The following is a 57,671-nucleotide window of genomic DNA, read 5'->3' on the forward strand; positions in this document are numbered from 1 at the left end:
CTACTTTGGTTTCAAACGTATATTCTTTAAACTTCTGTCCTTTTTTCGCTGGCATAAAAAATGCACCCCCTAGAAATACATCGGATAAACCAGGGGTTTATTCCAATGTCTATTCTAAGGGGTGCACTTCATGGAAAGCTAAAGCTGGAAGGGCTTTTGTATTTACGTATCTGCAGAATAGGCAGCGATGGCCATATCTACTTCAAAATAACTTCAATATCACGTCCAGGATCGCTGTACTTGTAGATGCCAGGATTTAGTTCCAATTTTCCATCTAATTCAATGTCTTTGTAACGGTCAACATTAACTCCTGTGGATACCATACCCTTCGCAATGATCTCAGGCACTACTTCTTTGCCGTTAATTCGCATCGTTGTTTGGTTGACGCCTTTGAAGCCAGGGGAACCGGATTTCGATTCGACAATCAAATCTTTTCCCTCTGTATAGTATGTGAAATCAATTTGATACCCGTCCGCATTAAGCTCAGCAAACTGTTTTTCTTCTTTAGGTTTATGAAGAGTGACCCAATTCTTAGACGTATCACGTTTCTCGATGACAGCATCTTTCAATATAAGTTTCATTGGAACATCAGACCAGTCCTTATACCACTCTGGGGATTCAAATTGATATAAGTGTTGATAATTTTCAGGACCAGCTCCTTTAATATTCCACCCCCCGTTAATTTTTTTATCACCTATAACCAGCTGAGCTGTTTTATAATGAACAATTCCTTTTTTAAGTGAATCACGCTCTGTTACTAGAATTTCAATATCCAAGGGGGTAACAATCAGTTGGTCTAAGGTAGTACCCGTATTTTCTTGGAATTCAGCGCTGCTATGCAGCTTCTTGGAATAAATCGCTTCACTTGCTTTTTTTCCATCCGCTTCAAATTCGAACTTCCAAGTACCTTCAATTCTTTTTGCTTCCTCAGTGTAACAAAAATGGAGGTTTGCCTTTTTCCAATCTTGTGCAGTCATGTTGAATACCTGCTCAATATGCAAGTCTGGGCTGTCGCTAGGTAGAATAGTTGGGATTGCGTCTATCTCTTTGTCGCCCGCTTTCATTACCAAATGCGGGTTCCCACGTCCTAAATCGGATGGAGCTGCAGCAACTCTAAAGCGGACAACAGTCTTGTTGTTGGTTTGTCGAACGGATTCTATATAAATGTTAGGATACTGCTTGGTCCCGGTAACGAGGGTATCCCCGGCTTGATGGTCCGTCTTTAAAGGAATATCCTGACTACGATAAAAAATAAGATTCTGTGCCTCAAGTGTGTAATCTTTTTTACGATCCCTTAAAGTATCAATAGTTTCATAAATGCCAAGGAGTTTCTGGCTTTTAGGATCGTAATTTAAATATCCGTGTGCTTGTTCCTTGGTATCAGAATTGCTAGTTACCATAGTTTTCTCTATAGCAAACCCCATATAACTGGTTGGATCGGTTCCTGGATCCAGAGAGATAAGCATTTTCATTTTTTCTCCATCCGTTACAACACCATTCAAATTCATCGTAATGCCTGCATTGGATGCTTTTAGATCATACCGCTGGCCAATACCGTTATTTAGCGCATTGGTTACACTACGTCCGCCTATTCTATCCCAATTGATGGTCACACTAGCGAATACAGGGATGGCAACGAGCAGAAAACATGAGAATACGATACTTGCTGGAACAATTTTTGCTCTATGCATAGGTGCTTCCTGTGACTGTTGCAGAGTTGCTTTTCGTTTGGTTGCTTCCTGTTCTATATTTACCCACATTGCATCATATTCAGGTTGAGGAATGTTCTGTTCTTTTTCAAAATACCGACTCACTGCTACTCATCTCCTTTACTTGGGGTATCACCATTTTTTTTAGCAGTTTAAGCCCCCGATTTAATCTAGATTTAGCTGTTCCTTCGGGTATATTCATAACTCTAGAGATCTCCGGCATAGTCAATTCGTTTACATAACGAAGGACCACGACCATACGAATTTTATCTGGAAGCTTGTTATATAGCTTGTGTAACTCTGTCTTCGTTTCTTGATGATATAAGCTCTCTTCCACCGGATTAAATGAATGAGGGCGTGACAATAAAAAAGTTCGTATTTCCTTCATCAGCCCAGTTTTTCGCCTTCTAAGCACATTACTGCACTCATTAGAAGCAATTCGCAAAATCCATGATTTGAGATCTTGTACTTTGGACCTGTCGGCCAAAAGTGCTTTGACAAACACTTCCTGGCAAACATCTTCTGCATCTGCTTGATTTTGCATCAAATAATAACAAAAATAATATATCTGCTCCTTATATAGTTCAAACAGCTCTCGATCAGTCATATACGTGCACCTCCCTTGTCGTGGTCTCATCTATTAAGACTAATAATGGAGTACAATCGTTCATTTACATCGAAAAAAGGCAGCCCTATATAGGACCACCTATTATTGATCGTTCGATTCCCGACACTCGGGCAAAACAAACCTACTGTGCCACATGCTCAATTCACTGCTTTTATCAATCAAAAAACCGCCCTGCTGTAACCGCCATCATTTGCCCTAAACCAGCATGAGTCTGCCGCACCGGGCTAGCTCGTAGCAAGATTGACATATGTCTTCGAGAAATCAAGGTTCTTCAAGTCTCTTTGATCTATAAAAAACTCCAAATACCCCGCGTCCCACCAGCACATGCCGACCTCGTCCAAAGAAGATACTGAGAGCAGAACATGCCAATTTTCCGAAGCCTGATCGTGCTTTTCCCGATTCGTTTGATATTCTTGCAGCTGAGTCAGCACTTCGGATCGTAAATGCTCCGCATAATCGGTATTTCCCCTATGCATTGCTTGCTCGATTTCCTTATGAATCTGGCTCTCACTCTTATGCCAGTTAAACAGAAGATCCTCCAGCCCGTTTCGGCGTAGATAAGCATCCCGCCGGGTATTCCCTGCAAAAGACTGATGCTGCCCCCACACCGTGTCGCTATGTTCATATAGAAGCTCATAAAGCTCTTCGTACTGATCTACAAGAATATCTCCTAGCTCACCCTCCGATGGTAGCGTCAGGATCGGATGAAAAGAAATTGCATACGCGGTGAAATCCCGTTGCTCCGCCAACACCTCTACGCGCCCAGCGGGCGGTAATGTTTTCTGCAAAACGCTGCTGTCACCGTTATAGTAAAAGATTTTATGGTCAATATCATAGGCGGGCTCGTCCAGCCCAAGAAAAAAGTAAAGTATGCCCTGATGAGGCAATCCCTCATATGGTGAAAAAGGTAGCTCCCCCAAATTAATTTGAGCAATAAATGTGTAATATTCCCCGTCTGAACTACAAGGCCACTCTATTGTGTGTGGCAGGTCTGGATAGCCGGCGATCCGACTATTTCCAACGTGTTCGTAGTTTTCCTCATGCTCCACATGAAATTGTATAGCAACTTCAGCTTCCTGATGAATCTCTTCTTTTAAATCTTCATCCAGTGAATGCCCTTCCAGTATTCGAGTCAGTTCATCCTTTAATGGTGGTTGTAGCATCTCACTCGCCCCTTTACATTGAAGTATTATGTATTACTTGCTCTCATTTGATCTCTTATATCAGATTACCAAATTACAGTCTGACAAGCTATTTCTCTGGTGACAGGTTGGTCAGTCCTCGATCAAATCATCGATCTTCGCTGCAAGTGAATGGTGGATATATTCAGCTCTGCCTTTACGATCCAAGCGGAAATGCACTAGACATTGTTCATAAATGTTTTGTGATAGGCATTCCGGTATTGGGAAGGAGTCATATGGGCTCTCTTTTTGAACAAACGCATAAAATACTTCTCATCGCTATATCTTGCCTCTTCGGCAACCTGCTTAATGCTCATATCTGTACGGGAAATCAACTCTTTGGCTTTGTTAATACGAATACTATGAATGAACTCCAGGGGACGCATGCCTGTATTTTGCTTGAACAAACGAGAGATATAATCCTTGTTGTAATTGAATTTCCGAGCTAAATCCGTCACGGTCAGCGGTTCTTCAGCATGAATACGGGTCCACTCAATAATTTTGTTAAAACTCACATTCCCCTGTGAACTGGCAGGATTGGAAAGCAAGCGGCTGAGCGCCAGTTCAGATATCTCGATCAGTAGCGAGGTGAACAAATAATTTGCGCTGTGATACGTAAGATAATGTGAGTTGGCTACATGCAAAATCTGATTGACGATAATATGAATCCGATCTCCGTTATCTGCCTGTACACATTGCGGTAAATAGATATCCCGCATCACACCGTGACGCTGCAAACGTCCATCCAAAGCACTTGTTTCCTGCTTCATTTCCTCATTAGATAATACATTCGGGGTCATGGGAACATCGAAATGGAACCAATAAAATTTCACGCCCGGCAACGATTCCCGGTATCCTTTATGCGTACGACCGGGGTACAGCAATAGAATATCTCCCTCGCCTACTTCAAAATCTTCCCGTTCCTCCCGTATATATACCGTCTCTTGGACACCCAGGATCAGCTCAAAATTCTCAATGGAACGACTCATATGCTTCCAAGGTACCTCGTTAACAAACTCGCCTGCCGAGATCAGTTGGATCGGAGCATCTACATTTACTTTTAGATAGGTCATGTTATCGCCTCTTTAAATTCATGTTCGGATTTGTCCACCCATTGTATGGTTAAGCTACTGACATACCGCGATTGCAATGCTAATGTAGTGGAGAAATATACACTTTTATCTTAGCTAAGGAGCGATGATTTTGAAAGCTAAAGCTTTTGACTTGCATAAAGTAAGAATTGATTCCGGCCCTCTTTTACATGCGATGAAACTGAATACGGCCTACCTGCTGAGTTTGGAACCCGACCGTTTATTATCGCGCTTTCGTGAATATGCGGGACTGGAGCCCAAAGCGGCTCACTATGAAGGCTGGGAAGCGCGTGGCATCAGCGGACATACACTCGGTCACTACCTGTCCGGATGTGCGCTGATGTTTGCCTCCACGGGCGACGAAAGACTGCTGGAACGCGTGGACTATGTGGTCGACGAACTGGAAATATGCCAAGACAGTCATGGAAACGGATACATTTCGGGCATTCCACGTGGGAAAGAGATTTTTGAGGAAGTAAAAGCCGGAGATATCCGCTCCCAGGGCTTTGATCTGAACGGCGGTTGGGTGCCACTATATACCATGCACAAACTTTTTGCGGGCTTGCGTGATGCACATCTGCTGGCGCATCATCCCAAGGCCCTGTCTATAGAAATCAAACTCGGCAACTGGCTGGAGGATGTACTTCAAGGGCTGGACGATGATCAGGTGCAGCAGGTGCTGCATTGCGAGTTTGGCGGTATGAACGAGGTGCTGACGGATCTGGCGGAACATTCAGGAGAAGAACGCTTTTTGAGCCTGGCGGAACGCTTTTATCACGGAGAGGTGCTCAATGATCTCGCGGATAGCCAAGATACCTTGGCAGGGCGACATGCCAATACGCAAATTCCCAAAATCATTGGCGCTGCACGGCAATTTGAAATGACGGGAAAACCGCAATATGCGGACCTGTCTCGCTTTTTCTGGGATCGGGTTGTTCACAAGCATTCCTACGTGATCGGCGGCAATAGCTATAATGAACATTTTGGTGAACCTGGGAAGCTGAATGACCGCTTGGGCGATGGTACCTGTGAAACTTGTAACACCTACAATATGCTGAAATTAACAAGACATATGTTCGAGTGGGATGCCTATGCAGCCTATGCCGACTACTATGAACGAGCAATGTTCAATCATATCCTGGCTTCACAGCAGCCTGTAGATGGACGTGTGTGCTATTTTGTATCGTTGGAAATGGGAGGACACAAGTCCTTTAATTCTCAATATGAGGATTTTACATGCTGTGTCGGTTCCGGTATGGAAAGCCACTCCATGTACGGCACTGCGATTTATTTTCACACGCCAGAAACGATCTATGTCAATCAATATGTCCCTTCTACCGTGACATGGGACGAGATGGGCGTACAGCTCAAACAAGACACTCTCTTTCCGCAAAATGGACGGGGAACGCTACGCGTCATCAGCAAGGAGCCCAAATCCTTCGCGGTCAAGCTAAGATGCCCACATTGGGCGGAGCAAGGGATGATAATTAAAATCAACGGAGAAGAGTACGTCACAAAGGCCTGTCCTACCAGCTACGTCGTAATTGAACGGGAATGGAACAATGGGGATACGATCGAGTACGACATTCCTATGACCGTGAGAGTCGAGGAAATGCCGGACAATCCGCGCCGAATTGCATTTATGTACGGCCCGCTTGTACTGGCTGGAGACCTTGGCCCTGTTGAACAGGAGTCCAACGAGGAACGTCTGCTTGCGTCTGTTCTGATCGGATCGGCCGATTCCCTGACAACGAAGCTGATTGCTGACGGGAACGAGCCTAATACGTTCCATATGACCGACTTAGGCTATATCGGAGACTTGAAGCTTCGTCCGTTTTATCAGATGTATGATCGTTCATATACCGTCTATTGGGATCTCTTTTCCCAGGAGGAATGGGTAGCAACAGAGGCAGACTATCGTACCGCGTTAGCGTATCAGCTAGAGCTGGAACGACTTACAGTGGACGTTGTGCAGCCTGCCGAAATGCAGCCTGAACGGGATCATGCCTTTACTGGCGAGCATGTAGGTCTGGGGTCCATCTATAACCGCAAATATCGCGATACCTGGCCAGGGGGCTGGTTCTCTTTTGTCATGGAGGTGCTTCCGGATGAGCCTGTCCAATTGGCGGTCACTTATTTGAAGGACTTGAGCCGTCCCCATAGTGACTTTGACATTACTGCGGATGGTCAGATTTTAGGGGAAGGCAAGCTGGAGTCCGAGGAAATGAATAAATTCGAAACGTTCGCCTATGAGCTCCCTCTATCTGTGACAAACCACAAGAATGAAGTGACGATTCAATTCACAGCCCATCCACAAGGTAAGGTGGCGAAAGTGGCCGGATTGCGGATAATCAGACATTCTATTGTATGATCAAATTATCTATATAAATCTACTATAGCGCCACTACGCAGTCGGATGGGGCTTCCCATCGCCACCCCCCGGATTTCTGGAATAAAACCCTTCATCGGTGGAAATCCGGGGGTGGTGATGCCTCCGAGGCGAGCTTTCCTACGGAAAGATTTGAAAGCGACCGCTTCGCTTGTACAGCACCATTCCGCCTACTCCGTTTTAATTGTTCATTTTTTAAAGTAAGCTTATATAACAACAAGCAGACGCTCCTATAAGCTGTCTGCTTGTTCTGCTTACTGCCTTATACCTTCGAATCATCGTTATTGCTTCATGTTCACTTCACAGCATGTTCATTTCACGGAAGCTGTCTCTAATCTTGAGCAGCTCTTGCTGTGCCCTACTGTATCGGGAAGCGTAGGTCCAGGCAAGCACCTGATGATAATGCGAAGGTGTTTCAATCGTAGTCACGTTATACATAATTGGAGTACCTTCCACTTCTCCTTTCAGGGTAAATTCGATGGCAGGGTATCCATTTACCTCGATGTCGGAAGGGTTCCCCAATTCAGGGGCCATAATTCCTGATACCAAATGGTCCTCAATGATTCCTTTATAATCTTGAAGAGTCATACTGCTGTCAAAATCGCTTTTCGGTTCTGACAATACAATTAAATATCTTTCGGTAAATTCATTTTTAATGGAGATGTCCGCGTCCTCATTAATCCTATCATCTCGTGACCAATTCCACGGAGCCGTAACCGCAAACTGACTATCCTTACTGGTAAATACCTCAGGCTTCACCATTTGTGTGATGAGCGAAGAAATAAGGGATACAGCGAAGATGACCGAAATGATCGTCATCAGGATGATTACCCCGGACAAAATTCCGGTTTTTTTTCTGCTCACTGTCCCCAAATCCCGTACCTTAACCACATATGTATTCGCAGCCATATCTCCAATCCGTTGTTTCCGAGGTGTCACCAGCACACATATACCAGCGGGTAGCCCGAAGAAAAGCAGCGGATTCGTATCCACCAAATGTATAAGGGTACGGATCAAGGATTTCACAATGCCCGGCGGTTTCCCTTCTCCATTTACGACCTGAATGCGAAGTACAAACTTACCCAGCGTATAGCCTGTAAGTCCTTCCAGCAATAAATAATAGCAGAAGGAGCCCATCAGGAAGAGCATCACTACCATGCCCATATTTGGGGTCCCTACTTCAGATACTTTTTTCGCTGTAAAATAAACCAGCCCTCCATACCCGAAGACGATAAGAATGAAGTCAATCATCCAGGCCGCCCATCTTCTGAAGAAGATAGAGCCTCCGTATGTTTCTGATAATACCGCCATCTTATCCGGTTCTCGTCGATGGTAGTTGCCATACGTCGCATATGGTCCCGGAGCTACTGTAGATGGATTGTTCGTTACATCTTGTTCTTCCAAATGATACACCCCTGATGTCAATTTAATCCCAGTTAAGTATAACATCCTTTTTCATCCAGCGGAGCAAGCCTGACAGTGCACTGGAGTAAACCGAATCCCGCCGATGAACAAACCACACCTCTAATTTGCGATATTTTTCAGGTAAACGATGAGAAGCAATACTTCCCGCCTCCTCTGCCTTTGCAATCGACGATTGTGGCAACATGGACACCCCCAGACCAGAGGCTACACCACCCAAAATAACTTCCAACGTTCCGAACTCCATAACCTGATATGCATCCACACCCGCTTCGCTCAGAAAGCTTTCCGCTCTTGTACGATGCGTGCACCCTACGTCGAAGAACAGCATAGGCTTGGCAAGCAGCTCACCCATGTCCTTTTTCCCTGGTTCCGAGATGAGCACCAACTCCTCCTCAAAAGCCGCTACATGCTCTATATGCGGATCATCGACGGGGCCATAGACGAACGCTCCATCTAATTCGTAATTTAATACCTTTTGTACGAGACCATGTGTGCTGCCTGTCATAAGCGATAGATGGACATCAAGATACTGTGAATGATATTCCGTCAATAAAGAAGTCAGATGCGTAACCGCCGCCGTCTCAATCGAGCCCAGTCGCAAAGGTCCCGCAGGCTGGTCCGAATATTGAGTAGACTTTACAGCCTCGTCGATCAAGGTCAGTATGGTATCCGCGTATTTCAGCAGATTCTCTCCTGCCGGCGTTAACGTCATTCCCCGATTAGATCGACGAAATAGCGGTACGTTCAGTTGTGCCTCAAGCTGCTGAATCGGCGAGGTCACATTGGACTGTACATAATTCAAAACTTGCGCAGCCTTCGTGATACTGCCCTCGCGAGCGACAGCCTGAAAAATTTTCAAATCACTGCTTTCCATGTATATGTCACCTGCTTGGTATGATCATTTATGATACTCACATTCGATTTTGTTCATTTTACCGGACGCTTGCCGCTCTGTACAATTCAATATACATGCAATTGCATCTAAACTCGAACCACGGGAGGTTTTAAAATGAAAGCCGTAATTCATGCCAGCAAAAGCGGCCCTGAGGGCCTGACATATACAGACATCACGGACAGACAGCCGGGACACAACGAAGTGAAGGTAAAACTCAAAGCCGCAGGCTTGAACCATCGGGACCTATTCCTCATGGCAGATCGAACAGCCAACGATGCTCCACTCATTCTGGGGTCGGATGGAGCAGGCGTGATTGAGGCTGTGGGTGTTGGTGGCCCAACCTCGCTGGTAGGCACCGATGTAATTATCAATCCATGTATCGGATGGGAGAATACGCATCATGTTCCCTTGGTTCCAGCCATTCTGGGCGGACCTTCAGACGGGACATTCGCTGAATCGGTTATCATCCCCGTCCAAAATGCGGTCAGCAAGCCAGCATACCTTTCATGGGAAGAAGCAGGGGTGCTGCCTTTGTCTGCTTTGACCGCTTACCGCGCGCTCTTCACAAGAGGCCAATTACAGCAGGGTGAGCACGTCCTTATTCCCGGTATTGGCGGTGGTGTAGCCACGTATGCCATGCTTATGGCTTTAGCAGCAGGCGCACGGGTCACCGTCACGTCACGCAGCGAAGCAAAAAGGCAGGCTGCCCTCGCTCATAGCGCTAATCATGCATTCGACAGCCATAGCGAATGGAAAGAAAGTATGAACGGAGACACCGTGGATCTGGTCCTTGACAGTATCGGTCCTGCTACGTTCGATAAATATTTGGATGTCCTCAAGCCGAACGGTCGGATTGTTACATTTGGCGCAAGCTCAGGAGACCGAATAGAGATTCCGCTGCGGTCTATATTTTTCCCTCAAATCAGCATCATCGGCACCTCTATGGGCAGTGGCGAGGAATTCGCAGCTATGCTTCAGTTCATGGATCGCCATGCACTCCATCCGATTATAGATAGCGTATTTTCTTTACAAGACACAGCACAAGCCTTCCACCGTATGCAGCAGGGAGCGCAGTTAGGCAATATAGGGATCAGGATAGAGTAAGGAGTCTGAACGAAGTATAGGAATAGAAAAAAATCCACTACCGTAAAATGCCTTCATCCAGAAGTCAATTTTATGGTAGCGGACCTATTCAGTCGATTAAACGATGCTGGACCCATTTGTTGCCGCGGAAGCGCCAAAGGAAAACGAGTCCCCGCACGCCCCATTCAATATCCATGGCCAGCCAGACACCAACAATCCCCAGGTTGAAGACAATTCCCAAAATATACCCGAGCACCACCCGGCACAACCACATAGACAGCATTGAGGTGAGGGACGTAAATTTTGAATCACCTGCTGCCCTAAGCGCAGAGGGTGTAATAAAGGCAATGGACCAGAGCGGAATCTGGGCCAACGTATTAATCAGTATGACAACAAAAATGTCATCTACGATTTCAGCAGGCGGATGAAACAGCCCCACCATCGGCTCAAACAAAGGCATCAGTATGAGCCCCATGACAATAAACGAACAAGACGACAGCCAAATAAACGATTTGGTAAACTTCCGGGCATCCTCGACATTTCGACGTCCCATACATTGACCGACCACGGTTACAATCGTAAGAGCCAGAGCATTCGCAGGGATTTGGAACACGTTAGCTAGGGATGAGCAAATGGCATTCGTCGCCAATGCATTGGTCCCCAGACTCACAATGAAAATTTGGGTTAAAATTTTGCCCCCATTGAAAAACATCTGTTCCGCTGCAAAGGGAAGCCCGATAAACAGAATCTTTTTAAGCATAGCCAGATTAAAATAAAGCATATCTCTAAGCTGAACACGCAAGTCGTCATCTACTCTGACCAAATAGATCAATGCGCACACTGCCCCTGCATATCTGGACACATTGACGGCAATCGTCATGCCCAGCACACCCATATCTAATACATTAATGAATACCACATTGAGGAGCACGTACGAGAGGTTCATGATGAGCGAAAGAGCCAGCGATGCCCTCGTCTTTCCAATTCCCCTCAGCGCCCCACACACTGCCTCAACGATTGCAATCCCCACAAAAGACATACAGCTTCCCAGCAGATACACCTTACCGTTGGCTAATACATCAGGCGAGGCGGAACCAAACAGAACACTTAAAATCGGATTGTACAACAGGATCATAAACAAACTGATACATAAGGCCAACAAGGAAACGGAGGAAATGGTGCCGGATGCGGCTTTAGAGACCATGAGGTCGTTACCGCTCCCCTTATACTGTGCCACGACAACCGTTCCCCCGGTAGACACTGCAACAAACACATTAATCAGAAAAATATTCAAAGAATCGATCATATTTACAGCACTGACTGCCGCCATTCCCGACGAGCTAATCATTGCCGTGTTCACCAAATTAAGACCCACGATAAAAGCCTGATCAATCAGAAGCGGGATAAACAGCGCAATAATCTGTCGATAATCAATAGACTCTCCTGAAAAATGCTTATTTAGAAAGCCATGTGTTCTCATCCTTACACTCAGTTGACTCATATCATCACATTCTTTTTCTCAAATTGAAAAAAACCCTTCAACAGAAGAGCCTTCATGGCGAAAAAATGTATAAAGTTGCAAGGCTAGATGTGTCTAGTTCTTGATTCTGTACACTTTTCTCTACATAGAAGTATTACTCCAAAAGAAAATCCTGTCAATGGTCTTGCTCACATTTGAATATAAAATAACAGAAAAACCTGCTCAGCTCAGTGAACAGGTTTTGGAGCAGCATTATAATGCCTTAATATATCATTAAAACCTTGTTAAAAGAATATCTATGATCTTCTCGCAATCAAATCTTGTTGAATAGAAGCTTCATTCTTTTCGAATTTTTTATAAAAAAACATAGGAATGATTCCGATCAAGAAGATGATAAACGGCAGCCAGATAAAGCTGAACTGAATGCCAGACAACGCCGTAGGACTTTGAACTTGCCCAGCGATGTAACCGGTGCTGCCCATGATCCATGCTGGCAATAATCCGCCGATTCCGCTACCCGCTTTAATACAGAATGCGCTTCCAATAGAGGTCAGAAAGCCACTTGCCCGAATACCATTTTTCCATTCCCCATAATCGACTGTATCTGACAACATCGCAAACGGCATAGAACATGCAAAGCCTGATCCTAACGCACCAATAATCCAGCCGATAATAATGAGGGTTAAGTCTGTACTTCCCATTAAAATCACGACTTGACCCAGCGCAGCTAATATCAATCCGATAATCATAATCGCATTTTTACTTAATTTTCTGGCGAAAAACGGAATCAGAACCATCGAGATCAACTGCAAGGAGGTCAGTCCATTGATTAAAGGTACTAAGTCCTTACTGTCCAGATTGTATTGCAGATAAAAGATTAAAGTTGCTGAACGAATATTCAAGCCGATCCAGTAACACAAGTTGGCAGCTACAACGAGCATCCAGGGCCAGTTTCGTTTGATGGCTGTAAAGCTTTTAGCAATGGGAACAGATTTCGTTTTCACTGCTGCATTTTCTCGCAAATCGGCAAACGCTATGAAAAACATAATAATCGCCATGATACCAAATAAAACGAGCGTTAAGGAAAATCCTTTTTGATCATTCCCCTGTCCAAAGAAAGCGACCAAAGGTAATGTAAACGTCGTGGCAATGAAGAAACCTACGTTCCCCCCGACCATACGGAAGGAGTTCAAGACTACGCGTTCGTTAGAATTGGTGCTCAGATTAGGCAGAATAGACGTAATCGGCGTACTGATCCCTGTGTACAGGATGCCGGCTATGATGTACGTAATGGCGGCATATGCAATTTTGCCCGACTCACTCCAATTGGGTGTCGTAAACGTAAGGACCATGAACACAGCGAACGGGATCGCTAACCATAGAAAATAGGGTCTGCTCTGGCCGTATTTTGACTTGGTTCGGTCAATCAGGATGCCCCAAATCGGGGCATCAATGGCATCGATAAAACGGGTGATAAATAGTAATGTCCCGGCAATCCCGATAGAAAGTCCGAATACATCTGTATAAAAATATAATAGATAACTGGAAATAACACAGTATAGTAAATTACCTGCCGTATCCGTTAATGAATAGCTGATTTTACGATGAAAAGGAACGGTACTGGCTGCCTTTTCCGGTGGTTCCGTACTCACAATTCTCGTACTCATGATCTTTCCTCTCCCCATGCGAATGAATTATGATTCATAAACCCATACACGCATTTCCCCTTTGGCCCGATTGCACCAGGCATAGTAAGGTATCGCGGTAATTTGTTGAGGAACAAATTCAGGAGGCTCCGAGCTATATAATGCATTCGAATTTTTTACCCGGTATCCCTCTATGGTCAGCTTTACAATGCCACCCAGCAGGTTTTCGCTGAACTCTTCCGTAATGAGGCTATCCTTCGTCAATCTTAATCCTGCCAAATTCGCTCCATTATCCACTTCTTCCAGGCAAAACACGACTGGTCCGCGTTGGAGAGCAATTTGCTGCTGGTTCATGGAGACCAGTGGATTACTCCGAATGCGCTCAACCGGCATAGCCAAATGCAGAGTTACCACATCTCCGTCCTTCCAAGTACGCTGAATCTCGATATAGCCCTTTTCCAGACGGTCTAATGATATGGTTTCCCCATTCACCTTTACCTCTGCCTGCTTGCACCACCCAGGAATCCGTAGTGCCCATTTGAAGGAAGTCGGCTCTGCTACGTGGATCAAAAAGGTTAGATCCGCGTCCCATGGATAATGATGAGTTTGTGTAATTTCAACCTCATGACCAGATAAAGTCATGTTCACCTTGCTGGCAATGTACAGATGCGTATACAACGTATCGTCCGTTTGGGTATACATATTGTCCTCAACTGATGCAATCATTCGTGCCAAATTGGGCGGACAGCAGGCGCAGAAAAACCATTTTTGCCGTTCTGTTTTTACATGCTCTTGATCTTTTCTGGATTTTTGAAAAGGGTTAACCTCCAGCGGATTCACGTAGAAAAACCGTTTCCCGTCCAGGTCCATCCCACTAATCGTCCCGTTGTATAGCGCACGCTCCAGAACATCGGCGTATTTCCGGTCTGGCGCTAAACGCAGCATACGATTGGCCCAAAAGGCCAGCCCTACAGAGGCGCAAGTCTCACAGTACATGCTGTCATTTGGAAGATCGTGATGGCAAGTGAATGCTTCCGCGTTTACAGTAGAACCGATGCCTGCGGTGATGTACATTTTGTGATTCGTTACATCATCCCACAGCGTTTCACAGGCTTGTAACAGGGAAGCATCCCCTGTTTTCGCGGCCAAGTCCGCCATCGCAATATACAGATACACCGCTCTTACCGCATGGCCGACTGCCTCTTTTTGTTCCCGCACAGGTTGGTGTGCTTGCTGGTATTCGAAGCCTAAGCCAAAATTAATATTGTTATCATCATTCCAGGTGGGCTCTGTTTGAATATGTTTTCTCTGTTCTTGTTCCTCTGCAAAGTAAATAGGATGCTGTCCCCGCTGTTCAATAAAATATTGCGCTAATTTGAGATATTGATCCTTTGCAGTTACGTCGTATAATTTGATCAAGGCCAACTCAATTTCTTCATGTCCCGGATAGCCTTTCCGTTTACCTTCTTCCGTACCAAAAACCTGCTGAATCAGGTCTACGTATTTCTCCATAATGTGAAGAAACTTCGTTTTGCCCGTCGTTTCATAATAAGCAACAGCCGCTTCTATAAAATGCCCTGCACAATACAGCTCATGATTGTCTCTTAAGTTGGTCCAGCGATTGTTGGGTTCCTTAAGCAGATAGTACGTATTTAGATACCCATCCTCAGCTTGAGCTCTTCCCAACAATTCAATCACTTCATCAGCCCGCTCTTCAAGCGCAGGATTCGGATGATCCCTTAAGCTAAAGGCAACCGTCTCCAACCATTTGGCAAGGTCACTGTCCTGGAAAACGGTTCCATAATACTCCCCACTGGATTCCCCGGCTGCAATCCTAAAGTTTTCAATCGCATGACTGGGTTCTGTATCTGGTAATTCATCATTTAATGCTTTCCACTGATAAGGAATAACCTCTTCCGCCACAACCTGCTTATACTTTTTCCAAAATAAATCGTCAACGATGACATGCTTAACTGGCTTTGCCGTTTTCATTGGATAAACATCCCTTCCTGGAAATAGAACGCTTTCATTTTTGAGAAAATAAGGATAAAGTAATGATAATATCGTACAAGCTAGCCTGAGCTCCCCTTGCTACAGTCCTTATTTTATCAACCTGAATTTATAAAAAAAATCGCGATCTTTAACTAAAACTTATACGATTTCACACACAAAGGAGCTGGCTTCCATGAGCAAAACAGACTTTCTATCATTCCTTGTTCCTCCGCTGCCTTATTTCATTGAGGGGAATTTTACTACATATCAAAAAGGGGATTGGCACCCGAATAGGTATAATCTGGGTTATTTTGACGTAATAATCATTAAAGAAGGATTGCTGCACATTGGTGAAGAGGACGAAGTGTGGAAGGTAACTAAAAATTACGCTCTCATTCTTGAACCGGATAAACATCATTTTCCCATTGAGGCATGTACAGAACAAACCTCCTTTTACTGGTTCCATTTTCAAACCAATAGCATGTGGTGCGCACAATCCTCGCCCAATCCTATTATACCCAGCACCCCCATTCCCGAGCTGCACTTTCATTCAGAACATACGACCATTCATTTGCCCAAAATTCAAAAAGTGGTGAATCCACATGAGCTATTTTCGAAATTAGACTATTTACTAGCCTCTACTTTAAAACCTAGAAAACTGGCACTATGGGAGGCCCAACAGACGTTTGCGAGTGTTTTCCAGAGTTTGGAGTATGATCAGAATAATAAAGACAGCTCCTCTAAGTTGGCGGAACAAATCGAAATATACCTAAAACAGAATTACAAAAATACAATCACCAATAAAGATTTGGAGACCCATTTTCACGTACATCAGAACTATCTCGCCAGATGCATGAAGGTCGCTTTCCAGCGCACACCGCTTGAGTATTTAATGGATTATCGCCTAGATCAAGGACGCAGTCTTTTGCTGCAAACTGACTGGTCTGTCCAACAAATTACGGAGGAAACGGGATTCTCCCAAGCAAGCTATTTCTCCAAATGCTTTAAAGAAAAATTCGGAATGTCTCCCAAGAATTACAGACAACAATACTGGAAACCAGTCCATTGAATGCTTACACCTCCTTTACATTCTCTTTACATTTTCATTGTATCCTTTTGATATTCTCGCTTTATACTGAGTCGGTTATATCATTTTCACTTCAGAAAAGGGGCATACATATGAAATCAACTAAACTAGCATTATTAGCCATGTTAACGGGGATTCTGGTATCACCAGAACTGACCCATGCGGCAGACATTCAGCCATCCGGGTATGCATCACTACGAACACAGGCAGATAAAATGGGGGCGACAATTACATGGGACAGTGATGACCAGTCTGTTTTGGTCAAGCTGAAAAATGGCATTGTCGGGACCTTTACAGTGGGTGAGAAACAATATCGTCTAGCTGGACTAAGCGGAAAAGCGGACCGGGAAATTAAGATGATGAATGGAAATGTATATCTTCCTACAAAACTTATTACAGCGCTTGAAGCAGAGAACAGCAAATATGCAGATCCTAAGGACGCAGTTCCCACCTATAAGGTGATCCCCTCTGCCGAAACAGAAGCTGTGGAGGATGGAGAAGACGCAGCCGACGACCCTGCAATCTGGCTCAACCCGGTCGATCCGGAGAAAAGTAGAATTTTAGCAACCAATAAAGGCGGCGGGATTTTAGTCTATGATCTGGAAGGTAAGCAACTGCAAAACATGAAGGTCGGAAAAATGAATAACGTGGATCTTCGTTACGGTTTCACATTGGGCGGCAAAAAAATTGATATCGCAGGGGCAACCAATCGAACCAACAACACGATCGATATCTTTTCCATTGACGGTGCATCAGGAAAGCTGACCAACGTGGTTGGCAAACCTATTAAAGCATCTATGAAAGAAGTGTACGGATTCAGCTTATACCATAGCCTCAAGACAGATAAATTTTACGCGCTCGTGTTGGGCAAAGAGGGTGAATTTGAGCAATATGAGCTGACTGACGACGGAAGCGGCAAAATTGCAGGTAAGCTTGTCCGCCAGTTCAAGCTGAATACGCAATCCGAAGGCATGGTTGCTGATGATGAATATGGTACGATCTACATCGCTGAAGAGGATTACGCTATTTGGAAGTATAGTGCCGAGCCAGACGGTTCAACCGAGCCGCTGCGACGTGTGGATATTGCAGATGGGCGCAGACTTCACGATGATATAGAGGGACTTACATTGTATTACGGTAAAGATGGCAAAGGGTACCTCATGGCCTCCAGCCAAGGAAACAGCAGCTATGCGATCTATGAACGACAAGGAGACAATGCATATATAAGCAACTTCACGATTAGCGCGAGCCCTACCGTTGATGGTACATCTGTCACAGACGGTATTGATGTTCTTGGCTACGGATTAGGCAAAAATTTCCCGCATGGTATCTTCGTTGCACAAGATGACGAAAATCTTCAAAATGGCAAAAAGTTGAATCAGAACTTTAAAATGGTGCCCTGGGAGCGAATCGCTACGGGAGCCCCTACCCCGCTAACGATAGACGATGGCATCAACCCGCGTGAATTGGTAAACAGAAGCACGCAGTAATGCCCTTCGGGGAAATCAACTCAACATTCCGACTCTATTCATAGAAAAAAAGAGGTGTTCCAAAAGCCATAAACCGGCTACTTGGGACACCCCTTTTTGTTTTTAAGCGAGAAAAGGTTTAAGATCCAGCACCAGCACATTTACCGAGTTGGCCGGTAAGTCTAAGAGGACAGAATCCGTCTGAAGCGTGATCTGCTGTTCGGTAGGCATTACCTTCTCATCATTCTTCTTGTTCACGTTAGGTACATGAACAAGCGAGGAATCGCCAGTTAGTGTAACCAGCTTAGCGATGGACTCAACACTCAAATCTTGTAGATTCAGCTGTATTACCTTATCCACGTTGTCGGCATTCACCAGCTTCACGTATACATGCTCAGCATCTTGGGTTACCGAGTTGAACACGTCTCTGTTGTAAGCCTCCAGCTTGTAGTCCAGCACCTTGCTGCTTGTCTCGCCGTCGGTGTATGAGCAAATCAGATTACTACCCGTTTCACCGCCGTAGTTCACTGTTATGGTGTAGTCCGTGTTGTCAGCCAACTCTTCATAGCTAGCTGCTCTCAAGTTACCTGCCGCTGTACTGGAAGAGTAGTCACCCAATGTGTAGCCTTCTATGCCCTGCTTGTAAACCTTCACGCCGGTAGCCTTGCCGCCATAGCCGATCGCGTATTCAACGACGTCCTTTTTCTCCTCAGAAATATCGGTGAGACCCGCACCCACATAAAAGCCGTCCGTGCCGGAAATACGGGAAGCGACCACCTCTACCTTGTAATTGCCCCAGCTATCGTTCAAGATGTACAAACCATTCAGACCGCTATCCTGAGCTTTGAGCACAAGCCCCTTGCCTTCCTCCACTGTAGAGCCCACGGAACCGGGAATGACCTGCCAGGCCGAATTCAATCCCTGGGTAAAGTCTTGATCCAGCAGCACACTGCCGTCCTGGTTGGAAGTAACAGTCACACGCTTAATCATAACCTCGGCATTGCCTGTCGCGATTTCAATTCCACCCTGAGGAATGAGGTCCGTTGGCTTACCGTTTTTGTAAGTAGAGAAAGAGGTGCTCAATACTTTATTCCCCAAATATTTAGCATACATTTGCTGTACATAGTAGTTCGGCGTAAACCACACCGTTTCGTCATCGAACCAGATGCAGTCTGGCGTCCATCTGTAAGTTCCATCTGTCAGCACCTTGTTAAACAGCGGTGCATAGGCAGCCAACCGAACGACATCGGCATTATTTTCGAAGCCCGTCATCACCGCTGCCTCTGCTACAGCGCCTGCCAATGTATTTTTATCCGTTGAGGCGTACTCCCCGACAAAAACCTTTGATGTTGCTTTCCAATTTATACTGCCGTCCGCATTATAAGCTCTGTAGTAGTAGTTATAGCGGTCCACGTTATTCAGCAGGTACTCGTTAGAACGATAATAGTGCTCATCTGCAATGGTGTCCATATAGTCCTTTTGCTTCTCATACCAGGTTACCGTTTCTTCCGTCACCTGGTTACCATCTGCAAAAGCAACCTTAGCCGAACCGGTCATATTACCGCTTAAGAACTTCCAGCCCTGCTGATATGCATCGTCGTCTGCTTGAGCGCCAACCGTGGAGATGATGTGTAGCTCATAACTCGGATAGTTTTTCTCCATGTACTCATCAATCGATGTCTTGAACACTTCAAAGTTGGCAAAAAACTCCGTGCCCCAGTTCTCGTTACCTACCCCCAAATAACGCAGATCGAACGGAGCTTCATGGCCCATTTTTTTTCGCATAGCAGCCCATTCATTATGTTCAAAATCCACACTAATCGCAAAGTCGATCAGATCCGTAAAGTTCTTAATATAGTATTCTCTCAATGCGCCTCCAGCGGGATGAGCATAATCCGAGCGGGCTTGGCAGAGCACGCCGCAGGCCATAACCGGAAGCGGAGCTGCATTCAGGTCTTCTGCCAACTGGAAATATTCCATATAACCAAGACCCATGGTCATCATATAGCCCCATACATTAAAGTTTTCCTTGCGCAGCTCAATATCCCCAATCGATTCCTTCCAATCGTATACGTTTTCCCATATAAACGAACCCTCGGAAATACAACCACCTGGAAACCGCAAAAACTTCGGATGCATGCCAACCAGTGCGTTCACCAAATCTTTTCTCAGTCGGTAGTTAGGATTACCCTGGAAGTTAGCATGTGCCGATGGGGATTGTTCTTCCTCTCCTGCGCCCCATACATCTTGTGGGAATAAAGAAACCATATCAACCGAAATGTCCCCTTTAAATGTAAGCGCCAGCTGCCCGAGAACCGTAGCTGAGCCTGTCAGTACAAGCTTGGAATCGATGCCGTACTTCTTCCACGTGTTGCCGCCTTCCACCTGTATCGTAACCGAATCACTAATAGCCTTTTCATTTGAGTCTTGCAGTTGCAGTGTGATTGTGCCCGCTGAATCGGCCTTCGCCCAGATGGTAAACTCATATTTGGCACCCTCTTGGATGGACATGGCACAATTCTGGTTAGAGTCGGAAAAGCCCTTGTTCCGAATCGTTGCACCATCCGCTACCGTCACATAATAAGAGTTCACTTCTTTGTCTTTTGCGCCTAAAAACTCATTTAATCCACCGCTATGTTGTGGAGTCATCTTATCCGTATCACCAGACCAGGCGAACAACGGGTTGCGGTTCCGTCCGGTAGAGCAGCCGCATTCACCGGAAGCATGGGAATACGTATCGAACTCGAAAGATTCAAAGGAGCGATTCTGAACGAGTTCTGCATAAATCCCGCCATCTGCTGCGTTATTGATATCTTCATAGAACAAGCCGTACATCACTTCGCTGACATCCACTACTTCCTTATTTCCATGAATGGTCAGCGTGTACGGAGGTAGCTGTTCAGGAAGAACGGATACCTCAAAGCTCTCTTCAATCTGGCTTAAGCCCTTCGTCAATAAAGCTGTGACGGTAACCCCTTGTGCGGAGGTAATCGCCTGAATCTGGCCATTGTCAGAGAGTATACCAGGTTGGCTGGATTTCCAGGTTACTTCTACTCTTCCGCCCATCAGAACCGTTGGCAGAGTTATGTCCTTGGTTACAATCGTCGTCGGAAAGGACAAATATTTATCTCTGGCAAGCTTCACGATCTCTTCATCTGTCAACGAATCGCACATGACCTCAATGACTTCATCCGCCGTCAGGCCTGCTTTATAAATTCGAAAATCTGAAACGGAGCCGGCAAAGTCTACATCCGCTGCATGCTGGGAGCGACCGATAAAATTGTTGCTGTAGTTGGACGAGTCTGTAAACGTTTCGAACCATTTACGCAGCTTGGCATAGTTGCCGCTGGAAGTTTGACTGATGGAACCATCCGCTACGACCTCACCATTGACATATACCACCGGACCCGCACTGCTTAATGTGCCGCCTTCTGTACCGATTACGGACAAGGCTATATGCATCCACTCATCCCTGACAAAACCTCTTCCCGGGTCTACGGACAAATCTGCCTCGGTGAAAAGGGTTCCGCGCAGATTCCGTGTCATAAACATATAGGGCCCTGTATGGGCTTTACCAAAGTCAAAAACACGTTCCCACATATCTGTGAATCTGCCGAAGTTGACCCAAGCAGTAACCGTCACACCGGTGTTATCGCTTACATCTTTGAATAGATCGGAAGGAAGCTGGATATACGATGTACCGTTGGGGCCTCCCTCAAGCGTCAAAGCTGCTCTACCGGTAGCATGGGAAATCGTAGGTGTTACTGTGCCTGAAGCAACCCCATCGTTACCTTGCCCTGAGCTATCTTTGCCGACGTTCTCTGCATCATCAAACTTGTAACGTGCAATAATTTGATCTTGGAATTTGGTCATCTTCGTTGCTCCTATACCTATATTTTATTAATGTAATGACTAATTAGTTAATATAAATACATACTATATAGTTATAGTACCTTATCCTGAGTACCTTTTTCAATCCAATAAATCGGATTTATGAAGAAAATACTTGAACAAACTACATAAAAAAGCAGCCATCACAGAAGATACTCTGCGATAACTGCCTTTTGGCTTACAGGATTGCTTGACCCAGTCGGAACTTTTCCGAAATAAAGAAGCTTGGTCGTAGCTATGGTTATCCGTTCAATTTTTGTCCACAATTCGGACAGAAATTAGCTCCTTCGTTTTTTGTACCGCAATTCGGACAAAAATTGGGCTTATTACCGTCTCCAGATGGAGAGGGGGCAGCAGGTATAGGCTGAGTCTCAGCCGAAGGCTTTGGGTTCGGGTTCAAATTTTTCATCATTTCATTTGCTATATTCATCCCCATCATCATACTCGCCATATCCGAAGCTGCACCGCCGCCTTTTACATTACCCGATGCAATCCCGTCCGTCATCGTCACTTGCTGGTACTTTTGCAGATTACCGATCATTTCATGAGAAGCTGTCTTCGTGATCATATCTTGGATTTCTTGAGGATAATTGAAGCTCATCACATGAAAGCCAGTAATCGTCATACCATTGTCCATCACTTGCATATCCAGATCTTCTTGAATACCTTTTGAAATATCAGAAGCATTCGCCTGCAGATTGAACATGTCCTTTCCTTCTCTGCTGATCCACTTCATTAATAACTGATCCAACACCGAAGTAATGCGTATTTTCACATCCTCAACGAGATAACTGTCCTTCACTCCGGCAATTTTATCGATGAGCGTAACATAATCGTTCACTTTAAAATTAAATGTGCCATTGGCACGGATCGGCATACCGCCTGGCAGCTGGGGGGTCGGGATCAGCACTGGATTCTGCGTCCCCCATTTGACAGTAAACTCCTTCGTATTAACGAATAAGACCTCTACCCTCATGCCACTGTTAAAACCAAATTTAAACCCTTTTAATGTCGATAGAAATGGAATAATGTCAGAGTCCATGTTATACGACCCTTCATTCTCAAAAATACCCTCTATTTTGCCGTTATTTACAAAAATCGCATCTTGACCGGAGCGGATGATTAATTTACTGCCTTTTTTAATTTCACGATTACTCCACTTCCAGAAAATCATATCATCTCTAAATTCTTCCCACTCTACAACATTTGCAAATTGATTTCTGAAGAATCCCATACTGTATCCATCCTTTCAGTTCAGGATTTTGCAAAATTCGATTCCAGTCGCTCCAAAGTGCAATATATAGACGAACTAGACCATTTCGATCTATATATTGTTCATTGAAAGTCGCTTATTGGATTTTTGCAAAATCCTCAGTTAAAATGATCCTCTGCTGCCGCTATGCGAATGACCGCCGCTGGTAGTTCCGCCTCCTCCGCCTGATGAACTGCTGCTACTGCTCTTTTCAATCTTCCGCTTCGTTGTCGTTGTGTGAAGATACTGATCTCGATGCTCCAGAACTCCCGAAGCGTTCGCATCCTCGTAGGTCTGCCGATTTACCGTAACCCGACCGCCAGAATTGGAAACCATCTTACCCACGATCAACGCTGCCAATCCCAGCGCCACCGCCAAATGAAGCCATCCTTTAAAAAATATACTGTCTGGATTCACCCCTGGACGGATGGCCAAATATTTGTGCGCACTCAGAATATACTTTTGAAATGCCAGCCCATAGTTGCCGTTCGTCAGATCCGGGCTAATCTCATGGCGTATTTTAGTAAGCCTGTCATCATCCAGATACCGTTCTGCCTTATAAAATCCGGCCAAGTACACCTCTCTATTTCTCATATCCATCGTTAAAATGACCGCGTTCCCATGAGATCTGTCATACCCAGGGCCATGGTCATCATAAAAGTCCTGCGTCATTTTCATAACATCCATATTGTCGGGATTGAGAGTAGTATAAATAATAATGTCCGTTTCTCTTTCCGCTCCGTATTGATTAGCCATAGTGTTCAACACATCATACTCTTCCTGATTGAGCAGACCCGCTTCATCATAAATCAATGGCTTCATTTCTGTCGTTGCTGGTTCGCCCTTCATTTCCATAGGAACTGCCAGAAAAACAGCAAAGAACAACAAGACGGCTATAATGGCTCTATGCTTTTTCAATAGAATTCCCCTCCCATCATCAGCCAAGTGATTAATCTTAATGAGAAGAGAGTAATGCCGAAAATTCCTGCAAACCAAGCTGTCACTTTGAACTTGCTGATCGGAGGCTTACCGACTACCTTGCCCGTCTGTCCGTTCATAGCAAACGTATGCTCCAATTGATTGTAGTCATAGTGTATGACCCATACCGGGAGTAGAACATAATCCGCTTGTTTTAATGTAGTATCAATTTGCTTTTCCGTATAACTCACGGACGTATACTCCGACACCGTAGAATGAATATAAGCATCAATATATTCCTTCACTTTCTCTTTAACTCGCGGGAAGAGCTCTTCTTCGTTATAACTGTACTTCTCCGCAATATAACCTGCTAGATATGGCGTTTTAAAGGGTTTTAGCTGATCGTATGGAAAAGGCTCCAATTTATCCATCAGCTCGTCGTTCATTTTCTCCGCAGCATCAATCGGAACCTTTACATAATTCAAACGGATTTTCCGATATACATCAAAATGCTTCGTTTCCGTATATTCGTAGTCTCCGCTCGTATAGGTTCTCACTTGGGTACCTTCACCTTGAACCTCAATTTTATTATGTAATTCATATAACCAGAAGGGCACATACATCCCGGTTATTCCCTTGATTCGGTCTGCCATCATGAACCGGTTCGGCGTCAGACGGCCGTTCTTGCACCATTTTTTGAAAGCAACTATGGCCTCTTCCTTACTGATTGAAAAAGGAATAACCTGCGCCGGAGCCAGCTTCCCGGTCAGTCGGTCTCCAAGAACCACGGCAGAGCCACAAAAACTGCACACCGTTGCACTCGTCTCCACTTCGGTCATAATCACTGCTCCGCAGTTATTACAATGATACTCATGGGCCTCATCTTCTGAAAAAATACGATTTATCAGAGGATCAGGAATAGATTCGATATTATCCTCTCTTCCGCAACTATGACAGGATAACATCCCTGTCTCACCGTCAAAGACCATGCCGCTGCCGCAGTTGGGGCATTTGTATTCGATAACCGGCATCTGCTCACCTCTTCATGTAGATACTGTTATGATTCCTTATAAAGAATCCAGGTCGTCCTTCGTTCCTGCCCGAAGCTCGGCTATAGCCATCGCTTCATCATACGCTCTGTTCACCTGCTCTTCCATGACCTCAAAAGCAGAATTCTTGCTGCCCATAGAGTTCAAGGCTTGCTGTGCTTTGGCAACCGCCATCTTCCCTTTAAGTTCAGCGTGCCGCGCTTCTAGTTGCTCCATATCGGACACCAACTTCTCCTGCATTTGTTTCATATTTACGGCGTTTGTCGAAGCTAAATCATAGGATGTTTGTAATTGTTCCAATTTCTCCGCCTGCAAACCTTTTCTCTCCAGAAACTTTCGAGCTTCCTCTTCATTACCAGCTTCCACAGACTTACTGGCATAATGCTGGAGCTTTTTGATCTCGGCTTTGCATTCATCCAGTGCTCTTTTCGTCCTTCTCTCATCAGCCAACACTGAAGCCGTCTCCGCTTTCACCTTGCCTAGATCACTGTTCAAATTCCGCATATAATCGTCAATGGTTTTCTCCGAATCTCCCACCTTATCCATTAAGGCGTTAACATTCATTTTCATAATATCCCTAAACCTTGACAAAATCCCCATGATGACCTCCTTCGAAAGGACTACATTCAACCATATCATACATCAAATCCGGTAAAAAATGTTCATCATAGCTCTATATACTGGCCCATTGATCACTTTCAGATGTGTGTTCGTTTTATTATAAAAGCAAAGGGTCCAAAAACCCGCGACAGATTTTTGAACCCTTCTATTTATTGTTCCTGATTATAGTTCTTCATAGGACTTGGGGTCCTGTCCCCATATCCGTCCATCCTCACTGCTAAATGCCGAAATCACGTTCATTTCCTCTGGAGACAACTCAAAGTCAAAAATATCTAGATTCTCCGTTTGGTGTTTTAAAGAAGAGGCCTTAGGGATCGGGATTGCTCCAAGTTGGATATGCCAACGTAAAATCGCTTGTGTAGTCGTTTTATTATGAGCAGAAGCAATTTTCCCAATCTCTTCATTCTCCAGCATGCTGTGACCGCGCCCCAAGGGGCTCCATGATTCCGTCACGATGCCCTGTTCAGCATCTTTTGCACGCTGATGTTCCTGATTAAATAATGGATGCAATTCAACTTGATTTAAGCTCGGCGTGACACCTGTTTCCCGAATTAAACGTTCATTATGCTCGGGCAAGAAATTGCAGACCCCAATGGAACGGATATAGCCCCTTTTCTTCGCCTCAATTAACGCCTGCCAGGCTTCAACATATCGATCAATTTGGGGATTCGGCCAATGGATCAGATAAAGATCATAATAGTCCAGGCCTCCTCTATATAATGACTCTTCGATCGTTACAATGGCCTCTTGGTAAGCATGTCGGCGACCCGGTAGTTTGGAGCAAATCAACAATTCCTCTCTGGGCACAGAGCTCTGCTGGACCGCTTTCCCGACAGCACCCTCATTTTCATAGTTGAACGCTGTGTCGATCAGACGGTAACCTGCATCAATCGCGCCGGTAATCGCCTTGACTCCATCTGCACCCTTAATTCCAGCAGTCCCAAATCCAATGACGGGCACTTTAATGCCATCATTCAATACCTTCTCCGGAATTTGTTGGTTCATAATTACAGCCTCCTTTACTATTCTCATATAACATAACACCTCTTCAAAGCTCCGGCAAAATATAGCAATCCATTCCGTTCTCTGTATATGTATATACCCACTAGCTCGTAACTTCCCTACCAAGTTCTCTGTGTGCTAAATCAAAAAGCGCCTGATCCCCATTGAAATCATACCTGAAGTCAAGGGGGCAGGCACTTGTACCACTACCAAATCATATATTCCACTTCATGCTTGATGGCTTGGTTGTCCAACACAAAGTTGAAGTGTCTGTATTTTTATTTCAAGCCATTCCATACCCAGTTCTCTACCTCTGGTAGGTCAATACCCTCTTCGCGAATGAATTGATGATGTTTCTTAATCGTAGCATCCATTTCATCCACAATGTTGGTGTACTTCCCAGCGTCAGGTAAGTTGAGAGCAGCTTCCTTCACTAAGTCAAAACGATCCATTTGATTCAATACACGCATATCAAATGGTGTCGTAATATCGCCATTCTCACGGTATCCATGTACATGCAAGTTATGATTATGACGATCAAAGAACAGATCTTTGATCAGACCTTCGTAACCATGGAAAGCGAAAACAACGGGTTTGTCTTTTGTGAAAAAATGATCAAACTCAGCGTCGGATAATCCACGCGGGTCTAGTTTTTGACTTCTCAGTTTCAGCAAATCTACCACGTTGATGTACCGAATCTTCAAGTCAGGCAGTTTTTCATGCAAAATAGAAATTGCAGCTAAACTTTCAATCGTTGGCTCTGTACCAGCAGAAGCAATGACAAGGTCAGGTTCTCCACCTTGATCTGTACTTGCCCAGTCAATGATCTTCAACCCTTTATCCACCAATTCTTTCGCTTCATCAGCAGTAAACCATTGTGGACGTGGGTGTTTAGACGAAACAATCAAATTGATCTTTTGACGGTCGTTTAAAATGGTGTCGAAAACAGCCAACAATGAATTGGCATCCGCTGGCAGATACTCCCGAATAAATTCTGGTTTTTTGTCAGCCAAATGACCTAACAAACCTGGATCTTGGTGTGTATACCCATTATGATCCTGTTGGAACACCGTTGAAGTTGCTACGACATTCAATGATGGGATATCTGCACGCCATCCTTGATCCGTTGCTTTACGCAGCCACTTAAAGTGCTGGGTGATCATCGAGTCAACCACACGCAGGAAGGCTTCGTAACTTGCAAAGAAACCATGGCGACCTGTTAATACATAACCTTCCAGCAATCCTTCAGCTTGGTGTTCGGATAATTGAGAATCAATTACGCGGCCATAGGATGATAAGAATTCATCATTAGGTTCAATAATTTGGTCCATCCATTGGCGTTTGGTTACTTCAAAAACAGGAGCCAAGCGATTAGACATCGTTTCATCCGGTCCGAAGATTCTGAAATTACGATTTTCTTCATTTAAAAGAACCACATCTTTAACGTATTTCCCTAAAACCGACATATCTTGCGCAATCACTTTACCAGGTACGGAATTATCCAGCGTATAGTTACGGAAATCCGGTAATTTCAAGTCTTTAATGAGGTTACCCGCATTCGCAACAGGGTTCATTCCCATGCGTTTATCGCCTGTAGGCAAAATTTCAGCAAGCTCAGGGTTTAAACGACCGTTTTCGTCGAACAATTCCTCTGGTCTATAGCTATTCAGCCATTCTAACAAAGCAGGTGCGTGCTGCATATTTTTTTGATCAACCGGAATTGGAACCTGATGGGCACGGAATGAATTTTCATTCGGCACGTTGTCCCATTCCTTCGGACCCGTCCAGCCTTTAGGTGAACGGAATACAATCATCGGCCACGCCGGACGAGTAAGGTCATTATTTTCACGCGCATTCTTTTGAATAGCTTCAATCTTCTCGACAGCCGTATCCAATACTTTCGCCATTTCTGGATGCATGTGATCCGGATTTTCACCTTCAACAAAGAACGGCTCCCAACCCAAACCTTTAAAGTATGAGGTCAATTCTTCTTTCGATTGACGAGACATAATCGTTGGGTTACTAATCTTAAAACCATTCAAGTGCAAGATTGGTAGTACTGCACCATCCGTGATGGGGTTGATAAATCGGTTAGAAAACCACGAAGCGGCTAATGGGCCTGTTTCAGCTTCACCATCACCAATAACAACAGCCGAGATCAGATCAGGATTATCCAGAATGGCACCTACACCATGAGAAAGGGAGTAGCCTAATTCTCCACCTTCATGGATAGATCCAGGTGTTTCAGGAGCAGCATGTGAAGCAATACCGCCAGGGAAAGAGAATTGTTTGAACAATTTCTTCATCCCTGAGATATCTTGTGTAATTTGCGGATAGATTTCAGTGTAGCTTCCATCCAGATAAGAATTTGAAACCATAACCTGGCCGCCGTGACCAGGACCTTCAATGTAAAGCATGCTCAAATCATATTTATTAATAACACGATTTAGATGTGCATAAATAAAGTTTTGGCCCGGAATTGTGCCCCAGTGTCCAATAGGCTTAACCTTCACATCTGAATCTTTTAAAGGCTCTCTCAACAAAGGATTATCTTTTAAATACAGCTGACCTACCGAAATGTAGTTCGTTGCACGCCAATATGCATCAAGTTTTTCTAAATATGTTTTAGATGAATAATCTGCTAACACGGGTGATAACGACATGGTGTCCACTCCCTAAGTAGTTTTGTTTGTAATTTATTTCCGGAAATTTCATCTACATGTCCATCATAACGCTACGCTGACTAAATTCAACCTTTTTCACAAGTGATACGGTCCAATTTTGTGAAATTTTGAACATACTATGAAATATAAATTAAAAAGACAGTAAAAAAGCTCTTACATTAAAATATATAGAATTATTAACCAATAAAATTTGCAATAACGAGACAAACGCAGACTCCAATCCTTTTCTCAAAAACATAAAAAAAAGACCGGAGAATTCTCCAGTCTTATCATTAGTGAACCGATACAAAGGTATTAAATTTCAAATATTTGTAATGAAATCGCATATGAGAAAACTCAAATGGCGTACCGTTATCTAAAAAGAACACACCTTCCATAATACCTACAGGCTCATTTTCATTTAAATGTAGCAGCTTTTGATCATTCTCTTGAGACGGTTCTGCAAAAATGGATAAAAAAGATTTGGTGACAGCCAAGTTCCGCGAGTCTTCCAAATAATTAAAAATGGATCCCTCGATAATTGTCTGATTTAAATTCTGGACAATTTTAATAGGGATATAGCCCGTTTCAATCATAAAAGGATCATCATCAAACAGACGTAAGCGGACAATTTTGTAAACAAAATCATGAGTCTCCAAGAACAAATCGCGCTGTAATTCTTCTGTTGGCGGAATGACCTCAAAACTTAGTACTTTGATTTTCGGCTTTTTACCATGCATTTGAAAATTATCAGTGACCCCTAGATTAGAGCCTTCGTAGTTAAAGATAGATTCATTTCTTATGTATAATGGATTAATAAATGTCCCGGAACCTTGTTTTTTGAAAATGATTCCGACATTCTCCATTTTAGTCAGAGCACGTTTAATTGAACTACGACTAACCTGGTAAGTCTCACTAAGACTACGTTCATCTGGCAATCTCATATCTGCAAACTTTCCAGCAAAAATTTTCATCTTGAGATCGTCAATAATTTGCTTATAGACAAATTGTGTCATATAGTACTCCTCTTTCAGGTCTTCTATAACTCTATATAGTTTACCATAACTTCCCCATTTCATCTCATGTTTGTTTCTGTATGCTGAGTGGGCTTTCAGCGGATAGGAAGCACCTCGCTTTTACTTTACATCTCTATGCATAATACCATGATTACACATACATAACACCACTGAACGTACCTGCAAAACAGCAGAAGATACAGAACCCCCACCTTAATATCGGTAATAAGACCAAGCCTGTTTCGAACCTAGAGGGATGTTTGACTAGACCAGGCTAAAATCCTTGAATACATTGTTATTATTTATCTTGTTCAAGCGTTTTCTAATAAGAATGGTGGGGGGGAGATCATATTGGCTATCCGCTACAGCATCATCATTCCAACCTATAATCGAGCCCAGCAATTGTTGCTTACACTCGCTTCATTTGAGACACAAACCTATCCAAAGCAACTATTCGAAGTCATTGTAGCTGATGACGGTTCTACAGACGGAACAAAAGAAATGGTCGAAGGCTTCAAAGCATCCTATCCTCTTATCTATGTGTCACATCAGGAACAACGCGGTCGATCTGCCGTTCGAAATTTGGGACTGCGCCGTGCAAAAGGGCTGTACATCATCTTCTGCGACGCTGACTTTGTAGTGTTACCGGAATTCATTAGGATCGCGAGCCGTTATCACCGTAAATATCCCAAGTCCGTGCTTTCAGGCATTCCTCACTCGTGGGACGATGCTTTTACCCACTATTACCCTGACTTTTCCCCTGAAGAAAAAGAACAATGTCGCAACATACTTACGCAGTCCAACTTATGGAATGCTGACTATGAAGCAGCGAACGAAATTACTCCGATCATAACCCCTGAAGATATCCTTCATCAAACGGGTGCACTGTCTAAAGTAGTTAGTCCCACAAGGGTTCCTCCCAATACGCAGAAACAATTTGCCTCAACGGACGTAGCCCCCTGGATGCTGCTGGTTACTCGTTGTGTGGCCATTAGACGCAGTCACTTGATTCGTATTGGAGGTTTCAATGAACGGTTTGTGCTCTATGGACTCGAGGACTGGGACCTTGGCTATAGACTGCATCGCTTGAAAATCCCTTTTTATTGCATCAAAGAGGTGGTCGGATATCATCAGGAACATCCAACCTATCTTAGAGGTAACGTGTTAAATACAGAAAATCTGAGAATCATGTATGAAACCTACGGATTCAATGACTCCTCGTTAAATTTATTCGCCCTTATCCCTCCATCCGAGGATTTTGAGACCTACAAAAATACATTGCGGGTATTGCGCAGGGGATTCCGCTCTAGGTTAACACGCTCATCAGCACTGTTATTAAGAAGAACACTACGCATTGCAGCCAAGCAGTTCTACGATCAAAGCCATACTCATGCATACAAAAAATCATTACACTTGATAAAAAAGAAGGCAGCGAACCGGAAAAGTCGAGTCGCTCATGTGTTACGAGAAATGCTAGTGAAGTCTGAAAAGCTGGTGGAGTAGCAAGAGGCCGGAAGGACACGAAACACATGAATTTTTCCCGTAATAAAAAGACTCCTCCATCTGAGAGCAGGCCAAACTCGGCAAGCTGTCTTATGGAAGAGTCATATGCAACTTTTTCTTACTTTTGTTTTTCCGTTAATGTTCTCACTTCAATAGGATGCAGATTCGCCTCGATTTGAGCCCGCTGCGGTTCATACCACTCTAGCAGCATTAATTCCTGTCCCAAAGATTCAGCAGGTTCATCGTTAGCAAATCCCGGTGGGTCTGTAGCAATTTCAAATAGGATACCGCCCGCTTCTCTGAAATATATCGCATTAAAATATTGGCGGTCTATAATGGGAGTCGGCTGATATCCATAATGCTGGACTGCGTTTCTCCATTCTTCATGTTGTTCAAAATCTTTTGCACGCCACGCAATGTGATGTACCGTGCCTGCTCCACCAAAGCCTAAACCCATTTTGGCGAGCGGAACATCTACGATGTTGCCGATTTCCCCTACGGACTGATAACGGGCATATTCGGCGTCTTCAGCGATTTTCGTAAATCCGAGTATGCTCTCCAATGCATCCATCGTTCTCTGTGGGTTGACGCTAAATAGCCCGGCGCCTCCAAACCCCTTAATTGCTTTATCAGCCGAAATACCACCGTAAGACCAAGTACTATTCGCTCCCGCTTCACGTTCAACAAGCTCAAGGCGTAAGCCCTCATTATCCTCAAATTGAAGATATTGTTCAGAAAAACGGCTCGTTTTCGTAACTTGAATATCAAAGCTTTCCAAACGATGCTGCCAAAAATCAAGTGAACCTGGGGGTACCACATACGAGGTTATGCCCACCTGGCCACCTCCGATTCGTCCTTTAGGAGTTCCTGGTGCAGGAAAAAAAGTAATGATCGTTCCAGGACTTCCTGCCTCGTTACCAAAGTACAAGTGGTAAACCTCAGGAGCATCGAAGTTGATTGTTTTCTTCACTAACCGAAGTCCCAGGACGCCGGCATAGAAGTCGACATTTTCCTGCGGATTACCGGCAAAAGCTGTAATATGATGAATACCTGTAGTTTGAAGTGACATATGAAACCCTCCTATAATCGTAGGAACCTTTATTTTTTATTGTTGATGACTTTTAATGACCTACACATCATGTTTTATCTAAGTAATGCATCGATGGAATATGAACCTGCCCCTGTCAACGCAATACCAATTACGACTGCAATAAGAACTAGCGGATATTCATAGCCATTAGCTGTTGCCCAGATCCCGTTTGGGCCATGTACTTTGAAAATTGCCCCAAGCATAGTCACCGTAATCAACAATGCAGCCAGTGGAGTGAGTAGTCCTACAGCAAATAGAGCTCCTCCCAACAATTCCATCAACCCAGCAGACACTGCCATGAATACTCCAGGCTTAATGCCGATCGATTCCATCCAACCCCCAGTACCTTTTGGACCATAGCCACCAAACCAGCCAAAAAGTTTCTGTGCTCCGTGCCCCACCAATAACAATCCAACCACCAAACGTATCAGTAACAATCCACTTGCCAACATAAAAATCACCCTCCACATTATATTTATTTAGAGATTATTAAATTAGAGATATTAGACGAAATTAAATCTATTGCTTAGTGACTCGGGCCTGTTCTTTTCTAAGTTTTTCAGGCGTAACATCGTCTCCATTCGGATCATAAATCGTAGCATTCAAGAGAATGCTTTGTACAGAGCCCCGAAAGATTTGAAGGTATTCTTTGCGAAGATCCGTTTGTTCCATTTTTTCAATTTCAGTTAACCCAACTTCTTTTGCTTTTTTTGCAAGCTGATTAATTCTTTCTAAAATTGTAAGCATGTATATACCTCCCTATTCAAAATTCTCTGATTGTTTTTATCTTTAAATTATTTATCTTGATATAAAGATATAATAATTTTTTATCCGTGTCAATACTTATTTGAAAAGAAAAGAAGATGAACGCTTGAGTTGCTTAAAGGTGAAAGAAAAAGCAGCCAGAACACTTAGAGACACCTTTAAGCTACAAGTTGTGTAAAACCTCTTCAACTCAATTACTAGAGCCATAATAAAAAGCCACCAACCAGAATCACTGGCTGATGGCTTTCTTGTCTTACTAAATGGAGGCGAGGGGAGTCGAACCCCTGTCCGAAGATAACGACACATAAGCTTCTACGGGTGTAGTGACAGTTTTGATGTCACCCTAGAAACTCCCTGTCACCGGATTCCCTTCGGGTCAGCCTGATTATCTTCTTCAGCTCACCGCAGGCGGAGATGAGACAGCGTATTCCACTATTTGTTAGCCTCTATCCCAGTCACATGGACGATGCTGGGTAGAAGCACGCACACAGTTTCTTAGGCTGCGAAAGCGTAGTTGTTTTGTTGTTTGCCGTTTAATAGGCTTTAGCGTTGATGAAGCGGACGCGTCCCCACTACCCGCTACCCATGCTCGAACTATCCCCGTCGAATCCATAAACGCCCCCTTATTATAAAAGGGCTCCACGGATAAATCCGGAAATACCGGAGCATAAGCATGCATAATATCAAAAGCTGAATCCTAGGATTCAACACTCGAACAAAGTTAAAAGCTTTAAAACTGACTACTTCGTTAGTATACCATATTACAGGTCATTACGAAACGAAATGAAGCCATTTAAGCCTTATAAAATAGCACCATTACAGGAACAAGTAACTTCTCCACGTAATTTGTACCATACCCAATAATAGAGCAACTTATCTCGCAATTTTCTGCTTCTCGCGCAAAGCACGTTGGATATCACGCTGTGCATCGCGTTTAGCGGCAGCATCACGTTTATCATACTGCTTCTTACCTCTACCCAGTCCGAGCAGAAGCTTGGCATAACCATTACGAACATAAATCTTGAGCGGTACAATCGTGTAACCTTCCTGTTTGGACAGACCGATAAGCTTGCGAATCTGCTCTTTATGCAACAGCAGCTTACGCGTACGGGTCGGATCGGTAGGATTATTACGATTGCCTTGCTCGAAAGGACTGATATGCATATTGTGAATATGAATTTCGCCATTACGGATCGTAGCAAATGCATCACTTATATTAGAGCGACCATTCCGTAGAGACTTAATTTCTGTTCCCGTTAGCACCATGCCCGCCTCGTAGGTGTCCTCAATAAAATAGTCATGGGAAGCTTTTTTGTTCTGGGCGAGCACTTTCCCGTCTGCCTTCTTACCCATGAATACCACTCCTTATGAATAACGTAATTCACTCTTGAAATCCAGGCATCAAAATCCGGCTACAAAGAGCCACCTAGAAATATATTGTAACAAATTTCAGATGGTAAAAGCAAGAAAGGTCAAGCCTTCTACATTTCTAACTGCACTTATTCACACTTAAAACCAAGCGGCTTCCATCCAATACAGCAGACAGAAACCGCCCGTATAACCTATGCTTCAAATCAGCTTCATTCACTGCAATGAAAGCTCCAGCCTTCAAAGTAAGTAAGCTCTAGCTACCTACTTCTTCTTTTTCCGCACAAAGCCCGCGGTGCTATTGCCGCCACTTCCGCCCTTATTCTTCCGCTTGCGACGTGCTGCGCCTTCACCGTTTGGTCTGGCATCACTCCCTGGTGTAGCTGCTCCGCCGATGAAAATACCGCTGGCAGACGTCTTCTTCCGTCGCTTGCTTGCCCCGGATGCTGGCGAGTTATACCCGCCCTTGCCACTGCCAAAGCCGAAGTTGCTAGCTGAGCCGGCTCCAGCTCCGTTTCCGCCGCCGCGCCCTGAACGACCTGCGGTGCTAATCCCTCCGTTACCAGCGCCAGCTTCTTTTGGCTTCCCGGTAACATCATGACCGCCTTTACGCTCTTTGCCAGTCTTATCCTTGCCGCCCTTGCGGTCACGCCCTTCTCGGCCTTTGCCTTTACCACGGCTCTCGCCACGCGCAAAGTCTCCACCCTGTCCTGTACCGCCCGTCCGTTCACGGCGTTGCCGTTGCTTCATATCGACAAGTTCAAAGTCAATTGTGTAATCTTCCATATTCACACGCGCGACGCGAACCTTAACCTCATCCCCAATGCGGAACACCTTGGAGGTGCGTTCGCCAATCAACGCCATATGCTGCTCGTCAAAGTGATAATAGTCGTCCGTAAGCGCACTCAGACGCGTCAGGCCCTCCACTGTATTGTCCAGCTCAATGAACATTCCGAAGCTGGTTACACTGCTGATGATCCCCTCGAATTCCTCACCGACCTTGTCCAGCATGTATTCAGCCTTTTTCATCTGCTCTGTATCACGCTCTGCATCCACAGCCACACGCTCACGCTCGGAAGATTGCTGCGCAATATCAGGCATACGTGCAGTCAAATATTCCTGACGTTCGGCTGTTAAAGCCCCACCATTCTCCAATACCTCACGAATGACACGGTGAATCACCAAGTCAGGGTAACGACGGATCGGCGATGTAAAATGAGAGTAATACTCCGCTGCCAATCCAAAATGTCCTGTCGACTCCGCATCATACTTTGCCTGCTTCATCGAACGCAGCATCATCGTGCTAAGCACGGTTTGCTCCTTCGTACCCTGAATGTCTTCTAGCAACGTTTGTAGCGCACGCGGATGAATGGAATTTCCTCTACCTTTGATCTGATGCCCAAAATTAGCTGCGAAAGCCATAAAGTTTTGCAGCTTCTCTGGATCTGGGTCCTCATGAATCCGGTACAAGAAAGGTACTTTGAGCCAATGGAAATGTTCGGCTACCGTTTCATTGGCCGCCAGCATAAACTCTTCAATAATTTGTTCAGCTATCGTACGATCTCTCTTTACAATATCGACAGCTTTGCCTTCATTATCCACAATCACTTTGGCTTCATCAAAGTCAAAATCAACCGCGCCTCGGCGCATTCGATTAGCACGCAGCTTTAATGCCAATTCCTTCATCGTGCTGAATACATCAATGAGATCCTTGTACCGTTCCATCAGTTCAGCATCTTCCTCTTCGAGGATTTTGCGAACGTTAGTGTACGTCATCCGTTCCTTCGTTTTAATCACACTGGTGAAAATATCATGCTTTACAACCTTCATATGCTCATTGAATTCCATCTCACAGGATAAGGTCAGTCGATCCACCTGTGGATTCAAAGAACATATTCCGTTCGAAAGTCGATGTGGAAGCATAGGAATGACACGGTCAACCAAATACACGCTACAACCGCGGTTATATGCCTCCTGATCCAGCTTGGAGTTCTCACGCACATAATACCCTACGTCGGCAATATGAACGCCCAGACGGTAGTTTCCGTTCGGCAAGCGCTCTACATTGACAGCATCATCCAGGTCTTTGGCATCCTCACCATCAATGGTAACAATGATCTTATCACGCAGATCGCGCCGTCCCTGACGTACAATCTCTTCTTCCGTAATCGCGTCCGGAGCATTCTCCGCTTCCTCTGTCACTTCATCTGGAAAAGCTTCCGGAAGCTGATGCTTACGAATAACTGACAAAATGTCGACGCCCGGATCATCCTTATGACCCAAAACCTCCAACACTTCACCTTCCGCTGCTGCTCGTCCTTCTGGATAGCTCACAATACGCACAACGACCTTTTGACCGTTTACAGCTCCATTGAAGCTTGTTTTTGGAATGAAAATATCTCGGTTAATACGCTTATCATCCGGCAAAACGAAACCGTATGCTTCGTGGCTCTGAAACACGCCTACTACTTGAAGCACTGCGCGCTTCACGATCCGTACAACTTCACCTTCTAGTCGACCGCCCGCAGGTCCCTTCGAGGACACTCTTACCAGTACCGTATCTCCATTCATCGCACTCTTTAAATCATTGGCATGAATATATACATCCGGGTGCTCCCGGTCCTCTGGAATCAGAAAAGCAAATCCCTTGGCATGAGCCTGCAAACGCCCACGCTGCAAATCCATTCGTTCCGGCACACCATAACGGTTTGTGCGGGTCAGCAGAATTTTCCCCTCTTCCTCCAAAGCATTCAGAAGCTTAAGAAATTCACGGAAATCTTCCGCATCCTTAATATCAAAGTGCTGCTCCAGCTCCTGGTAAGTCATGGGTTTGTATGCGGTCTCGCGCATAAAATCGAGTAGTTGTTGCTCTGTTATCATAATATTGTCCACCTCGGGTGACCTTTAATTTTCAGTAATAAATCCGCATGTCCTTGTTCCTTACTCCTGATACAAGGCTCTTAATATACTCATACCCTAGTATACACGAATTTAATCGATGGCATCCCTGCCTGTCCAAAATCTAAAAAAAGCCCCCGTTTCCCGCGAAACGAAGGCTTAAGGTACATATTTATCTTATTTTGCAAAAAATGCAACTAAAACAGAAACGATCATGAAACCCGCACCCAAAACAGCAGTTGCGCGTTGTAAAATCAAATCCATACCGCGAGCTTTTGTCTTGCCGAACAGATGCTCAGCACCGCCAGAGATGGCACCGGACAAACCTGCGCTTTTCCCCTTTTGCAGTAAAACAACCGCAATAACAGCAATCGAGAACACAACGAGCAGCACTTTCAAAAAGATTTCCATGAAAAATCCCACCTCCTGAGCTTATACATCTGTTTTGCAAAACAACACAGCCTCTTTTATGAAAACATGTACATATCATGTTATAAATAGCCGGAAATTAACGCAAAACACTATTTCTATTCTACCACAGCTTCCAGGAGATAACAACAGCTATAGCAAGTCACTCAACCATTAAGCCTTTGCAAAGTTATAAATTCTCATACACATCCATAATAACAAAAAACAGACCTGCTCGCGGTGGCGAGTAGGCCTGTTTTATTCATGCGAAAAAGCTTTGAGCGTTCAGACTTCATGATCATAAACCATGAGTCAAGAGACGCCATCAGCATTTTTGCGCAATATTATTTTTTCAGGTTGTAGAAAGATTTCAGGCCGTGGTATTGAGCCAGTTCACCCAGTTGATCCTCAATGCGGAGCAATTGGTTGTACTTCGCAATACGGTCAGTACGGGAAGGAGCACCTGTTTTAATTTGGCCTGCATTTGTTGCAACAGCGATATCAGCGATTGTGCTGTCTTCGGATTCACCGGAACGGTGAGAGATAACAGCTGTGTATCCTGCACGCTTAGCCAATTCGATAGCATCGAATGTTTCAGTCAGCGTACCGATTTGGTTTACTTTGATCAGGATGGAGTTACCGATGTTTTCATCGATACCTTTAGCCAGACGCTCTGTGTTTGTTACGAACAGGTCGTCACCAACCAATTGGATTTTGTTGCCCAATTTTTCAGTGAGCAATTTCCAACCTTCCCAGTCATCTTCGGAGCAACCATCTTCAATAGTGATGATTGGGTATTTATCAACCCAAGAAGCAAGCAGGTCAACGAACTCAGCAGAAGTGAAGGATTTTCCTTCGCCTTCCAAAGTGTATTTTCCATCTTTGAAGAACTCAGTGGAGGCAACGTCCATACCGAGGAATACGTCAACACCTGGTTTGTAACCAGCTTTTTCGATCGCTTCGATAATAGTGGACAGAGCTTCTTCGTTAGATTTGAAGTTAGGAGCAAAACCACCTTCATCACCAACAGCTGTGTTCAAACCTTTGGAGTTCAGTACGGATTTCAGGTTGTGGAAGATTTCTGCGCCTACACGCAGAGCTTCTTTGAATGTAGGGGCACCTACAGGCAGAACCATGAACTCTTGTACGTCAACATTATTGTCGGCATGAGCGCCACCGTTAACGATGTTCATCATTGGTACTGGCAATTGTTTAGCATTGAATCCACCCAGGTAAGTGTACAGTGGCAAGCCCAGAGCTTCAGCAGCAGCGCGAGCTACAGCCATGGATACTGCCAGAATTGCATTTGCACCCAATTTACCTTTGTTATGTGTACCATCCAATTTGATCATCAGCGTATCGATTTCTACTTGGTTCACAGCATCCAAGCCGATTACTTCAGGAGCAATAATTTCGTTCACGTTTTTAACAGCTTGCAGAACGCCTTTACCCAGGTAACGGGATTTGTCGTTATCACGAAGCTCTACAGCTTCGTGAGCGCCTGTGGAGGCACCGGAAGGAACGATAGCACTACCGATAGCACCGGATTCCAGATATACTTCAACTTCAACCGTAGGGTTACCACGGGAGTCGAGGACTTCGCGAGCGTACACGTCAGAAATAATAGTCATTTGTACTTAATCTCCTTTGTGAATCATGATTTGTTGGTCAAGCCTATACTTATTAAATCAAGCTTACTTGCGGGATGCAATCATAGATTTTCCTGTCATTTCCGCAGGTTGCGGAAGTTGCATCAAATCCAGAAGCGTTGGAGCTACGTCAGCCAGTATTCCATGCTCACGCAAAATGATATTTTCGTCAGTCAAAATGAACGGAACCGGATTAGTTGTGTGAGCTGTGAACGGACGTCCCTGCTCATCAATTTCCATATCCGCGTTACCATGGTCAGCAATGATAATAACCACGCCGCCTTTGGCTTTAACCGCATCTACAACACGTCCAACACATTCATCCGTCGTCTCTACCGCCTTAATCGTTGGCTCCAGCATACCGGAGTGTCCAACCATATCCGGATTGGCAAAGTTCAGGATAATCGCATCATGCTTGTCGGCTTCGATTTCCTTAACAGCAGCATCCGCTACTTCATACGCACTCATTTCCGGCTGCAAGTCATATGTAGCCACTTTAGGCGAGTTGATCAAAATACGAGTTTCGCCAGGAAGCTCCACATCGCGTCCGCCACTGAAAAAGAAAGTAACGTGCGGATATTTTTCAGTCTCAGCAATACGCAATTGTTTTTTGTTGTTTTGAACCAACACTTCACCAAACGTGTTATCCAGGTTTTTCGGTTCGTAAGCTACAAAGCCTTCAACCGTTTCGCTGAACAACGTCAGGCAAACAAAGTGCAAATCTTTAGGCCATTTCGGGCCACGGTCAAAACCACGGAAGTCCGCGTTTGTAAATACCTGAGACAGTTGAATCGCACGGTCAGGACGGAAATTGAGGAAGATAACAGAGTCATTGCTTTCGACCAGCCCTACAGGACTTCCGTCAGCCTTCACAATAACAGTTGGCTCCACAAATTCGTCGAACACTGATTTTTCGTACGATTCTTTCAATGCTTCCATTGGATCTGTGTATTGAGGACCTTCTCCGTACACGATTGCACGGTAGGATTTCTCTACACGTTCCCAACGTTTGTCGCGGTCCATAGCATAATAGCGTCCTTGTACAGTCGCAATTTTACCTACGCCCACTTCTTGAATTTTAGCGATCAGCTGCTGCATGAAGCCTACGCCGCTGTCAGGCATAACATCGCGTCCATCCATGAAAGCATGAATGTACACTTCTGTTAAGCCTTCTTTTTTCGCCAAGTCCAGCATAGCGAACAGATGGCTGATATGGCTATGCACGCCGCCGTCGGACAGAAGTCCGTACAGGTGAAGTTTCGTGTTGTTCTTCTTGGCATGTTGCACTGCTTTAACCAGTGTTTCATTGTCGTAGAATTCACCTTCACGGATGGACTTCGAAATACGAGTCAAGTCTTGATATACAATTCGGCCTGCGCCGATGTTCAAGTGACCTACTTCGGAGTTACCCATTTGTCCTTCAGGCAGACCCACTGCTTCGCCAGAAGCCGTCAGCGTTGTATGAGGATACTGTTGTAAATACCGGTCGTAATTCGGTTTGTTGGCCTGCGCAACCGCATTACCTTCTACGGTGTCACGCAATCCGAACCCGTCCATAATAATTAAAGCTACCGGTTTTGGTGCTGTCATCTTACTTCGCCCCCTCAACAAGCGCGATGTACGACGCCGGTTGAAGACTGGCACCGCCCACGAGCGCGCCGTCGATATCGCTTTGACCCAGGTACTCAGTAACATTTTCAGGTTTTACACTGCCACCATACTGAATACGTACAGCATTTGCTGTATTTTCATCATACAGCTCTTTAATCAGACTGCGGATATAGGAAATCACTTCATTCGCATCCTGCGAAGTGGAGGATTTGCCTGTTCCGATCGCCCAGATCGGCTCATAAGCAACAACTACTTGTGCAGCCTGATCCTTAGCCAAACCAGCAAAAGCTGCTACAGTTTGCACTTTTACAACCTCTTTGGTTTGTCCAGCTTCACGGTCTTCCAGCTTTTCGCCTACACACACGATTGGGTTCAGGCCATGACGGAATGCCGCATGAACCTTTTTGTTCACCGTTTCGTCTGTTTCATTAAAATATTCACGACGCTCGGAGTGTCCGATCACAACGTAATCTACGCCCAGATCTTTCAGCATTCCACCGCTAATTTCACCTGTAAATGCACCATCTTCTGCAAAGTGCAGGTTTTGTGCGCCAATTTTAATAGACGTGCCTTTTACTGCTTCAACCAGAGCAGGAAGATTCGTAAATGGTGCGCAAATCACGCTTTCCACTCCTGCAACCTCCGCTTTGCCTTTGATCTCCTCGATGAAAGTTTTAGCTTCTGGTACGGTTTTAAACATCTTCCAGTTACCCGCGATAATCGGTGTTCTCAATGGTTTCAACTCCTAACTATTAGGTGCCCTAAAGCTTTATTCACGCATAGTGCGTTTGATTATTTATCGTTCAGTGCAACAACACCCGGAAGTGCTTTGCCTTCCATAAATTCAAGTGATGCGCCGCCGCCAGTAGAGATGTGATCCATTTTGTCAGCCAAGTGGAATTTTTCAGCCGCAGCCGCAGAATCACCGCCACCAATGATGGTGTATGCTTCAGTAGTTGCGCAAGCTTCCGCTACTTCACGAGTACCACCAGCGAAGGGCTCGATTTCAAATACGCCCATTGGTCCGTTCCATACAACCAGTTTGGAGTTTTTGATCACATCTGCATAGATTTTACGTGTTTTCGGTCCGATATCCACGCCTTCCCAATCTGCAGGAATACCATCGATGTCCACAATGTTAGTATTCGCCGTAGCGCTGAAATCGTCAGAAATGACAATATCCACCGGAAGGTAGAATTTTTTGCCGAGCTTCTTCGCTTTTTCAATAAACCCAAGAGCTACGTCCAGTTTGGATTCATCCAGCAAAGATTGACCCACTTCATGACCTTGAGCTTTAAAAAATGTATAAGCCAAACCGCCGCCAATGATTACGTTATCTGCAATGTTCAGCAGGTTGTCGATCACGTCGATTTTGTCTTTTACTTTGGAACCGCCAATAATAGCTGTAAAAGGACGGTCTGGATTCGACAAAGCTTTACCAATAACAGACAATTCTCTTTCCATCAGTAAGCCAGAAACAGCCGGAAGAATATGAGCGATACCTTCAGTGGAAGCATGAGCACGGTGTGCTGCACCAAATGCATCATTCACGAAAACGTCGGCCAATTCAGCAAATTGCTTCGCCAATTCAGGATCATTCTTTTCTTCTCCTGCATAAAAACGTACATTTTCAAGCAACAGCACGTCGCCGTTTTGCAGTTCAGCCACTTTCGCTTTAACAGCTTCGCCTACCGATTCGTCCACTTTAACTACTGGCTTTTTCAGCAGCTCAGACAAACGTACGCCAACAGGAGTCAGACGCATGGATTCAACAACCTGACCTTTTGGACGTCCAAAGTGACTTGCCAAAATAACTTTTGCACCTTTTTCAATCAGGTAGTTAATGGTTGGCAAGGTTTCACGAATACGCTTGTCATCCGTAATTTTACCGTCCTCAACCGGAACGTTAAAATCTACACGAACAAACACCCGTTTTCCATTCAGTTCTATATCACGTACGCTCTTTTTGTTCATCTCCATATTCCTCCGCACCCTTATAATTTTACGAATCAGGAATTTAAGGCACATTTGATATATAAAGAGCGGAAACAATAACCTGTTTCCGCTCTATGATGTTGCTCAATAAGACTGTTCTTATTTAGCCAGTTTAGCGAAGTATTCCAACGTGCGGATCAATTGTGCAGTGTAGGACATTTCATTGTCATACCAAGCTACAGTTTTCACCAGCTGTTTGTCGCCAACAGTCAGAACTTTAGTTTGAGTTGCATCAAACAAAGAACCGAAAGTGAGACCTTTGATGTCAGAAGAAACGATTTGATCTTCAGTGTATCCATAAGTTTCAGGATCGGAAGCTTCTTTCATCGCTGCGTTGATTTCTTCAGCAGTTACGTTTTTCTCCAGAACTGTTACCAGCTCAGTCAGGGAACCTGTAGGTACTGGAACACGTTGAGCCGCGCCATCCAGTTTACCTTTCAACTCAGGGATAACCAAACCGATTGCTTTAGCAGCACCAGTTGTGTTAGGAATGATGTTTTCAGCTGCTGCACGAGCACGACGGAAGTCACCTTTAGCATGTGGAGCATCCAAAGTGTTTTGGTCGCCAGTGTAAGCATGAATTGTAGTCATCAAACCTTCAACGATACCAAATTTATCTTGCAGTGTTTTAGCCATAGGAGCCAGGCAGTTAGTTGTGCAAGAAGCACCGGAGATTACAGTTTCAGTTCCATCCAGAATTTCATGGTTTACGTTGTAAACGACAGTTTTCATGTCGCCAGTAGCTGGAGCGGAGATAACAACTTTTTTAGCGCCGCCTTTCAAATGTTTCTCAGCAGCTTCTTTTGTTGTGAAGAAACCTGTGCATTCCAGAACGATGTCTACACCCAGGTCTCCCCAAGGCAGTTCTTCAGGGTTGCGGTTAGCCAAAACTTTAACTTCTTTACCATTTACTTTGAAGAAGCCGTCATGTACTTCTACTTGTCCTTGGAAATTACCTTGTGTTGTATCATATTTCAACAAATGTGCCAACATTTTGGAATCTGTCAAGTCATTGATTGCTACTACTTCAATACCTTCCACGTTTTGAATCCGGCGGAAAGCAAGGCGTCCAATACGTCCGAAACCGTTAATACCAACTTTAACTGTCATGAGTGAGTTCCTCCCAAAGTTCGTTTAGTTTAGTTTTATATATTCAAGACAGACCCGAAAGCCCGTCAAGACAACACCATTCATAAATCCATCTTAACCATTTAAATAATGACTTACAATCTCGGCAGCAGCGCCTTCGTCGGTGACTAGAATGTCTTCTTGTCCGAAACGCAGTACCGCATGAATAGCGGCCGCCTTGCTCTTGCCTCCAGCTACACCTAGAACCGTATCGGTACGCCTGATGTCCTCTAATCGAAGTCCAAGCGTCAGCATTCTGTGAACAACGACGCCATCTTCGTTAAAGTAATAACCAAACGATTCGGCAACGGCCCCCTCACTGCTGATCTGGGCAAAGGTTTCGGGATCAAGTTTACGTCTATGTGCCATCGCTATGGCGTTGCCTATCCCGTGAATGATGATACGACTCTCGCGAATCAGGTTCAATATATCCTGAATGTTCGTATCTTCAAGCAAGGAGTTGTAAGCATGATTGCTGAGCAAATCCGGTACATGGAGCAGACGGTATTGAGCGCCTACCTTGCGAGCCATTGTGGAAGCAATTGTGTTGGCCTGCATTTCCATGCTTTCTCCCAAACCCCCGCGTGCCGGTACAAACCACCCACCCTTAAGTGGGCCATTAGAAGGTAGTGCCAGTTGTTCCGCCACGTCGGCAATCGTCGTGCCACCTGTTACAGCGACCACATCCTCGTCGTCCATAACACTCAGCAACGCTTTTGCTCCAGCGCGCCCCAGCTCCTGCTTTGTTAACGGAGAAGCATCCGAATCCCCTGGAACGACAACCACCTTCCTCAAACCATAGGCTTGACGAATCTGGTCCTCCAATTGGGACAGGCCGAACAAGTTGTTCGCAATCGGCTCCAGCTGTTCCAGCAGATCCAGTCCTGCTTTGCTCACCTTCATGCCTACACTCTCAATCTCAATTAGCCCTTGAGCTTTAAGAAGATCGGTTTCGGCGCGCAACACGCGCTCAGTCATGTTCAGTGAAGCTGCCAGTGTTCTGCGTCCAACAACATCGGACAGCATAATCTGATGCAGGATCGTGTACCTTTTTTTCAAAACATCCATGAGGTCGGGCAGAAGCTGCTTCTGTATTTCTAATATCTTTCGCATGCTTTCCACTCCCGCACACTTCTAAGTTCTGTCTCTAATGCTCTATCTCTAACTGGTCTTAAAACGTCCCGGGATAACTTTTTAAGTCCCACGTATATCTTAACCAATATTTGCTCCACATGCAAGTCTATCTGAACCTATATTTCTCAACCATTTGCCTGAATATGCGCATTTAATAAAAGCTTGCAATTCACTGCTGTATATCATATAATCATCTTTGTTTCCAATTAGCTGTTTAATTAGTTAGTTGTTTGCATTGATTGAACTATGCGCCCGTGGTCCAACGGATATGACGTAGGCCTCCGGAGCCTGAGATCGAGGTTCGATTCCTCGCGGGCGCGCCATTTTAAATGAACGCATAAATGCTTCTACATAATGTTTTAACCAATAAGAGCGCTGAGGGCTCTTTTTTTTAATCATTAGTTTGACTTTCTTTGACTTTTTGTTTGAAATTGTTTATCATGTGGTTAATACGGTAACAGTTTATAAATAAGGGACGTGTAATCGGCATGTCCACCAAATCCACTAACGATATTTAAGGGAGGTTTTTTGACGTGAGCTATGTTCCTATGGTAGTAGAACAAAGTAACCGCGGCGAACGCGCCTATGACATTTATTCCAGACTGTTGAAGGATCGCATTATTTTGTTAGGCTCGGACGTCAATGACGTTGTAGCCAACTCTATTATTGCGCAAATGCTGTTTTTGGCTGCCGAAGATCCTGAAAAAGATATTCACTTGTATATTAACAGTCCTGGCGGTTCCATTACAGCTGGTATGGCCATTTTCGATACGATGCAATACATTAAACCTGACGTATCTACGATTTGCGTAGGTATGGCGGCTTCTATGGGCGCATTCTTGCTGAATGCAGGCGCCAAAGGTAAACGTTTCGCTTTGCCAAACAGTGAAATTATGATTCACCAACCACTGGGTGGTGCACAAGGCCAGGCAACGGATATTGAAATCCGTGCACGCCGCATTCTGAAAATGCGTGACAAATTGAACCGCATTCTCGCAGATCGCACAGGCCAACCACTGGAGCGCATTGAAAAAGACACAGACCGTGACTACTTCATGTCCGCTGATGATGCCAAGGAATACGGTATTATTGATAAAGTGCTAACTAGCTCCTCTCCAGAAGGTGTATAAGAGAAGAAATTCGCCTCTCGATAGCTGGTAAATGAAAAAGCTGCCCCGGATGTTCTTATCCGGTAGGCAGCTTTTTTTGCTTTATTGTTTTTTAGGTTATAGACAATTGGAATTGTTTACTCCTACTATTCATGCTGTCCCGCAAAAGGCTTTCCGCCTTGAGGCAGCAGTTGACCGAACGAGTAGGTAAACTCCGGAATTCCATACGCGTATGGCGCATAATCATACAAATCAAACACAATTGTTACTCCACTGCTCGTCACATAAAAATTCTGATCTGCCGCCAGCTCTTTAAATTTGCCGAATCCTTCGCCAGCCTGAAGCGCATCGATTTTTTTCTTCAAATCAGCATTGAGGAACTTTTTGTAGTTCGGATTTGCCTTCAAAACGTCAGACAATTGCAGCAGTTTACCATCAACGAGCGAGAACGTATATCCTTTACGTGCCGTCATGCCATGTGCGCCACCCGTATACGAGTAATCCTGCATAATCACACTCAGAATACCATTTTTGTTATAGGCAATCGCAAAATCATTTCCGAACTCATACGGTCTTTCTGTTGTAGCCTCTCCCTCAGCCATCATCTTTTTACCTGCTGCCAATATACCCTCTGCTTGCTTTTTAAGCACATTGTTAATGGCCTGTTGAGCCTCAGGATTCAGTTGGCTGCCGCTGATTTGCGGATATTTAATCTTGTAGGACACCTTCGCATTACTCGAAGCTGGAAGTGTTTGAGACGCAATGGTGATCGGATTTAGCTGGCTTTTACTCAGCGTTACTGTTTTCTGAGCAGCATTCCATTGAGCATCTATGCCTAGATAGTCTTTCAGCAGACTCATAGGAATGTATAGCTTCCCAGCGATCTGTTTGGCATCCATGCTACGTGTATTGATTCCATTGACGTTGACGTAGGCATCCGAGGAAGAAGCCATAATGTAAAGTTTATTGTACCCGCTACCTACGGTATATGTTGCTGTTTTCGCCTCATAGCTTACTGGAATCCCCAGGCTGTCACGCAGTGCGGCCACCGGAATCATTGTACTCCCGTTCACTTGAACACCTTTAGCGGGCAACGTTTTACCATTCCATTGGATGGTGATTCCTGGTTGCTGTGTTGTCGCTTGTTTGGTCGATGCTGCCTGGATATAGGAAACGGGAACAGCTGCGACTCCTGCTAAAATCCCTGCTGCCAGCAGTGCTGAACCCCATTTTTTCGCATACTTACTCATATTAAGTATTCCTCCTGTTATTGATCTGTATTGTCTATGTGTGATAACTACTTTTCTTATTATATATATACCCTATTGTATGTAGTTTACAATCTGTACACTCTCCGATTTCAATATGTACACCTAATAACCCTTAGCTATGACAGACTCATTACAAAAAGGTTTCGATATACAAAAAGAGCCAGCAAGCCAGCCTACGCATGATGCAGGCCGCTTGTGGCTTCGTTTGATGATCTGTATTAGTTCATTTCGTACTGAGCCGACACCTGAACTTTCACTGTTACTTGTCCCGATTGGATCTCTGTCCCGCCACCTGCTACGTCCAAGAGCGATTTTGACATGGCATTTTCACGTTGTGTAAAGACTTGTGCTTCTCCGCCATCTACCGTCACACTCACAAGGGCACCTAACCCGCGTTTGGCTGCTTTAGCTACAGCACTGGCTTTAGATTGTGCGCTTCCCAATGCCTTAGTAATGGCTTCCTCTTCATAAGTCGAAGGATCTTCCACGGAAAAACGTACATTATCTACGTTATTGGCTCCAGACTTGGTCGCCTCATCCAATAACTGACCAATTTTATCCAAATCTCGGTATTTGACGGAAAGTGTATGGTTGGCAGTGTAGCCTTTGAGCTTCTGCCCTTCTTTTTCGTTATAGGTGTAGTTAGGCTGTACATAAAATTGGCTGGTCTGAATGTCATCTGCGCTGATGCTCCACTTTTCTTTCAGCAGTTGTGTAACCTTGTTCAATTTTGTAGCATTGGCTTTTTGAGCAGCGGCTGCCGTATTCCCTTCCGATTGTACACCGATAGAGAGATAAGCAATATCGGGCTTCGCCAGTACTTCCCCGCTTCCAGTCACATTAATTACACCGTTTACCGTCGAAGCTGTTGACGCAGCATAAGCACGATCTGCCCCTGTCCATAATCCTCCTGCTACTCCCCCTGCCATTAATGCTCCTGCGAGAACTGCCGTGGCTACTGTTTTTGTCCAAAGTCTCATTGAATTCAACCTCTTTCTTGTAAATGTTTGTACCTTCCAGACGGAAATGACGGAAAAAGGTTGCAGCCAAGCATACATATTTCCGAAACAGAGCATGACCATGGAAATTTTAATTATTTATAACTTGAACTTAATACGGTCTCTATATTCAACAAATCCACACATAGACAGTTAACGGAGGAGCGTTCGAAGACTTTTTTCTGGATACAAAAAAAAGCCCCAAAGGGGCTTTTCACTAAGAGCATACACCATATTACAAAGCAAATCTTTGTTTATTGATTTTCCAGCTCTACCTTGCTAACCAGACTTACTAAAGCGTTTACAGCCTGTTCGGCGTCCGCACCTTCAGCACTAATATTGATTTCAGTACCTGTACTGATCGCAAGACTCATAATACCCATGATACTCTTGGCATTAACTTTTTTGTCTTCTTTTTCCACAAAAATCTCGGATGAATATTTATTCGCTTCCTGTACGAACAACGCAGCAGGTCTGGCGTGCAGTCCTGTTTTCAAGCGTACGACTACCGGATGTTTTGACATGTCAGCTTACCCCCTCATCAAATAAATCTGGACACTACTTACTCCATTTTATTTATCACATTATAACATTAACCCGGGACAGACACTAGAAAAAAAACTAAAAAAACCGGGGCTAAAGGCCCCATGGACACTCTTTTTACGGAATCAGGCCATTTTCGCCCCTAATTTTGTCAGCCATCTCATCAATTTTGCGAAGCCGATGATTTACACCCGATTTACTCACGACCCCTTTGAGCATTTCCCCGACTTCTTTCAAATTCAAATCGGGATGAGCGAGCCGAATTTCTGCCACTTCACGCAGTTTATCCGGCAAGGTCTCCAAACCAACTTCCCTCTCCAGCAACTTAATATTCTCAATTTGCCGGACAGCAGCTCCGATCGTCTTGTTCAAATTAGCCGTTTCACAATTGACAATGCGATTTACGGAATTGCGCATATCGCGCATAATGCGTACATCTTCAAATTTGAACAAGGCTTGATGCGCCCCAATGATGCTAAGCAGCTCAATGATCTTCTCGCCTTCCTTGATGTAGAGAATAAAACCTTTTTTTCGCTCAATACAGCGAGCATTTAGATGAAATTCATTCGCAAGATCAACGAGTGCCTGACAATGCTCCTCATACATCGAAGAAATTTCAAGGTGGTAAGACGATCCTTCAGGATTGTTGACAGAGCCACCTGCCATAAAGGCGCCCCGCAAATAAGCCCTCTTACAACAGTTTTTCCGAACGATATCCCGATTAATCCCGTCAGTGAATAAGAAACCTTCTGTGACGATATAAAGATCCTTTAGCAGTTGCTGCACACCATTGGGAATACGGACAATGTACACATTATTTTTTTTCAAGCGCATTTTTTTCCGTACAAGCAGTTCGATATGAAGTTGAAAATGCTTCTTGATCAAGGAGTAAATCCGCCTTGCAATCGCGGCATTTTCTGTGGACACGTCCAATATCACCCTTTTATTCGACAGTTGTACGGATCCGAGCATACGTATAAGTGCAGATAGTTCCGCTTTCTCACAGCAGGACTGGCTTTCAATCATCGTAAGCTCTTTTTTCGTTTGTGCCGCAAAGGACAAGGGACTCACCTCCTTCTTAATATCCAGTTTTGTACCAATTGGTAAATATGCTGGCTCAATTTGTCGGCATCATGCCGTAAATACGTGCGGAACAGAACTAATGTATCTGCCACCACTTTATATCCCCGGTCGGTCAGCTCGCCCATGTCTACTTGAACTGGCTTGGCTCCCTGCTCGGCATACATTTCCTGTACTTGGGGTGGAATTTCTCCGTTATTTACAATGACATAGTCGAAGAGATGATGCCCTACATGCTCAAAAATAGCTTGCAGGTGATCTCCTACCGTATAACCATCGGTTTCCCCAGGCTGGGTCATAACGTTACAGACAAATATTTTGATAGCGTCTGATTTTACTACAGCTTCAGCGAGTTTAGGTACAAGCAAATTTGGTAATATGCTGGTATATAGACTGCCGGGGCCAATCAAAATCGCATCGGCTTCATTAATGGCCTCTACAGCCTCAGGCAACGGCTCCACGTGAGTCGGTTCAAGAAAGACGCGTTTGATGCGTCCGCCCGCTTCCGGGATCTTGGACTCTCCGGTAATTACCGTTCCATCCTCCATCTCGGCGCTTAGCACAACGCCTTCCTCGGCTGCCGGCAACACACGTCCCCGGACAGCAAACACACGGCTAAGCTCACGCACCGCCGTTACGAAATCTCCCGATATATCGGTCATCGCTGCTAAAATCAGATTACCCAGACTATGGCCTGACAATCCTGATCCCGCACCGAAACGGTATTTCAGCATATCTGACATCACTGGTTCCACGTCAGCCAAGGCAGTCAGCACATTGCGAATATCCCCTGGAGGGGGCATCTGCAGCTCACTGCGCAAAATCCCGGAACTTCCGCCATCGTCAGCGACTGTAACAATAGCCGTAATATCTAGCGGCTTTTGCTTTAAGCCCCGCAGCATGACGGACAAGCCGGTTCCGCCGCCCATAACAACAATACGTGGGCGCTCCCGTTGTGATCCGGTCTCTTTCATGATTTCACCTCATTAATGCCGGTCCCGATCAGCATCCCGATGCGAAACAGAAACAGATTCTGTCTCGCTGGCACCCAGCATTTTTCCTAAATACTCCGATATTGCAACAGAACGATGCTTACCGCCAGTACAGCCAATGCCAATAATGACCTGGCTTTTGCCTTCTTTGCGATATTGCGGAATCAAAAAGTGTAACATATCCAGCAACTTGGTCAAGAATGCCTGAGTCTCGGGCCATTTCATGACATAATCATATACATCGCTATCCTGTCCCGTGTGGGGACGTAGTTGGTCCACATAGTGGGGATTAGGCAGGAAGCGCACATCGAATATAAGATCGGCATCAATGGGAATACCATACTTGAAGCCAAAAGAAGTAATGTTCACGGAAAGCATACTACTCTCCAGATGAGAAAATCGTGAAATAATCCTCGCCTTTAAGGTTGCAGGCTTCATCACACTTGTATCAATAACCTGTGTAGCTGAGCTTTTTAATTCTTCCAACATCTTGCGCTCCAACCGAATCCCATCCAAAGGCATGCCGTCTGGAGCCAACGGATGACGTCTACGGCTTTCCTTATACCGCTGTACGAGAACGCCATCATTCGCATTTAAGAATAAAATTTCACAATGGATCGTAAAATGATCTTTAATATAATTCAAAGATTCCGACAAGGCAGTGAAAAATTCTCGTCCGCGTAAATCAATTACGAGTGCCACCTTGCCTATTTTACCGTTCGACTGCTCAATCAACTCGGCAAATTTGGGAATCAGTACAGGGGGCAAATTATCAACGCAGAAGAAGCCCAAGTCTTCCAGGCTCTGAACCGCAATGGTCTTCCCTGCGCCTGACATCCCCGTAATAATAATGAGCGTTGCCCACGGCGCAGCATTTTTTAGGTTGTCTGTCATATGGACTTCCCTCTCCTTTTGCTTCTTCGCTCTATACCAGTACCCGTATTATCAATAACCTGTGGATCAGGAGCGTAGCAGCAACCCTGCAGCCCCTACGATACCTGCGTCATTGCCTAACACCGCTGGTACGATATATACACCCTTTTGAAGCGGTTCAGGTGCCAGCTTGGCGTATACGCGACGCATCTCTTCAAATAAAAAGTCGCCTGCTTTAGAAACACCGCCGCCTATAATAAACAACTCTGGATTAAGCACAGCGGCAACCGCTGCCATGGATTTCCCCAAATAAAAGGCAGCCCGGTTCACGATACGCAGCGCGACTTCATCTCCAGCTTTAGCAGCATCAAATACTTCCTTAGCAGCAATTTGATCTTCCAGCGCCAGAGAGGTCCGGTCGCCACGTTCCACAGCGTCCTTGGCCATACGAATGATGCCTGTTGCGGAAGATACAGTTTCCAAGCAACCCATTTTGCCGCATCCACACTGAATAGCCTCCAGATCAGGTACGACACTGATATGGCCAATTTCTCCGGCCATGCCCGAAGAACCTTGGTATATTTTACCGTTTATAATAATACCGCCACCTACTCCTGTTCCCAGGGTATAGCATACGCAGTTTTCGATGCCTTTGCCTGCACCAGCCCAAGCCTCACCCAGCGCAGCAACATTCGCATCGTTGTCTATTTTCACAGGCTTGCCAATCCGGTTCTCTAGGAGCGCACGGATCGGTACGTCACGAAAGCCAATATTAGGAGCGAGGACAATAATACCATCACGAACATTCGTAAAACCTGCAACGCCTGCACCGACACCCTTTAGTTGATCCCACTCATAAGGAGATTGCTCAACAATATGCCGCACATATTTTTCGATATTACCGATGACAACGTCTACACCTTTATCGGTTTCGGTTGGTCCCTCATATGTGTGCAAAAGCTGTCCGTTTTCATTACAAATGCCGACTTTAATCGCGGTACCGCCCAAATCGACACCTACATAGATACTTTCAGACATGTTCCAAGCCACCTTTATGTTTACTTAAAAACCTGGTATGAAATATATGCTTACAATTCCTACTTCATAATAGTAATCCTACGTTCCAACTATAATTCAAGCCCCCGTTACGGTCAAGGACACTTCCTTGTTGAAAAGTGTACGATTAGCGGAACTTTTAACCTCATGCATCCATAAAAAGGAGAAAGCCTGTGCAAACGCAGCAGGCTTTCTCTTCCTGAACAAAAGATACGGGCATAACAGAGGCTTCCTTCGCTCTCCTGCTAGCCTTTTTGTGTACGATAGTCACTCTTTTATTGATCCAGTGTTTCGCTCCAGTCGTGAACAGCACTGCCTTCGAGATACTTCTCGCAGTCCATAGCCGCCATACAGCCCGTTCCCGCAGCCGTAATAGCTTGCCGGTAACGGTTATCCTGTACATCCCCACAGGCAAAAACTCCGGGGATATTCGTTTCTGTTGTGCCCGGCTTCACCACAATATAGCCGTGTTCATCGGTATGGATTTGTCCGTTCAGGAAACCTGTGTTCGGTGTATGCCCGATGGCTACGAATACGCCATCTACCTCAATGAGCTCATCCTGATTGGTCTCATTATTGTGTACCTTCAAACCCTTTAAGCCAGCTTCTCCCGTCACAACTTCCAGAGGAGTCCGGTTTAATGCCCAATGTACTTTTTCGTTCTCACGCGCACGATCTTGCATAATTTTGGACGCCCGCAACTCATCGCGACGATGGACCAAGGTTACACTGGAAGCAAAACGGGTCAAGAAGCTCGCTTCCTCCATGGCTGAATCGCCACCGCCAACCACGACAATCTTTTTCCCGCGGAAAAAGAAGCCATCGCAAGTTGCGCACGTGCTGACTCCGCGACCTACATTGTCTTGCTCGCCCGGAATGCCTAGATATTTGGCGGACGCACCTGTAGCAATAATGACCGACTCCGCCTCAATGATGCCTTTACCCTCTACCTTCACTTTAAAAGGACGTTTGCTGAAATCCACTTCCTCAACCCAACCGGAAGTAAATTCAGCGCCAAAACGTTCAGCCTGCTTGCGCATATTATCCATCAGTTCAGGCCCGAGGATACCTTGCTCAAAACCCGGGAAATTTTCAATTTCGGTCGTTGTAGTAAGCTGCCCACCGGGCTGCATCCCTTCAATGATCAGCGGATTCATGTTAGCGCGTGCCAAATAAATAGCGGCTGTGTAGCCTGCAGGACCTGTACCAATAATTATGGATTTATACATACGTTTGTTGCCTCCTTTAAGTGATGTTTGGAGCAGGTCTCAGACCTGCTTTTTAAACGTGGAGAGCGGCTGCTTCAGCTTCTGTTTGATACCACACACGCTGTCAATTTGACGTGCATAGCGGCTTACGGTCGATACGGAAATACCATAACGATCGGCTACTTCCTGATAGGTAACTGAATGATGATGCATTTTGGCTGTCAAATATTCCAGCGCCGCTGCCCATCCCTCAGTATGCTGAATCATCGGAACTTCCGGGGCAAGCCGATCCAAATACTCCAGCCAAAGCGATCTCAAATCGTGCTGCATGGCCGGATCTGATGGCTTGCTCATGACGGTCAGTACCTTATCCAGCACTGCCTGCCATTGTGGATCGACCGGGGAAGCAGATACACCACCTTCAATTGTATGCGGATCGTTCTCAACCTCCAACTGATCAGAATGTTCCGTTTCCGGGTACATTTTCTGCTCACCCTGCTCCACCAGCTCTTGCAATACTTGCAAGGCACGGCGTTTCAGCTCATCCTCCTGGTCTGGGTCTTCTACGAAGGACTCCAGTGCCTGACGCACCTCATCATCACCGATCAAGCTTAACGCCTGAATGACCTGAAGCTGAGTCGCCCGATCCCCGTGGCGCAAGGCCCAGAAGAAGGATGACCGGATTAGCGGGTCCTTCTTCATACTATCAGGCACCTGGTCAGCACCAAACTTCTCCCACATGCGGAATTGCTCCTCAAACGGGAGATGATAATGATAGCTGAGCACTTGCAGCGGTGTACCCTCCTGCTGGAGTTCCTCCAGTCGGGACAGGAAAAACCGCGGAACTTCCGAGGAAGCATCCTGTTTTTGCAAATGACTCCACAACCGCCGAGCTTCCGCATATCTTCCGGTATTGCTAGCAGCTACCGCCGTGTAATGGTACAAAGAAGCATCCGCATTGTTCTCTCCATCGCCATGAAGCAACCTGCGGAAATGTCTGTAGGCCTCCTCATGGCGTCCGAGAATCCCCATAGTGGTCGCCAGCTTGAATACCTGCTCCTCCTGAAACGGTATAGTAACCGCCAAAGTCTGCACCAGACGATCCAATTCCGGGCCGCCGCCCTCGTGCTGATAAAAGATCGCCAAGTTGCACAATGCGTGTAAATTACCCGGCTCATCTTCCAGCACTTGAATAATGGTAGCCTTAGCATTTTGGAACAATCCCATGTAGTAATACGCCAGCGCCAGATTATTCCGCGCAGCGAACATATCCGGTTGTTCCTCTGAAATTTGCTTGAGCAACTGGGCTGCCTGAGCAAATTTCCCCTCCTCCAGCAGGACACGAGCCTGATCATGCTCTACTACTCCCTGCCGGGCCTTAATGCGGTTCAGCTTCGTTGGACGGTCCAGCTCATAATAGAGCAGCTCCATCATTTCCTCCGCTTCATCAAGAAACTGGCCTTCTTCGTCCTCCTCCAGGTACGTGACCAATGCTTTCTCCGCTTCTTCAAACTGCTCCATATTAGCGTAATTATTCGCCATATAGAAATAACACTCTGTCATCGACGAGTCTACGTCACTCAGAACAGAGGACAGGATCTCATTCGAACCTGCATAATCCCCCATCTCTGATAATATACCCGCCATATTGCAATGATTCACCGGATTATCCGGTTCATATTCAACGGCTTTGCGAAAATATTTCAATGCCTTGTCATAATGATTGCGATCAAGCGAGCGCACAGCTTTCTCAAAAAAGAAAGATGCGTCGAAACGCAAAGCAATAATTTTAGGGCTAGGTTCCGATACTCGCAGATGTTTCCCTTTCATAAATAACCAAGGCACCTCCTTTAAAAGTAACTGGCATGTTCATACCCTTCAGTATACCACAACTTCAAAACGACTTGACAGTCGATCCTGCCTCATTCCAAAAATCGGATACACTCTTGTATACCTATAGATATGTATATAAGAATACGCTAAATAGCCGAGCGCTTTTTCCCTGTATAAATAGGGAGCGTTCGGCTAACCACTGGAAATGATACATAGACCCAATAAACGTAATAATTAAAGCGTCAGCGGCACCAGCGAGCGCTCGCGATGCTGAAATACGGCAAGCTCGCGATAGCCGACTTCATATAGAAGCGCGCGTGCCTTCTCCAAGTGCTCGGACAGCTTCGCCGGATCATGAGCATCCGATCCTACGGTCAGCGGGATGCCTAGCGAAAAAGCTTCTTCCAGCATGCGGCGGCTCGGGAACATCTCGGCACAGGGCTTCGAAAGCCCTGATGCATTCAGTTCCATCGCCCGACCGCTACGGGCAACGGCTGAAATTGCGGCACGCTCCAGTTCACGCAACTCCTCCATTTCCTCCGGCCTCGGATGATAGCCGAAGCGCTTAATGACATCCAAATGACCCATGATGTCATACAAATCGGTAGCTGCCGCTTTAGAAACCGCATCATAATACGTGCGATACACTTCAAGCACATTTTTGCCTTCCCA

At 45.1% G+C, this 57,671-nt stretch carries 45 protein-coding genes, 1 tRNA gene and 1 other RNA gene (1 of these 47 running past the window's edge); 7 read left to right on the top strand and 40 right to left on the bottom strand.

The features are described from left to right. Positions 1-197: 197 nt before the first annotated feature. The 4 genes from NLX78_RS24505 to NLX78_RS24520 all read right to left on the bottom strand — a co-directional run bounded on the left by NLX78_RS24505 (position 198) and on the right by NLX78_RS24520 (position 4,591). Positions 198-1,814 (bottom strand): DUF4179 domain-containing protein, encoded by a 1,617-nt coding sequence (locus NLX78_RS24505; protein WP_254351777.1) that lies wholly within the window; start codon positions 1,812-1,814, stop codon positions 198-200. Beyond that, positions 1,798-2,316, bottom strand: coding sequence for an RNA polymerase sigma factor (locus tag NLX78_RS24510; protein WP_254351778.1), 519 nt, complete (start codon positions 2,314-2,316; stop codon positions 1,798-1,800). Before NLX78_RS24510 ends, NLX78_RS24505 begins: the two co-directional genes overlap by 17 nt. A gap of 245 nt (positions 2,317-2,561) precedes the next feature. Continuing rightward, positions 2,562-3,500, bottom strand: a complete 939-nt coding sequence (locus tag NLX78_RS24515) for a YwqG family protein (RefSeq protein ID WP_254351779.1) — start codon at positions 3,498-3,500, stop codon at positions 2,562-2,564. A 197-nt stretch (positions 3,501-3,697) separates the two neighbouring features. Continuing rightward, the gene (locus NLX78_RS24520; protein WP_254351780.1) at positions 3,698-4,591 is read right to left on the bottom strand and encodes an AraC family transcriptional regulator; all 894 of its coding nucleotides are present in this window, start codon (positions 4,589-4,591) and stop codon (positions 3,698-3,700) included. 130 nt (positions 4,592-4,721) lie between these two features. Here NLX78_RS24520 and NLX78_RS24525 point away from each other — a divergent pair, with 130 nt between their 5' ends. Then, positions 4,722-6,980 (top strand): glycoside hydrolase family 127 protein, encoded by a 2,259-nt coding sequence (locus NLX78_RS24525; RefSeq protein WP_254351781.1) that lies wholly within the window; start codon positions 4,722-4,724, stop codon positions 6,978-6,980. A 318-nt stretch (positions 6,981-7,298) separates the two neighbouring features. On the opposite strand, the gene NLX78_RS24530 is transcribed toward NLX78_RS24525, so the two are convergent. Both NLX78_RS24530 and NLX78_RS24535 read right to left on the bottom strand, forming a co-directional pair. Further along, positions 7,299-8,447 (bottom strand): RDD family protein, encoded by a 1,149-nt coding sequence (locus NLX78_RS24530; protein WP_254351782.1) that lies wholly within the window; start codon positions 8,445-8,447, stop codon positions 7,299-7,301. Then, positions 8,425-9,297, bottom strand: coding sequence for a LysR family transcriptional regulator (locus NLX78_RS24535; protein WP_254351783.1), 873 nt, complete (start codon positions 9,295-9,297; stop codon positions 8,425-8,427). Before NLX78_RS24535 ends, NLX78_RS24530 begins: the two co-directional genes overlap by 23 nt. A 135-nt stretch (positions 9,298-9,432) precedes the next feature. Here NLX78_RS24535 and NLX78_RS24540 point away from each other — a divergent pair, with 135 nt between their 5' ends. Next, positions 9,433-10,422, top strand: coding sequence for a zinc-binding dehydrogenase (locus tag NLX78_RS24540; RefSeq protein ID WP_254351784.1), 990 nt, complete (start codon positions 9,433-9,435; stop codon positions 10,420-10,422). 88 nt (positions 10,423-10,510) lie between these two features. Here the strand turns inward: NLX78_RS24540 and NLX78_RS24545 are convergent, their stop codons facing one another. From NLX78_RS24545 to NLX78_RS24555, 3 genes are all read right to left on the bottom strand, one after another. Then, positions 10,511-11,902 carry an MATE family efflux transporter gene (locus tag NLX78_RS24545; protein WP_254351785.1) on the bottom strand — a complete coding sequence of 464 codons (1,392 nt, stop codon included), beginning with the start codon at positions 11,900-11,902 and terminating at the stop codon, positions 10,511-10,513. Between the two features lie 275 nt (positions 11,903-12,177). Then, a complete protein-coding gene (locus NLX78_RS24550) occupies positions 12,178-13,548 on the bottom strand; it encodes a glycoside-pentoside-hexuronide (GPH):cation symporter (protein ID WP_254351786.1) in 1,371 nt (456 codons plus the stop codon). A 27-nt stretch (positions 13,549-13,575) separates the two neighbouring features. Then, the gene (locus tag NLX78_RS24555; protein WP_254351787.1) at positions 13,576-15,519 is read right to left on the bottom strand and encodes a glycoside hydrolase family 127 protein; all 1,944 of its coding nucleotides are present in this window, start codon (positions 15,517-15,519) and stop codon (positions 13,576-13,578) included. A 193-nt stretch (positions 15,520-15,712) separates the two neighbouring features. Between NLX78_RS24555 and NLX78_RS24560 the strand changes: the two genes are divergently transcribed. Further along, a complete protein-coding gene (locus NLX78_RS24560) occupies positions 15,713-16,588 on the top strand; it encodes a helix-turn-helix transcriptional regulator (RefSeq protein WP_061830230.1) in 876 nt (291 codons plus the stop codon). 110 nt (positions 16,589-16,698) lie between these two features. After that, positions 16,699-18,096: a phytase gene (locus tag NLX78_RS24565; protein WP_254351788.1), complete on the top strand. Its 1,398-nt coding sequence runs from the start codon at positions 16,699-16,701 to the stop codon at positions 18,094-18,096. Positions 18,097-18,198: 102 nt separating this feature from the next. Here NLX78_RS24565 and NLX78_RS24570 read toward each other — a convergent pair whose 3' ends face one another. The 8 genes from NLX78_RS24570 to NLX78_RS24605 form a co-directional block, all read right to left on the bottom strand. Next, a complete protein-coding gene (locus NLX78_RS24570) occupies positions 18,199-21,948 on the bottom strand; it encodes an alpha-L-arabinofuranosidase C-terminal domain-containing protein (RefSeq protein ID WP_254351789.1) in 3,750 nt (1,249 codons plus the stop codon). Positions 21,949-22,207: 259 nt separating this feature from the next. Next, entirely contained in the window at positions 22,208-23,200 is a 993-nt protein-coding gene (locus NLX78_RS24575; RefSeq protein ID WP_254351790.1) for an SPFH domain-containing protein, read from the bottom strand. Between the two features lie 141 nt (positions 23,201-23,341). Beyond that, positions 23,342-24,136: a TPM domain-containing protein gene (locus tag NLX78_RS24580; RefSeq protein ID WP_069290814.1), complete on the bottom strand. Its 795-nt coding sequence runs from the start codon at positions 24,134-24,136 to the stop codon at positions 23,342-23,344. Further along, positions 24,133-25,167, bottom strand: coding sequence for a TFIIB-type zinc ribbon-containing protein (locus NLX78_RS24585; RefSeq protein WP_061830225.1), 1,035 nt, complete (start codon positions 25,165-25,167; stop codon positions 24,133-24,135). The genes NLX78_RS24580 and NLX78_RS24585 overlap by 4 nt, the downstream gene beginning before the upstream one ends. Positions 25,168-25,203: 36 nt before the next feature. Continuing rightward, on the bottom strand, positions 25,204-25,785 hold the full coding sequence (locus NLX78_RS24590; protein ID WP_235306922.1) for a PspA/IM30 family protein: 582 nt from the start codon (positions 25,783-25,785) through the stop codon (positions 25,204-25,206). 183 nt (positions 25,786-25,968) lie between these two features. Next, positions 25,969-26,811: an aldo/keto reductase gene (locus NLX78_RS24595; RefSeq protein ID WP_250267174.1), complete on the bottom strand. Its 843-nt coding sequence runs from the start codon at positions 26,809-26,811 to the stop codon at positions 25,969-25,971. A gap of 275 nt (positions 26,812-27,086) precedes the next feature. Beyond that, positions 27,087-29,471 carry a phosphoketolase family protein gene (locus NLX78_RS24600; protein WP_254351791.1) on the bottom strand — a complete coding sequence of 795 codons (2,385 nt, stop codon included), beginning with the start codon at positions 29,469-29,471 and terminating at the stop codon, positions 27,087-27,089. 293 nt (positions 29,472-29,764) lie between these two features. Continuing rightward, positions 29,765-30,487 carry a GntR family transcriptional regulator gene (locus tag NLX78_RS24605; RefSeq protein ID WP_023986502.1) on the bottom strand — a complete coding sequence of 241 codons (723 nt, stop codon included), beginning with the start codon at positions 30,485-30,487 and terminating at the stop codon, positions 29,765-29,767. Between the two features lie 351 nt (positions 30,488-30,838). On the opposite strand from NLX78_RS24605, the gene NLX78_RS24610 reads away from it, so the two are divergent. Beyond that, on the top strand, positions 30,839-31,990 hold the full coding sequence (locus tag NLX78_RS24610) for a glycosyltransferase family 2 protein (RefSeq protein WP_254351792.1): 1,152 nt from the start codon (positions 30,839-30,841) through the stop codon (positions 31,988-31,990). Between the two features lie 118 nt (positions 31,991-32,108). On the opposite strand, the gene NLX78_RS24615 is transcribed toward NLX78_RS24610, so the two are convergent. The 13 genes from NLX78_RS24615 to NLX78_RS24675 form a co-directional block, all read right to left on the bottom strand. Next, complete coding sequence (locus NLX78_RS24615) at positions 32,109-33,059, bottom strand: ring-cleaving dioxygenase (protein WP_254351793.1); 951 nt, start codon at positions 33,057-33,059, stop codon at positions 32,109-32,111. A gap of 74 nt (positions 33,060-33,133) precedes the next feature. Then, the gene (locus tag NLX78_RS24620) at positions 33,134-33,532 is read right to left on the bottom strand and encodes a DoxX family protein (protein ID WP_061830219.1); all 399 of its coding nucleotides are present in this window, start codon (positions 33,530-33,532) and stop codon (positions 33,134-33,136) included. Positions 33,533-33,599: 67 nt separating this feature from the next. Then, the gene (locus tag NLX78_RS24625; protein ID WP_254351794.1) at positions 33,600-33,827 is read right to left on the bottom strand and encodes a DUF896 domain-containing protein; all 228 of its coding nucleotides are present in this window, start codon (positions 33,825-33,827) and stop codon (positions 33,600-33,602) included. Positions 33,828-34,103: 276 nt separating this feature from the next. Next, positions 34,104-34,468, bottom strand: a transfer-messenger RNA (tmRNA) gene (gene ssrA, locus NLX78_RS24630). Positions 34,469-34,718: 250 nt separating this feature from the next. Continuing rightward, positions 34,719-35,198, bottom strand: coding sequence for an SsrA-binding protein SmpB (gene smpB, locus NLX78_RS24635; RefSeq protein ID WP_013308270.1), 480 nt, complete (start codon positions 35,196-35,198; stop codon positions 34,719-34,721). Positions 35,199-35,477: 279 nt separating this feature from the next. Next, complete coding sequence (gene rnr / locus NLX78_RS24640) at positions 35,478-38,093, bottom strand: ribonuclease R (protein ID WP_250259913.1); 2,616 nt, start codon at positions 38,091-38,093, stop codon at positions 35,478-35,480. 195 nt (positions 38,094-38,288) lie between these two features. After that, on the bottom strand, positions 38,289-38,522 hold the full coding sequence (gene secG / locus NLX78_RS24645) for a preprotein translocase subunit SecG (protein WP_013308268.1): 234 nt from the start codon (positions 38,520-38,522) through the stop codon (positions 38,289-38,291). 341 nt (positions 38,523-38,863) lie between these two features. After that, positions 38,864-40,150, bottom strand: a complete 1,287-nt coding sequence (gene eno / locus NLX78_RS24650; RefSeq protein ID WP_013308266.1) for a phosphopyruvate hydratase — start codon at positions 40,148-40,150, stop codon at positions 38,864-38,866. Positions 40,151-40,213: 63 nt separating this feature from the next. Further along, positions 40,214-41,758, bottom strand: coding sequence for a 2,3-bisphosphoglycerate-independent phosphoglycerate mutase (gpmI, locus tag NLX78_RS24655; RefSeq protein ID WP_254351795.1), 1,545 nt, complete (start codon positions 41,756-41,758; stop codon positions 40,214-40,216). 1 nt (position 41,759) lies between these two features. Continuing rightward, positions 41,760-42,512 (bottom strand): triose-phosphate isomerase, encoded by a 753-nt coding sequence (gene tpiA, locus NLX78_RS24660; protein WP_250259914.1) that lies wholly within the window; start codon positions 42,510-42,512, stop codon positions 41,760-41,762. A gap of 59 nt (positions 42,513-42,571) precedes the next feature. Then, positions 42,572-43,753: a phosphoglycerate kinase gene (locus NLX78_RS24665; protein ID WP_061830216.1), complete on the bottom strand. Its 1,182-nt coding sequence runs from the start codon at positions 43,751-43,753 to the stop codon at positions 42,572-42,574. A 120-nt stretch (positions 43,754-43,873) separates the two neighbouring features. Next, positions 43,874-44,884 carry a type I glyceraldehyde-3-phosphate dehydrogenase gene (gene gap, locus NLX78_RS24670; RefSeq protein ID WP_023986488.1) on the bottom strand — a complete coding sequence of 337 codons (1,011 nt, stop codon included), beginning with the start codon at positions 44,882-44,884 and terminating at the stop codon, positions 43,874-43,876. Positions 44,885-44,977: 93 nt separating this feature from the next. Continuing rightward, entirely contained in the window at positions 44,978-46,015 is a 1,038-nt protein-coding gene (locus NLX78_RS24675; RefSeq protein ID WP_013308261.1) for a sugar-binding transcriptional regulator, read from the bottom strand. Positions 46,016-46,284: 269 nt separating this feature from the next. Between NLX78_RS24675 and NLX78_RS24680 the strand changes: the two genes are divergently transcribed. Both NLX78_RS24680 and clpP read left to right on the top strand, forming a co-directional pair. Continuing rightward, positions 46,285-46,359 (top strand) — tRNA-Arg (locus NLX78_RS24680). Positions 46,360-46,569: 210 nt separating this feature from the next. Beyond that, positions 46,570-47,166 (top strand): ATP-dependent Clp endopeptidase proteolytic subunit ClpP, encoded by a 597-nt coding sequence (gene clpP / locus NLX78_RS24685; RefSeq protein WP_013368815.1) that lies wholly within the window; start codon positions 46,570-46,572, stop codon positions 47,164-47,166. A gap of 125 nt (positions 47,167-47,291) precedes the next feature. Here clpP and NLX78_RS24690 read toward each other — a convergent pair whose 3' ends face one another. The 10 genes from NLX78_RS24690 to hisJ all read right to left on the bottom strand — a co-directional run. Then, positions 47,292-48,395 (bottom strand): PdaC/SigV domain-containing protein, encoded by a 1,104-nt coding sequence (locus NLX78_RS24690; protein ID WP_254351796.1) that lies wholly within the window; start codon positions 48,393-48,395, stop codon positions 47,292-47,294. A gap of 239 nt (positions 48,396-48,634) precedes the next feature. After that, positions 48,635-49,396, bottom strand: coding sequence for an SIMPL domain-containing protein (locus NLX78_RS24695; RefSeq protein WP_250267166.1), 762 nt, complete (start codon positions 49,394-49,396; stop codon positions 48,635-48,637). A gap of 272 nt (positions 49,397-49,668) precedes the next feature. Beyond that, positions 49,669-49,938 (bottom strand): HPr family phosphocarrier protein, encoded by a 270-nt coding sequence (locus NLX78_RS24700; RefSeq protein WP_013368811.1) that lies wholly within the window; start codon positions 49,936-49,938, stop codon positions 49,669-49,671. Positions 49,939-50,074: 136 nt separating this feature from the next. Then, positions 50,075-51,019 carry a DNA-binding protein WhiA gene (whiA, locus tag NLX78_RS24705; RefSeq protein ID WP_061830212.1) on the bottom strand — a complete coding sequence of 315 codons (945 nt, stop codon included), beginning with the start codon at positions 51,017-51,019 and terminating at the stop codon, positions 50,075-50,077. Between the two features lie 5 nt (positions 51,020-51,024). Continuing rightward, positions 51,025-52,011, bottom strand: coding sequence for a gluconeogenesis factor YvcK family protein (locus NLX78_RS24710; protein WP_023986485.1), 987 nt, complete (start codon positions 52,009-52,011; stop codon positions 51,025-51,027). Between the two features lie 12 nt (positions 52,012-52,023). Then, a complete protein-coding gene (rapZ, locus tag NLX78_RS24715) occupies positions 52,024-52,923 on the bottom strand; it encodes an RNase adapter RapZ (protein ID WP_013308254.1) in 900 nt (299 codons plus the stop codon). Positions 52,924-52,989: 66 nt separating this feature from the next. Next, positions 52,990-53,940 carry an ROK family glucokinase gene (locus tag NLX78_RS24720; RefSeq protein ID WP_013308253.1) on the bottom strand — a complete coding sequence of 317 codons (951 nt, stop codon included), beginning with the start codon at positions 53,938-53,940 and terminating at the stop codon, positions 52,990-52,992. Positions 53,941-54,233: 293 nt separating this feature from the next. Further along, a complete protein-coding gene (trxB, locus tag NLX78_RS24725; RefSeq protein WP_013308252.1) occupies positions 54,234-55,187 on the bottom strand; it encodes a thioredoxin-disulfide reductase in 954 nt (317 codons plus the stop codon). A gap of 39 nt (positions 55,188-55,226) precedes the next feature. Further along, on the bottom strand, positions 55,227-56,996 hold the full coding sequence (locus tag NLX78_RS24730; protein WP_254351797.1) for a tetratricopeptide repeat protein: 1,770 nt from the start codon (positions 56,994-56,996) through the stop codon (positions 55,227-55,229). A 237-nt stretch (positions 56,997-57,233) separates the two neighbouring features. After that, on the bottom strand, positions 57,234-57,671 hold the 3' portion of the coding sequence (hisJ, locus tag NLX78_RS24735) for a histidinol-phosphatase HisJ (protein WP_254351798.1). Its footprint extends 387 nt past the window's final position; only the last 438 of its 825 coding nucleotides appear in the window; the start codon falls outside the window, past its right edge — the gene reads right to left on this strand; its stop codon occupies positions 57,234-57,236.

This window comes from Paenibacillus sp. Lou8.1 (assembly GCF_024213565.1).
GTDB classification, from domain to species: domain Bacteria; phylum Bacillota; class Bacilli; order Paenibacillales; family Paenibacillaceae; genus Paenibacillus; species Paenibacillus polymyxa_B.

Coding starts and splice junctions, on each gene's coding strand:
- NLX78_RS24575 (WP_254351790.1), bottom strand. CDS start 23,200: ATGGGATTCTTCAGAAATCAATTTGCAAATGTTGTAGAGTGGGAAGAA.
- NLX78_RS24540 (WP_254351784.1), top strand. CDS start 9,433: ATGAAAGCCGTAATTCATGCCAGCAAAAGCGGCCCTGAGGGCCTGACA.
- NLX78_RS24510 (WP_254351778.1), bottom strand. CDS start 2,316: ATGACTGATCGAGAGCTGTTTGAACTATATAAGGAGCAGATATATTAT.
- NLX78_RS24720 (WP_013308253.1), bottom strand. CDS start 53,940: ATGTCTGAAAGTATCTATGTAGGTGTCGATTTGGGCGGTACCGCGATT.
- NLX78_RS24695 (WP_250267166.1), bottom strand. CDS start 49,396: ATGAGACTTTGGACAAAAACAGTAGCCACGGCAGTTCTCGCAGGAGCA.
- NLX78_RS24700 (WP_013368811.1), bottom strand. CDS start 49,938: ATGTCAAAACATCCGGTAGTCGTACGCTTGAAAACAGGACTGCACGCC.
- NLX78_RS24625 (WP_254351794.1), bottom strand. CDS start 33,827: ATGCTTACAATTTTAGAAAGAATTAATCAGCTTGCAAAAAAAGCAAAA.
- NLX78_RS24560 (WP_061830230.1), top strand. CDS start 15,713: ATGAGCAAAACAGACTTTCTATCATTCCTTGTTCCTCCGCTGCCTTAT.
- NLX78_RS24590 (WP_235306922.1), bottom strand. CDS start 25,785: ATGGGGATTTTGTCAAGGTTTAGGGATATTATGAAAATGAATGTTAAC.
- NLX78_RS24535 (WP_254351783.1), bottom strand. CDS start 9,297: ATGGAAAGCAGTGATTTGAAAATTTTTCAGGCTGTCGCTCGCGAGGGC.
- NLX78_RS24515 (WP_254351779.1), bottom strand. CDS start 3,500: ATGCTACAACCACCATTAAAGGATGAACTGACTCGAATACTGGAAGGG.
- rapZ (WP_013308254.1), bottom strand. CDS start 52,923: ATGACAGACAACCTAAAAAATGCTGCGCCGTGGGCAACGCTCATTATT.
- NLX78_RS24690 (WP_254351796.1), bottom strand. CDS start 48,395: ATGAGTAAGTATGCGAAAAAATGGGGTTCAGCACTGCTGGCAGCAGGG.
- NLX78_RS24595 (WP_250267174.1), bottom strand. CDS start 26,811: ATGAACCAACAAATTCCGGAGAAGGTATTGAATGATGGCATTAAAGTG.
- NLX78_RS24585 (WP_061830225.1), bottom strand. CDS start 25,167: ATGCCGGTTATCGAATACAAATGCCCCAACTGCGGCAGCGGCATGGTC.
- NLX78_RS24615 (WP_254351793.1), bottom strand. CDS start 33,059: ATGTCACTTCAAACTACAGGTATTCATCATATTACAGCTTTTGCCGGT.
- NLX78_RS24520 (WP_254351780.1), bottom strand. CDS start 4,591: ATGACCTATCTAAAAGTAAATGTAGATGCTCCGATCCAACTGATCTCG.
- NLX78_RS24555 (WP_254351787.1), bottom strand. CDS start 15,519: ATGAAAACGGCAAAGCCAGTTAAGCATGTCATCGTTGACGATTTATTT.
- rnr (WP_250259913.1), bottom strand. CDS start 38,093: ATGATAACAGAGCAACAACTACTCGATTTTATGCGCGAGACCGCATAC.
- NLX78_RS24730 (WP_254351797.1), bottom strand. CDS start 56,996: ATGAAAGGGAAACATCTGCGAGTATCGGAACCTAGCCCTAAAATTATT.
- secG (WP_013308268.1), bottom strand. CDS start 38,522: ATGGAAATCTTTTTGAAAGTGCTGCTCGTTGTGTTCTCGATTGCTGTT.
- smpB (WP_013308270.1), bottom strand. CDS start 35,198: ATGGGTAAGAAGGCAGACGGGAAAGTGCTCGCCCAGAACAAAAAAGCT.
- NLX78_RS24675 (WP_013308261.1), bottom strand. CDS start 46,015: ATGCGAAAGATATTAGAAATACAGAAGCAGCTTCTGCCCGACCTCATG.
- NLX78_RS24600 (WP_254351791.1), bottom strand. CDS start 29,471: ATGTCGTTATCACCCGTGTTAGCAGATTATTCATCTAAAACATATTTA.
- gap (WP_023986488.1), bottom strand. CDS start 44,884: ATGACAGTTAAAGTTGGTATTAACGGTTTCGGACGTATTGGACGCCTT.
- trxB (WP_013308252.1), bottom strand. CDS start 55,187: ATGTATAAATCCATAATTATTGGTACAGGTCCTGCAGGCTACACAGCC.
- NLX78_RS24545 (WP_254351785.1), bottom strand. CDS start 11,902: ATGAGTCAACTGAGTGTAAGGATGAGAACACATGGCTTTCTAAATAAG.
- NLX78_RS24570 (WP_254351789.1), bottom strand. CDS start 21,948: ATGACCAAATTCCAAGATCAAATTATTGCACGTTACAAGTTTGATGAT.
- NLX78_RS24530 (WP_254351782.1), bottom strand. CDS start 8,447: ATGTTATACTTAACTGGGATTAAATTGACATCAGGGGTGTATCATTTG.
- NLX78_RS24550 (WP_254351786.1), bottom strand. CDS start 13,548: ATGAGTACGAGAATTGTGAGTACGGAACCACCGGAAAAGGCAGCCAGT.
- NLX78_RS24620 (WP_061830219.1), bottom strand. CDS start 33,532: ATGTTGGCAAGTGGATTGTTACTGATACGTTTGGTGGTTGGATTGTTA.
- NLX78_RS24605 (WP_023986502.1), bottom strand. CDS start 30,487: ATGACACAATTTGTCTATAAGCAAATTATTGACGATCTCAAGATGAAA.
- NLX78_RS24710 (WP_023986485.1), bottom strand. CDS start 52,011: ATGAAAGAGACCGGATCACAACGGGAGCGCCCACGTATTGTTGTTATG.
- gpmI (WP_254351795.1), bottom strand. CDS start 41,758: ATGACAGCACCAAAACCGGTAGCTTTAATTATTATGGACGGGTTCGGA.
- NLX78_RS24565 (WP_254351788.1), top strand. CDS start 16,699: ATGAAATCAACTAAACTAGCATTATTAGCCATGTTAACGGGGATTCTG.
- NLX78_RS24665 (WP_061830216.1), bottom strand. CDS start 43,753: ATGAACAAAAAGAGCGTACGTGATATAGAACTGAATGGAAAACGGGTG.
- eno (WP_013308266.1), bottom strand. CDS start 40,150: ATGACTATTATTTCTGACGTGTACGCTCGCGAAGTCCTCGACTCCCGT.